Consider the following 56,117-nt stretch of genomic DNA (forward strand, 5'->3'; position numbering starts at 1 on the left):
GGCGCCGATCCTGACCGGCATCATTGCGCAGAAGTGGTCGTTCGTGCCCGCGCTGCTCACCGCGGCGGCGATCGCGTTCGCCGGCGCGATGGCCTATCTGCTGCTCGTGCGCAAGCCGATTCCCGAACAGGCCGCGAACGCCGCGCCCGGACCGTTGCCGGCGTGATCATGCAGCCTGCATTCGCATTCACTGAAGGAAGGAGAAACCGATGCAACATCCGCAGCAATCGAACGTGACCATCGAGGGGATCGTGCCGGTGATGCTGACGCCGTTCGACGACGCCGGCGCGATCGACTACGCCGGGCTCGAGCGGCTCATCGAATGGTATCTGGCGCACGGCTCGGATGCGTTGTTCGCGGTCGCGCAATCGAGCGAGATGCAGTTCCTGAGCCTGGCCGAACGCGCGGCGCTCGCGCGCTTCGTGGTCGAGCGCGTGGCCGGGCGCGTGCCGGTCGTCGCGTCGGGCCACATCAGCGACGATCTCGACGCGCAGGTCGCCGAGCTGTGCGCGGCGGCCGAATCCGGCGCGCAGGGCGTCGTGCTCGTGACCAACCGGCTCGATCCGCAACGCAAGGGCAGCGCCGCGTTGCTCGACCATCTGCACCGGTTGCTCGCGCGACTGCCGTCGGATCTCCCGCTCGGCCTGTACGAATGTCCGGCGCCTTACCGTCGGCTTCTGTCGGATGACGAACTGCGCGCGTGCATCGACACGGGTCGGTTCGTGATGCTGAAGGACGTGAGCTGCGATCTCGCGACGGTGAAGCGGCGCGTCGCGCTCGCCGAGGGATCGCCGCTGAAGATCCTGAACGCGAACGCCGCGATCGCGTGGGACGCGATGAAGGCCGGCTCCGCCGGTTTCAACGGCGTGTTCACGAATTTCCATCCCGATCTCTACCGGTGGTTGCGCACGCAAGGCGAGTCGAATCCGGCGCTCGCCGACGAACTGTCGACGTTCCTCGTCGTCTCGGCGGTCTCGGAGGCGCTGGGCTACCCGGCGCTCGCGAAGCTGTATCACCAGCGGATCGGCACGTTCGGGTCGATCAAGTGCCGGGCGATCGATTACGACGTGCGCGAACGCTTCTGGGCGCTCGACGCGGTGCTCGACAAGATCGTCGCCGGTACCGAACATTTCCGTCGGCGGATCGCTGCGTTGTAACGGAGGACGCGTGTCACGCCAGTGGCGTGGCACGCGATCGCATCGCGTGCTGCGCACGTGGCCGGCACGCGCGTGGCCTGCTGGAACGATCCGTCTTGCACGATGCGTCGCAATCGCGGCGCAATCCGGTCACCGCGATTCCCATCACGTCGATGGCGGCAACGCGTGCCGCCACGCCATCCTGCTGCCATTCACACCATCACGAACTCGAACCGCCCGCGATCCGCGAGGGAGGCTGGCGGGTTTGCATGGCCTGCCAGAAGTCGTGTGGCTGACCGATCTTCGTTGATTGGCCACTATTTTGAGACAGTGAATCGTGTTTCGGCGGATTGATGATTTCAGGCGTGACAGTAGACTGCACCCGTGCTTCGCCAGAACCGGTCCGGAGCGTGTCGCCAGTCGCGGCGCCGCCGGACGGATTCTTCGGTGGCAGGCCAGATGGCTTGCCGTCCGATTGCGCGAAGAGCGATCCGTTGCCGGCATCGCGCGCCGATTGAGCGCGCAGCGGCACCGGACGCATCAAACCGTCAATTCAAGGGTGATTGCTATGCGTTACGTTTCGCTGGAGTCGAAGAAGGACGAGCTGCTGCTGGCCGCTCGCGTGCTGATGATGATCCTGTTCGTGCTGTTCGGCTGGCAGAAGCTGACCGGTTTCTCGGGCACGGTCGCATACATGGCGTCGACCGGCAACCCGGCGCCCGAGCTGGCGGCCGCGATTGCGGTGGCGGTCGAGCTGGTGGGCGGCGTGCTGATCGCGATCGGCTTCTATACGCGTCCGCTCGCGCTGGCGTTCGCCGCCTATACGCTCGCGACCGCGCTGATCGGCCATCGCTACTGGGCGCTGCAGGGAATGGAGCAGTACATGGCGATGATCAACTTCTACAAGAACGTGAGCATCATCGGCGGGCTGCTGTTGCTCGCGTTGACCGGGCCGGGGCGGTATTCGGTCGACCGGAAGTAACGCAGGGCGACGTTTCCGTTCGGTATCGGGAGCCCGGCGCGCGCGAGCGCGCCGGGTTTTGCCTTTTCGGGCGACGGAGAGATCGGTGCACATGTTCGCGACCGGATGCGAGCCAGTAGACCGAAGCGTTGCGCGGCGATCGTTCCTACGATTCAATAGGCTCGATAATCCATTCGTTTCCCGTGATTGATCGCACCGATGCCAAACCCATCTCCGTCGACCCTGCACAAAACCATCCTCCTCATCGGCGCCTCCGGCCTGCTCGGCCGCGCGGTTGCGGCCTCCCTGGCTCGCGAATCGTCGCTGACGCTGCTGGCAACCATCCGGAACCCGCAAACCGCCGGCGCGAAACTGCTCGCGTTGCCGCCGGAAAACGTCGCCGAGCTCGACGTTCTCGATCAGCCGTCCCTCGAACGCGTTTTCGAAACTCACCGACCGGCAGCGGTGATTCTCTGCGCCGCCGAACGCCGCCCCGACGTCTGCGAACGCGACCCGGCCGCCGCCCGCGCCATCAACGTCACCGCACCGGCCCGCGTCGGCGCGCTTGCCGCGCGATACGGCGCATGGACGCTCGGCATCTCGACCGACTACGTCTTCGACGGCAAGGCAGCCCCCTACGGCGAGGACGCCGCCCCGAACCCGCTGAACATCTACGGCCGCACCAAACTGGAAGGCGAGGCCGCGCTGCTGGCCGCCTCGCCGCTGTCGTGCGTGCTGCGCCTGCCGCTGCTCTTCGGCCCGATCGCCGACTGGAGCGAATCGGCCGTCACGAGCCTCGTGCCGGCCGTCGTCGCGTCGGCGCGGCCGGGCGCCGACGCGGTCGGCATGGACGCATGGGCGATCCGTTACCCGACCTACACGCCCGACGTCGCGCAGGTCATCCGCGACCTGACGCTGCGCCATCTCGCGGGCGAATCCGTCACGGGCATTCGCCATTGGTCGAGCGAGGAGCCGATGACGAAGTACGACATCGCGCAGCGAATCGCGGCCGCGCTCGGCATCGACGCGTCGCTCGCGCCGATCGCCCAGCCGACCGACGCGACGCCGCGCCCGTACGACTGCCATCTGGATGCCGCGCGCGTGCGCGCGCTCGGGATCGATTACGCGACGCCGTTCGATACCGCGTTGCGGACCGTGCTGCGCGATGCGCCGCAGGCGCGGTAGGGTCGGCGTCCTTCACGGCTCGCGGTACCCCCTCCGACATCAACGCGCCAATCCTCAGACGCGTTTCCCGGTCGAGCGGAGCAACGATCGAATTCAAAATTTGTCTAGTCATCCTTGGCATTCGATCAGTCGAATTGCACCAAACATGTGCCGGAATTCCCCGCAACGATGCACGCTAGACCCTTGAAATTAGGGGATTTCCCGCGTTTCCCCGGTTTTTATTGATCACGGCTTGCTTCGCTGTTTTTCTTCTTGCATGCTTGTATAGACAAATTCCTGAGGCGGCTTGCTGCACCGAAGGGATGGCGAATCTCAACGCAAGGAGAAATCTCGTGAACGGCAAGCGCATCAAGTGGGCAATCAGGACGATCGGCGTCATCGCGGCTGCGGCGGCCACTCTGGCGGCACCGGTACAGGCCAAGGAATGGAAGACGGTGACGGTCGCGCTCGAAGGCGGCTACGCGCCGTGGAACCTCACGCTGCCGGGCGGCAAGCTCGGCGGTTTCGAACCGGAACTGCTCGCCAACGTGTGCGAGCGGATCAAGGTGCAGTGCAACATGGTCGCGCAGGACTGGGACGGGATGATCCCCGGCCTGCAGGCCGGCAAGTTCGATGTCCTGATGGATGCGATTTCCATCACGCCGGAGCGCGAAAAGATCCTGCTGTTCTCGCGTCCGTACGCGGCGACGCCGGCGACGTTCGCCGTTACCGATACGAAGATCCTGCCGAAGGCCGCGCCCGGCGCGCCGATCGTCAAGCTGACGGGCGACGCCAACGCGGACAAGCCGACCGTCGACACGCTGCGCAAGCAGCTGAAGGGCAAGACGATCGGTATCCAGTCGGGCACCGTCTACACGAAATTCATCAACGACAGCTTCAAGGACATCGCGTCGATCCGCGTGTACAAGACGTCGCCCGAACGCGATCTCGATCTGGTCGCCGGTCGCATCGATGCGTCGTTCGACGACGTCACGTACTACGCGGCGAACAACGCGAAGAAGGACAACGCATCGATCGTGCTCGCGGGGCCGAAGCTCGGCGGCCCGATCTGGGGGCCGGGCGAGGGGCTCGCGTTTCGCAAGCAGGATGCCGACCTGAAGACGAAGTTCGATACGGCGATCGCCGCGGCGCTCGCGGACGGCACCGTGAAGAAGCTCGCCGACAAGTGGTTCAAGACCGACGTCACGCCGTAAGCGCACGTTCGGCCGCCGCCGCGTAAGGTCGTCGAACGACGCGCGGCGGCACGCATTCAGCGGATTCACTCAACGCATGCAGGGAGGCACGCATGGAGATTCTTGAAATGCTCGGCTTCGGTACCGAAGGCTGGGGCGGTGTGCTGCTTCTCGCCGCATTGATGACGGTCGCGCTGACGCTCGCGGCGCTCGCGGTCGGCGCGGTGATCGGCGCGGCGATCGCGGCGGCGAAGCTGTCGCGCTACCGCACCCTGCGCCTGCTCGGCGATCTGTATACGACGGTATTTCGCGGCGTGCCCGAACTGCTCGTCATCTATCTGTTCTACTTCGGCGGCTCGACGCTCGTGACGGCCGTCGGCCAGTGGTTCGGCGCGGAAGGCTTCATCGGCGTGCCGCCGTTCGTGATCGGCGCGCTCGCGGTCGGGATGATCTCGGGCGCCTATCAGGCGGAGGTCTATCGCGCGGCGGTGCTCGCGGTGTCGAAAGGCGAACTCGAAGCGGCGCGCTCGATCGGCATGCCGCGCAGCATGGTGCTGCGGCGCATCCTGGTGCCGCAGGTGCTGCGCTTCGCGCTGCCCGGCATCGGCAACGTGTGGCAACTGAGCCTGAAGGACTCCGCACTGATCTCGGTCACCGGTCTCGCCGAGTTGCTGCGCACGAGCCAGATCGCCGCCAATTCGACGCACCAGTACTTCGTGTTCTTCGTCGCGGGCGGTGCGCTGTATCTGCTGATGACGGGCTTGTCGAACCGCGTGTTCAACCGGGCGGAAGCGATCGTCGGCCGGTCGTTCCGCCGCAATTTCGCGCGCAACTGACGGAGAACGGGCATGTCCATCGATTTCGCATTTCTCGTCGATACGCTGCGCCAGCTGCTCGCGGCCGTACCGACCACGCTCGGCCTGTTCTTCGCATCGCTCGTGCTCGGCGGCCTGCTGTCGCTCGTGATCGTCACGATGCGCGTGTCGCCGAGCTGGCTGCCGAACCGCTTCGCGCGCGCCTACATCCTGGTGTTTCGCGGCTCGCCGCTGCTGATCCAGATGTTCCTCGTGTATTACGGGCTCGGCCAGTTCGGCGTGATCCGCGACAGCTTCATGTGGCCGGTGCTGCGCGAGCCGTACGTCTGCGCGGTGCTGTCGCTAGCGCTGTGCACGGCCGGCTATACGGCCGAAATCCTGCGCGGCGGGTTGATGGCCGTACCGGTCGGGCAGATCGAGGCCGGCTATTCGATCGGCCTGTCGGGCTTCGCGCTGCTGCGGCGCGTGATCGGTCCGATCGCGCTGCGCCAGTGCCTGCCTGCGTACTCGACCGAGGCCGTGCTGCTCGTCAAGTCGACCGCGCTGGCGAGCCTCGTCACGGTGTGGGAAGTGACGGGCGTCGCGCAGCAGATCATTCAGCAAACCTACCGGACGACCGAGGTGTTCGTCTGCGCGGCCCTCATCTATCTGGGCCTGAACTTCATCGTCGTGCGCCTGCTCGGCGCGCTCGAATGGCGGCTCTCCGGGCACCTGCGTGCGCCGAAGCCGTCCGGTGCGCCCGCCGCGGCGGCGCGCAATCCTCAGCGCGCCGCATCCTGAGCGCCCCGTCCTTTCAAAGAGAATCCGATGAACACCACTGCTCCCGTTGCGCTGTCGGTCAGAAACATCCACAAGTCGTTCGGCGATCATCACGTGTTGAAGGGCATTTCGCTCGACGCGCACGAGGGTGACGTCATCTCGATCCTCGGCGCGAGCGGATCGGGCAAGAGCACGTTCCTGCGCTGCCTGAACCTGCTCGAGACGCCCGACGACGGCTCCGTCGCGCTCGCGGGCGAAGAGCTGGCGATGAAGCGCGCGCGCGACGGCAAGCTGCATCCGAGCGACCGGCGCCAGGTCGACCGGATTCGCTCGCAGCTCGGGATGGTGTTTCAGAACTTCAACCTGTGGTCGCACATGACGGTGCTCGACAACCTCGTCGAGGGGCCGCTGCGCGTGCAGAAGCGCAGCCGAGCGGAAGCGGTGGAGGAGGCCGAGGCGCTGCTCGCACGCGTCGGTCTCGCGGACAAGCGCGGCTACTATCCCGCACACCTGTCGGGCGGCCAGCAGCAACGCGTCGCGATTGCCCGCGCGCTGGCGATGCATCCGAAGGTGATGCTGTTCGACGAACCGACGTCGGCGCTCGATCCGGAGCTGGTCGGCGAGGTGCTGCGCGTGATGCGCTCGCTGGCGGAAGAGGGGCGCACGATGCTGGTCGTCACGCATGAAATGGGTTTCGCGCGCCACGTGTCGAATCGCGTGATGTTCCTGCATCAGGGCGAGGTCGATACGGACGGGACGCCCGACGCAGTGTTCGGCGGGCAGACCTCCGAGCGCTTCCGGCAATTCGTGTCGAGCCACCACGACCGCACCACGAACTGAGGCTGCCATGACCGTATTCCGTGCGGCGCAGCCGCTTGACTGGCGGCAGGTGGCGGCGGTGGCGGCCGGCGAGCCGCTGGCGTTGGCCGACGATGCGCGCGCGCGGGTCGTGGCCGCTCGCGAACTCGTCGACGAGATCGTCGCGCGCGGGATTCGCGCCTATGGCGTCAATACCGGCGTCGGCGCGCTGTGCGACGTGATCGTATCGCCGGCCCAGCAGAGCACGCTGTCGCACAACATCCTGATGAGTCATGCGGTAGGCGTCGGCATGCCGCTCGGCGCGGCCGAAACGCGCGCGATCATCGCGGCCGCGATCAACAACTATGCGCACGGGCATTCGGGTGTCCGGGCCGACGTCGTCGAACAGCTCGTCGCGCTGCTGGAGCACGATTGCCTGCCCGAAGTGCCGGCGCACGGCTCGGTCGGGTACCTGACCCACATGGCGCACGTCGCGCTCGTCTGCGTCGGGCACGGTCATGCGCGCCATCGCGGCGAACGCGTGCGCGGCGACGAGGCGCTGCGGCGCATCGGCCGCGAACCGCTCGTCCTCGGTGCGAAGGAGGGGTTGAGCCTCGTCAACGGGACGCCGTGCGTCACGGGGCTGGCCGCGCTCGCGCTGGTTCGCGCCGAACGGTTGCTCGACTGGGCCGACTGGATCGCGGCGATGAGCTTCGAGAATCTCGGCGGGCAGCTCGCCGCATTCGATCCGGCTTCGCTCGCGCTGCGGATTTCGCCCGGTATCGGGCAGGTCGGCGCCCGTTTGCGTGCATTGCTGGCGGACAGCGGCATGCTCGTCGCGGCGAGCGGCCGGCATACGCAGGATCCGCTCAGCCTGCGCACGATTCCGCACGTGCATGGCGCGGCACGCGACGTGTTCGACGTCACGGCGGAGGTCGTCGATCGCGAACTCGCGTCCGTCACCGACAATCCGATCGTCGCCGGCACGCGAGAGGCGCCGGCCGTGCATTCGCAGGCGCATGCGGTCGGCGCGGGCATCGCGCTTGCGATGGACAGCCTCGCGGCGGCGATGGCCCAGGTCGCGGCGATCGCGGAGCGGCGTCTCGACCGGCTCGTGAATCCGCTCGTCAGCGGGCTGCCGGCGTTTCTTGCCGCGCCGGGCGGCAGTTGTTCGGGTTTCATGATCGCGCAATACACGGCGGTCGCGCTGGTCGCGCAGAATCAGCGGCTGGCCGCGCCGGCGAGCCTCGACGGCGGCATCACGTCGGGGCTGCAGGAAGATCACCTGTGTCACGCGACGCCGGCCGCGCTGAAGGCGCTCGACATCATCGAGAATACGACGCGCGTGCTCGCGATCGAGTTGCTGGCCGCCGCGCAGGCGTACGACCTGCAGCCGGCCGAAACGGCGCGGGCCGCATCGACCGACGCGCTGTGGCGGCAGGTGCGCGAACGCGTGCCGGCATATCACGACGACCGGCCGCTCGCGGACGATATCGCGATCGCGGCCGGCATCGTCGCCGGTGTGCCGCCATCGTTGCAGTGACGACGGTCGAGGACGAGCCGATCACCCCACATTCATCCGGTCGAGGGCGCATGAGCGAAACGGAACGCAGACTTTCCGCACGGCCTGCGAAGGCATCGGTCGACACCGTACCGGCGCGGGCGCTGCCGGCCTATCAGCAGATCAAGCGCTACGTCGTCGAGCGGATCGCGAAGGGCGACTGGAAGCCCGGCGCCGCGATCCCGACCGAGGCGGAACTGGTCAAGGAATTCGGCGTGGCGCGGATGACGGTGTCGCGCGCGCTGCGCGAACTGACGGTCGAGCGCGTGCTGACGCGCATCCAGGGCGCCGGCACGTTCGTCGAGCGCCGGCATTACGAATCGACGGTGCTGGAGATCCGCAACATCGCGGACGAGATCGCCGAGCGCGGCCATCGGCACAGTGCGCGCGTGCTGATGATCGAGCGCAGCGTCGACCCGGATGCGATCGACGCGCTCGGACTGCGCGCGGGGCCCGTGTTTCATTCGCGGATCGTGCATTACGAGGAGGACGAACCGATCCAGTTCGAGGATCGCTACGTCAATCCGGCCTTGTTTCCCGCGTATCTGGAGCAGGACTTCACGATCGAGACGCCGAACCATTACATGGTGCGACTGGCGCCGATCCAGCGTGCGGAGTTCCAGATCTACGCGGAGAAGCCCAATGCGCAGGTGCGCCGGCATCTCGTGATGGAAATCGGTGAACCGTGTCTGCTGCTGCGACGCCGGACGTGGGTCGGCGAGCAGGTCGCCACGTCGGTCAGGCTGTGGCATCCGGCATCGCGGTTTCATCTGGCGGGCAACATGTAGGGAAGCAGGGTGGCGCTGGGCGGAGCGGGCCGTTTGCCGCTTCGGCCGGCGCGTCGGGAAATCGGGCGGCCGCATCGCGACGCCGCCGCGTATCGCGCGTCGTCCGGCTCGATTTGACACCTGGCGTCGTCGCCGATTAAAGTCGCGACGCGGGGCGGCGGGTCAAGCACACGCCCGGAACAGGCAGCCGATGTTCCAGGACTACGGGGCTACCCCGTGGATCAGCTCGATACGCCGATGCGTCGCAAGGGGCGCCGTTGCGCGTCGCGCAACATGACCCCTCGCAGTACCAGCCACGTTGGCTCGTCGTCCTGCCCATCTCCATCCATGCACTCACCTCTGCGCGACACCACCCGTACGCTTGCCGAAGCGATGCTCGCCGGTTCGCCCGAACGCGACGGCGTCGTCGCGCGGATGGCGGCCGTGCTCGGCGACGCGCCGCCGTGGACGTACGAATGCGCGGACGTCGCGCTCGTCCGCTTCGGCGCGAACTGGGCCGATACCGACACCGACGTGCTCGCGGCGGTCCTCGCCGACGCGCCCGCGTTCGTGCGTGCATGGTATGGCGACCGTCGGCCGGCGGTGATTCGCATCGTGCGGCGCCCGCTGGTCCAGCGACCGCCGCCGGCGCCGCTCGCCGGCTGCGACGTGCCGCAATGGCCGACGCCCGGCGATCTCGCCGGCTGGCTCGGCATCAGCACGCCGGCACTCGACTGGCTGTCCGATCATTGGCGCGTCGACGCGCGCGGCAGCGCCACGCCGCTGCATCACTACACGTACGTCCCGGTCGACAAGCGCAGCGGCGGGTGCCGCCTCGTCGAAATCCCGAAGGGGCGGCTGCGCGAAGCGCAGCGTCGGATCCTGCACGAGCTGCTCGATCGCATCGCGCCGCATGGCGCGGTACACGGTTTTCGCAAGGGGCACGGGATCGTGTCGTTCGCGGCGCCGCATGCGGATCGCGACGTCGTCGTGCGCTTCGACCTCGCGGATTTCTTCGTGTCGGTGCGCGCCGCGCGCGTCCATGCGCTGTTCGCGACGCTCGGGTATCCGGCCGAAGTCGCGCGCACGCTCACCGGGCTGTGCACCAATCGCGTGCCGTCGGCGCGGCTGCTCGCGCCGGACCTGCGCGACCGGTTCGACTGGATCGGCCGCCAGCGCTATCGCGAACGGCATCTGCCGCAGGGTGCGCCGACGTCGCCGGCGCTCGCGAACCTGTGCGCGTTCCGGTTCGACATGCGGCTCGCCGCGCTCGCGCGTTCGCTCGATGCGACCTACACGCGCTATGCGGACGATCTCGCGTTTTCCGGCGGTGGTGCGCTCGCGCGCGACGTCGAGCGGCTGCAAATCCGGGTCGCCGCGATCGCACTCGACGAAGGCTTCGCGCTGCAATTGCGCAAGACGCGCGTGATGCTGCGCGGCACGCGGCAGCAACTGGCCGGCGTGGTCGTCAACCGTCATCCGAACCTGGCGCGCGACGCGTTCGATCGCCTGAAGGCCATCCTGACCAACTGCATCCGGCATGGCCCGGCGTCGCAGAATCGCGACGCGCATCCGGATTTCCGCGCGCATCTGGCCGGACGCGTCGCGCATGCGACCGCGCTGAATGCGGCGCGCGGCGCGAAGCTGCGCACGCTGTTCGACCGGATCGCATGGGATGCCGGCAGCGAGAACCGCTGAACCGTCGGGCCCGCCTCGACTCCGGTCAGCGACTTCTGCAACACGACGCCGCGCACTGCTATCATTCGCGCCATGCCGCGCCCGTGTCAGGGGCGGCGAATCACTTGCCGCCGCCGTTCGTCCCGTGCATGCGTACGCGGCGCGCCGCCCGTTGCCGGCCTGGTCCTGCCTGTCAGTGACGCACGACGTCGTTTGGTGCGCGTCGCGCAAATCATGCCGGCTCAGGTGGACGATTCACCGATTTGACAGCCCCTATAGGCGGAACTTCGTGGTAGGTTCGGCCATCGGAGCTTTTTGCAAAAACATGCCCAAAGAGGATGAATACATGACCCAGGCCCTGCAGGAACTCGAAGCACAACTTCGGGACCTGAACATCAAGCTGTCAGAGGCGAAGCAGAAGGAGAAGCAAGCCGCGCTCGCGGCCTTCAAGGAACAGGTCGAACTGTTGGGAATTTCGCAGCAGGAAGTGCTGAGCGCGCTCGGCTACATCGTCCAGCGCAAGCGCAAGGCGCCTGCCAAGTACTACGATCCGTCGACCGGCCGCTCATGGTCCGGGCGCGGCCCGCGGCCGAAATGGCTCGAAGGCAAGGATCTCGACACGCTCGCCGTCGACCGCGAGGCCAGGACCTGGTGGCCGGGCGACGATCAGGGCTGAAGCCCGCCGCGCCGCAAGGCCATCCGGCGCCGTCCGGTTCACGCACGCGGGCCGGCCGGTAATCCCCGGCCGGCCCGCTGTCTTTCGTTCGGTGTCCGGCCTGATCGCGACATCGCCGGCCGCGCCGCCGCACTGGATCGACGTTTTCTCTTTTCCTTTTCCGTTTCCGCGCATTGCCCGACGTTTTCCGCCAGCCGTCCGGCCGGCGCGGGCCGACGCGTGTCCGCCTCCGTCGTTCGCGGGCACACGCCTTGGAATGTCGCCGGACATTCGTGGCAGGACACCATGGCGGCAAACATCAAACCTTCGGCCCTCGACGGCCCGTCGGCCCCGCGCGTGGAGCGGGTCGGGTCGTCCGCGTGGAAGGCGATGGCCGGATCGGCGATCGGCTATGCGATGGACGGCTTCGACCTGCTGATCCTCGGCTTCATGCTGCCGTCCGCCGATCTCAACCGCCAGCCGGCCCCGGCCGGCTGAAGCGCTGCTCGACCACCTCGGTTCCCCATTGCGTGCCCGCGGACTCGCTCGTCAGCGCAAAGCCGAACGACTCGTACAGATGACGTGCGGCATCGAGCCCCTTGAAGGTCCACAGGTAGGTCTCGCGAAACCGGTGCTCGTCGACGAAACGCATCGCGAGCGTCATCAGCCGACGCCCGACGCCCGAGCCGCGCAACGCGTCGTTGACGATGAACCAGCGCAGGTGCGCGACGCCCGTCGCCGGGTCGCCGTCGATCGCGAGCGACGCGAGCGTCCGGCCGTCTTCCTCGCACAGCCAGAGCGCCTTGCCGTCGGCCGGCAGCGCGCCCGCGAAGGCGGCCAGCTCGGTCGCCACCCGCTGTTCGAAGAACGCGCCGAAACCCCAGTGCTCCGCATAGAAGCGTGCATGCAGGCTCGCGATGTCGCCGATGCAGCCCGGCCGATAGCCTTCGCGAATCGACGGCGCATCGGCGGGCGCGACGCTCGCCCTGGCCGCGTTGTCCTGCGCGAGCGCATCGGCATACAGCGCGAGCGAACGCAGCAGCGCCTGCTGGTCGGCCGGAATCATGCGGCGCAGCGCATTCGACACCTGATCGGTCGCGAACGTGTCGATTCTTTTTTGGAGCTTTTTGCCTTCGGCGGTCAGGTACAGCTCGATCGCACGCGCATCCTCGGTCGACACGCGCCGCTCCACGATACCGGCCCCTTCGAGCCGCGCGAGTTGCCGGCTCGTGTTCGATTTGTCGAGCCGCAGGATGGCGCCGAGATCCTTCGCGTTGATGCCGGGCGCCATCCCGATCTCGAGGATCGCATGCACGGCCGACGGCGCCCAGTCGCTGTCGGCCAGCGTCGCGCGCATGAAGCCGAGTTCGCGCACCAGTTTGCGCGAAAAGTCGCGCAGCTCGAGGATGGTCGCGTCGCGCGGCTTCGCCGGTGCGTCGATGAGGTCCATGGTTTGCTCCCGAACGGTTGCGTATCGCAATCAATAATAGTTGCGGATCGCAACTTGAGCAAGACGATTTTCATGTGGAGAGGCGGCGCTTCCGTGCTGTCGGTGATCGAGCGGGCGAAGCGCGGGACGACGCTCGGATAGCGGGCCGCGACGGATATTGAAGCGGATGGCCGCGCGCGGCGAAGTGGCCGCATACTGGGCGGCATTGGCCGACCTGCGAGCAGGGCGCCGATCGATCATCGATCGACGACTGCGGACCACGGAGATCCTGATGAACAAGCTGCTGCCGATGACGATCGCGTTGCTTGCCGGGAGCGGCATCGGGGCGGCGCCGCTCCACGCGGCCGGCACCATGGACGCGCTGCCATGCAGCGCCGCGCATGCGGCGGACCCGGGCGGCGGGAACGCCGCGATGCCGGACACGTCGGTCCGCAGCTTCTCGACCGTCGGCTGTTCGGGCGCCGTGTTGCAGGGAGACCGCGCCACCGCGACGGTCAACGGCGATAGGGTCGAGTTGCGCGACGGCGTCGTCTATGTGAACGGCCGGTCCTATGGCGCGGTCACGCCCGCGCAGACGGTCGAATACGAGGTCGCGCGCGACCGGCGCACGTTGAAGGTCGACGGGAAAATCCGCACGCCGCTGCGCTGATGCGTACCGATTCGGTAGGCGGCAACCGCTGCGTGATGCGGTTGCCGGATCGCCGCGCCGGCGCGCGTCCTATTCGACGAGCGTCAGCCGGCCGTCGCTGAGCCGCACTTCGCGCCCCACCCACGCCGCCTCGACACGCGGCAGCACGGCCGATGGCTTGCGCAGTTCGCGCAGCAGCGTCGCGCCGTGCGACAGCCGGCCGCCCATGCGCGCGATCACCGCGCGGGCGGCCTGGTACTGCGCGTGCCGGCCCGGGTCGAGCGTGTCTTCGAGCAGGATGTCGCGGCCGAGCACGCCCTGCGTGTCACCCGGATAGATCATGAAGCCGGCGGCCTCGTCGGTGCCTTCGCTGCCGTCCTGCCAGAAGCTGCCGTTGCGATCGCGGCGCTCGGGGTGCGGCGCGAACCACGTGTCGCGCTCGGTGGCCGGCATCGCGTGATGCAGGCGGAAGAACACGCGCATCAGGTTGTCGCGATACCACTCGCGCACCTGCAGATACCAGCCGCGCATGCCGGGCGCGCCGAGCGCGTGCAGCACGCGGATCGGCAGCGGCCACTCGGGAAACGGCTGCAGCGGCAGGTCGGCGGCCGGTGGCCGCGCGGTGCCGGGATCGGTTTCCCACGGCAGGCGGTGCGGGCTGTCGTCGAGCTGGCCGTACGCGGTCGGCGGACGCCCCCACAGGGCGCCGCCGCTGCTCGCCAGCGATGACGCGATGCACAGGTTGCCCTGCACGACGAACACGTAGAAGCGCGTGAACCAGTCGGCGAGTTGCTGGCCGTCGGCGCGCCGTTCGACGAGCGTCGCCAGTTCCCGGTCGAAGCGTTCCAGGCCGCGGGCGAGCGTCGGCAGGTGCCCGCGCGCGACGCGCAGCATCCGCCAGAACACCGGCAGCGCACGCAGCAGGCGCAGCGGTCGCCAGCGCAGCGGCGGCGTCGCACCGCCGATCTCGCCGCTGTAGTGGGCGGCCGACACGCCCCAGTCCGCGAGACGCGCGAGGAACAGGTCGTTGTTGATGTACGACGCGCCGCCGTAGAGCGCGGTGAACGGTTCGTTGTCGCGCAGCACGCGTGCGTCCCAGCGCGCCATGATGGCCGGGATGCTGCCGGCCGCCCGCCGTTGCGCATATTCGACCAGCCGGCTCGGCTGCGGCGGCAGGATCTCCGCGATGTTCGCGGCGGTCAGGTGACGATGCCAGCCGTAGGTGCTGATCGGACGGTACTGCAGCAGCCACAGCTGCGCACCGTCCCACGCCCATGCGACGTCGCCCGGCACGTAATGGAACGCGCGCAGCACACGTTGCAGGAACGCCCACAGCTGCTGCGCGGTCAGGCCGTGCGCGGTCGCGAACGTGCCGCGCTGCCACGGCTCGCCGAGCCGCGACAGAATCGCGCGCCGCGGGCTGGCCTGCCCGTCGGCGAGCGTTTCGAGGTGACCTTCGACCCATTCGACTTCGATCGCGAGATGGCGCACGAACGCGATACCCGACAGCACGGGCGTGATGAAGCGCTGCACGACGGCTTCCTCGAGGCCGCCGTCGAGCAGTTCGGCCACGCGCGCGGCGGCTTGCGATGCCGGTACGCGCAGGAACGTCGTGTGCAGGCCCGCGTTCGCCGCATCGGCCTGGTCTTCGCCATGGCTCGACGACCGGATCGCCCACTCGGCGTCCGGCTGGCTCGCGAGAAAGCCGGGCAGGCGCGGATCGTCGGCAGCGGTCAGCGACAGCGCGGGCGGTACCGGCAACCCGGCCATCGCGGCCAGCGCGAGGCGCCCGCCTTTGGTATGCGCGACGAAGCCCGTGTCGGCCCCTTCGAGCCACTGCGCGAACGCCGCCGGCGCGTCGATCCACGGATAGTGTCCCCAGCCGGGCTGCAGCGTGACGGTCAGGTCGGCGCGCGCGAGGATCGCCGACCACGCGGCGGCCTGCCCGACGCCGAGCACCGCATCCTGGCCGCCCCACACGAGTTCGATGCGATCGGTGACCCACTCGAGCAGCGGCAGCGCGGTATCGGCGCGCACGAGATCCCAGTGCGGCACGAACGCGCGGCAACGGGCATAGCCGGCGCCCATGCGGCGATACTGCGCGGACGTCCAGGTCCGGCTCGAGAACTTGCGGGCGAACAGCGCCGGGTAGTGCGCGAGCAGCCAGTGGATGGTCTTGCGCAGCGGCTTCGGCGCCATCAGTTTCGGCAGGCGCCGCTCCCACAGGAACGCGCCGACCGGGGCGAGCAGCACGCTGCGGCCGAAGTGGCCGGGGTGCCGCTGCAACGCGTGCAGGACCACCAGCGCATTCACGCCGACCGCCATGATCGCGTGCCCGGGTTCGGTCGCATCCAACAGCGCCTGCGCATAGGCGGCGAGATCCTCGCACGGCGGCGCGGGATGATCGCCGAAGCCCGGCAGTTCGAGCGGCACGGGGCGATAGCGCCGGAAGTGGGGCAGCGCGTCGTCCCACCAGTCGGCTGCGCTGCCGTTGCCGGCGAGGAGGTACAGGATCGGTTGGCTCATGAAGGCTTCGTCGGTCGACGATCGTCGCGATTGCCGCGGTTTTTGTTGGTATTGCCCGGTGCGAGTGGAATGGAAGCGTGGCCCCGCTCGGATGGATGGTGGGGCATTCTACGCGAGTCGATTTACTTCAATTTGCCGTTTGTTTGGGTCTCGCGCGGCGTCTTGCCGGTCCAGCGCCGGTACGCATGACGGAAGCTGCGCGGCTCGCTGTAGCCGAGCCGCTCCGCGATCTCGGCGACCGTCAGCGCGTGATCGTCGAGCAACCGCACGGCTTCGTCGCGACGCACGTCGTCGAGCAGCGACTGGAACGTGATGCCGTCCTTGTCGAGCCGGCGGCGCAATGTGCGTTCGGTCAGGTGCAGTGCATCGGCGAGTGTGCCCACGCCGCGTGTGCCGCCGATCAGCGTTCTTCCGGATCCGTTGCGGCCGCATCTAGTCCCGCAACAGAAGCGGCGGCCGCGCGCCTGCGGATCTCGGAATCGAGGATCAACCGCCCGCGCAGCTTGCCTTTCATCCGCTTCACGTGCTTCGGCGCCTCGGTCATGTGCTCGACCATCAGCGCCCGGACGCGCTCGGCATCGCGCTCGCGCGCGGCCTGCAGGATCGCCTTGTGGATCGACACGTTCGCTTCGCCGAAGCGCTTGTGCTCGACGAGCGGCGTGTCGTTCCGGAACTCGATCAGCTGCCGGATCATCTCGTTGATCAGTTCGCAGCTGAAGCGCAGGAACGGATTCGGATTCGCGGCCGCGAGGATGTCGTGGAACGTCGTGTCCTCCTGCCGCTGACGCAGCATGTGGCCGCGATCGTGCACGCCCGACGCGCCGTCGCAGCACGCGATGTTCGCCTCCAGCGCCGCGAAGTCACGCTCGCTTAGATGCGGCACGGCGCCGGCGGCCAGTTCGGGTTCGAGCAGCTTGCGCACCGTATAGATGTCGTCGATCGTCACGTCCTTGAAGAACAGATAGTTCTGCAGCAGCTGAAGCGTGCGATCGAGCGGCACCTCGACGACCATCCCGCCGCCCGACGGCCCGGTCGTGACCTTGATGAGCCCCTGCACCTCGAGCGACTTCAGCGCCTCGCGGATCGTGCTCTTGCTCACCGCGTAGAGCTGCTGCAGCTCGGCCTCGCGCGGCAGGCGGTCACCCGGCTTCAGGTCCTTCTCGGTGATCAGCCGCTTGATCTCCTCGGCGACGAGGTCGGCCCGCTTCGGCTGCTTGATTTCGACCGCGAGGCCCGCCCTGGCTCGGTCCATGACCATCTTCACGACTCCTTTGTGTGGCTGCGCGCCGCGTCATCGTCGACGACCGGTGCCGGCGCGGGTACGGAATTTTGCCTGATTGACACCAATTTTGATCAACTCTAGCATCAGGTTCATTCTATTTATCATGATAAATAGGATCAACCGGCGGCGCGCATCCAGGAGTGGCGTGGGCACGGTTTGGCAGTCGGTCGTATCGCGTGTGTCCCCCCTCATGAGGAGCTCAACTTGAATCGCCGAGAACTGTTGAAACTGGCCGCGCTGTCGGCCGTGCCGGGCGCGCTCGGCAGCATGTCGTCCCGGGTCGCGTTCGCGCAGGGCTCGCCCATCCAGCTTGCCTGCCCGGTGCCGATGTCCGGCCCGTTCGCCGCCAACGGCAAGTACGCCGATCTCGGCATGCAGCTCGTCGTCAAGCAATACGGCAAGGTGCTCGGCGCGCCGCTCGCCTATACGGCGCTCGACACCGAGGGCAAGCCCGCGACCGCCGTGCGGCGCGTGCAGGAAATCGCGCAGCAGAAGGGCGTGCGCTTCTTCGCGGGCGGCATCCTGTCGTCCGAATCGCTGGCGATGGGCAAGGAAGTCCAGAAGGCGGACGGCGTGTTCATCACGACGGCCGGTGCGGACGAGATCACCGGCAAGGATTGCAACGCGGCGACGTTCCGCTGGTCGGTGCCGACGTTCGGCGCGATCGAGCAGACGGTGCGCCCGTTGATCCAGATGCTGCCGAAGGCGAAGCGCTGGTACACGATCACGCCGCAATACGTGTTCGGCGACGGCCTGCTGTCGGCCGCGAAGGCGGTCTTCAAGGAGAAGGGCATCGAGCACGTCGGCAACAGCTACCACTCGCTCGCCGAGAAGGAGTTCAGCGGCTATCTGACGAATGCGGCGGCCGCGCAGCCGGACGTGCTGCTGATCCTGAACTTCGGCTCGCAATCGTCGGACACGCTGCGCCAGGCCGTCAGCTTCGGGATGAAGCGCAACTGCACGATCCTGCTCGCATGGGCATCGGGTCTCGAGCAGTTCGAGGCGCTCGGGCCGGACATCTGCGACGGCGTGTATTTCGGCGCGCAGTACTGGCACGGCATCGATTCGCCGCTGAACCGCGATCTCGTGAAGCGCACGAACGCCGCGTTCAAGGCGAACCCGAACTACAGCCTCGCGGGTTCGTACATCTGCTCGAAGATCCTGATCGACGCGATGGTGAAGGCCGGCAGCGCCGATCCGAAGAAGGTCGTCGCGGCGATGGAAGGGATGAAGTACGACGGCCTCACGGGCCCGGAGGAAATCCGCAAGGGCGACCACCAGGTGCTGAAGAACTACTACCTGCTGAAGGGCAAGCCGAAGGGCCGGATGAAGAACGCGGACGACTATGCCGACATCGTCAGCTCCGGCCAGTCGTTCCTGCCGCTCGACAAGACGGGCTGCAAGCTCGCGTGACGCCGTGCATGCGTTCGCGGCGCATCGCGCGCCGCGGGCGTCCGTTATCTTTCTTTCCGACACGGAAGCCATGAACGTCTATCTGCTGCAGATCGTCAACGGCATCGGCGTGGGCATGCTGTATTTCCTGCTCGCGGTCGGCCTGTCGATCGTGTTCGGCCTGCTGCGCTTCGTGAATTTCGCTCACGGCGCGTTCTACCTGCTCGGGGCGTACCTCTGCTATCAGGCGCTGCAATGGTCGGCGAATTTCTGGGTCGCGCTCGCGCTCGTGCCGCTCGTCGTCGGCGCGTTCGCGTGGATCGTCGAGAAGCTGGTGCTGCGCCATGTGTACGCGCAGCAGCATGAATTCCACATCCTCGCGACGGTCGGGCTCGCGCTCGTGCTGCAGGAATGCGCGATCCTCGCGTGGGGGCCGCTCGGCGACAACGTGCCGCCGCCCGACGCGCTGAACGGCGTCGTGATCTGGGGCGGCTTCGTCTACCCGAAGTACCGGCTGTTCGTGATCGCGTTCACGGCCGTCCTCGCCGCGTTGCTGTGGTGGGTGCTCGAAGGCACGCGGCTCGGCAGTACGGTGCGTGCGGGCAGCGAGTCGACGGAGATGGTGTCGCTGCTCGGCATCAACGTGACCCGCGTGTTCAGCCTCGTGTTCGCGCTCGGCGCGGCGACGGCCGCGCTGGCCGGCGTACTCGCCGCACCGATCCGCGGCGTCGATCCGTTCATGGGCATCGAGGCGCTCGGCGTCGCGTTCGTCGTGGTCGTCGTCGGCGGGATGGGGAATTTTCTCGGCGCGCTCGTCGGCGGGCTGCTGGTCGGCATCGTGCAGAGCCTGATGAGCACGCTGTGGCCGGAAGGCGCGCGGCTGATGATCTATGTCGCGATGGCGGCCGTGCTGCTGCTGCGTCCGAATGGTTTGCTGGGGAGGGCCGCATGATCGATTCGTCGAAACCACTGCCGCCGGGCGCGGCGGCGTCGCAACGCCCGCAGCCGTGGCGCGGCGTGCTGCAGCGGCCGGAAGGTTGGCTCGCGGTGGTGGCCGCGTGCGTGTTGCCGCTCGTGCTGAGTTCGGGCTCGCTCGCGACCGAAGTGCTGGTGTTCGCGCTCGCCGCGCTCGGCTGCAACCTGTTGCTCGGCTACACGGGGCTGTTGTCGTTCGGGCAGGGCATCTTCTTCGGGCTCGGCAGCTACGCGGCCGGGCTGGTGCTGACGCGCGGTGTCGCATCGGTGAGCGTCGCACTGCTTGCGGCGGCGGTGCTCGGTGCCGTCGCGGCCGCACTCGTCGGCTGGTTCTCGATCCGGCAGCGCGGCACGTATTTCGTGATGCTGACGCTTGCATTCGGGCAGCTGTTCTATTTCCTCGCGTATACGACGCCGAACGTGACGGGCGGCGACAACGGGCTGCTCGACATCCCGCGCCCGGCGCTCGCCGCATTCGGGCATCCGCTCGTCTCGCTCGCGTCGCCGTGGCGCTACTACGGCTTCGTCGCGGTGCTGTTCGTCGCGGTGTTCTGGCTGCTGTTGCGCGTGTCGCGCTCGGTGTTCGGCCGCACGCTGCTCGCGATTCGCGACAACGAAGCGCGCGCGGCGGCGGCCGGCTACGACGTGAAGCGCTTCAAGCTCGCGGCGTTCGTGATCTCGGGCGCGGTCACGGGCCTGGCCGGGGCGCTGCACGCGCTGATGACGGGCATCGCGCCGCTGTCGAACATCGACTACCACACGAGCGAGATGATCCTCGTGATGACGGTGATCGGTGGCACGGGCAACCTGTTCGCGTCGGTGCTCGGCGCGGCGTTCTACGTGCTGTTCGCGGACTGGCTGTCGACGCTGTGGCCGCGCTGGCTGCTGCTGCTCGGCCTCGTGCTGATCGCGGTCAGCCTGTTCATGCAGCGCGGATTGTGGGGGCTGGGCGAACGCATCGTGGCGTCGCTGCGGCGTAGCGATCGCGCGGCGGCCACGGCCAAGGAGCGGCAATGAGCGAAGCGATTCTCGAAGCGCGCGGCATCGTCAAGCGCTACGGCAAGTTCACGGCGCTGGGCGGCGTCGATCTGCGCATCATGCCGCGCACCGTGCATTCGGTGATCGGCCCGAACGGCGCGGGCAAGACGACGCTGTTCCATACGCTGACCGGCACGCTGCCGATCACGTCGGGCTCGATCCTGTTCGACGGCCACGACGTGTCGCACGAACCCGATCACAAGCGCGTGCGGCGCGGCATCGCCTGCTCGTTCCAGGTCACGAGCCTGTTTCCGAACCTGAGCGTGCGCGAGAACCTGCGCGTCGCCGCGCAGGGCGTCGAATCGCGGCGGGCGCTGAATCCGTGGACGCCGCCGCGCGGTGCGCTCGCGCATGACGGCATCGTCGACGACGTCCTCGAGCGGCTCGGCCTGCAGCGCTTCGCCGATACCGCGGCCGGCGTGCTGTCGCACGGCCAGCAGCGCCGGCTCGAGGTCGGCATGGCGCTGGCGGCGCGGCCGCGCGCGATCTTCCTCGACGAGCCGACGTCGGGCATGGGGATCGACGATCTCGACGACATGAAGACGCTGATCCGCGGCCTGCGGGACGACTACACGGTCGTGCTGATCGAACACAACATGGGCATCGTGATGGACATCTCGGACACGATCACGGTGATGCAGCAGGGGCGCGTGCTGGTCGAAGGCAAGCCCGATGAGATTCGCGGCGACGCGCGCGTGCGCAGCGCGTATCTCGGCAACATGATCACCGGAGGCCGCGCATGATGCTCGACGTGAAGGATGTTCACGCCTGCTACGGCAAGAGCCACGTGCTGCAGGGCATTTCGCTGAACGTGAACGAAGGCGAGACGGTGACGCTGCTCGGCCGCAACGGCGCGGGCAAGTCGACGACGCTCAAGACGATCGCGGGCGTCGTCGCGCCGACCGGCGGCACGGTGACGTTCGCGGGCCGACCGGTGTCCGGGCAGCCCGCGCACCGGATCGCCGCGCGCGGCCTGTGCTTCGTGCCCGAGCATCGCGGGATCTTCCGGCTGCTGTCGGTCGAGGAAAACCTGCGGCTCGGCGCGCGTCGCGATTCGCCGTGGCAGCTCGACGATATCTACCGGATCTTTCCGCGCCTGAAGGAGCGCCGTCGCAACGGCGGCGCGCAGTTGTCGGGCGGCGAGCAGCAGATGCTCGCGATCGGCCGCGCGCTGATGAATCATCCGCGGCTGCTGATGCTCGACGAGCCGGTCGAGGGGCTTGCGCCGGTGATCGTCGAGGAAATCGTCGAGCAATTGAAGCGGATCAAGGCGGCCGGCGTCGCGATCCTGCTCGTCGAACAGAACCTCGAAGTGTGCACGCAGCTCGCCGATCGCCACTTCGTGATCGAGCAGGGCGTGATCGTCTACGAAGGCAGCAACGCGGCGTTCGCGGCCGATCACGACGTGAAGGACCGCTACCTGGGCGTCGGCGTCGCATGAGCCGTGCCCTTTCAATGCGAGGAATGGCAACGATGCAAGTACAGGATTCGACTCCGGGCGTCGCGGCGTCCGGCTTGCGCGTCGACGGCGCGCGGCTGTGGGACAGCCTGATGCGGCTCGCGCGGATCGGCGCGACCGACAAGGGCGGCGTGTGCCGCCTCGCGCTCACCGAACTCGATCGCGACGCGCGCGACCTGTTCGTCGCGTGGGCGCAGGACATCGGTTGCACGGTGCGCGTCGATGCGATCGGCAATATCTTTGCGCGGCGCGCGGGCGAACGGGACGACCTGCCGCCCGTGGCGACGGGCAGCCATATCGACACGCAACCGACGGGCGGCAAGTTCGACGGCAACTACGGCGTGCTGGCCGGCCTCGAGGTGCTGCGCACGCTCGACGACGCCGGCGTGCGCACGCGCGCGCCGCTCGAGGTGGCGGTCTGGACCAACGAGGAAGGGTCGCGCTTCGTCCCGGTGATGATGGGTTCCGGCGTGTTCGCGGGCGCGTTCACGCTCGACCATGCACTCGCGCAATGCGATCGCGACGGCGTGTCGGTGCGCGACGCGCTGGCCGCGATCGGCTATGCGGGCGACGCGGACGACGGGCATGGCGCGCATCCGGTCGGCGCGTATTTCGAAGCGCATATCGAGCAGGGGCCGGTGCTGGAAGCGCACGACACGACGATCGGCGTGGTCGAGGGCGCGCTTGGACAGCGCTGGTACGACGTGACCGTCCACGGGATGGAGGCGCATGCGGGCCCGACGCCGATGGAACTGCGGCGCGACGCGCTGCTGGTCGCGGCCGATCTCGTGCGCAAGGTGAACGAGATCGCGCGCGCGCATCCGCCGCATGGGCGCGGCACGGTCGGCTGGGTCGACGTGCATCCAAATTCGCGCAACGTCATTCCCGGCCGCGTGACGCTGACCGTCGACCTGCGCGCGGCCGACGACGCGACGCTGACGGCGATGGACGCTCAACTGCGTGCGGCATGCGCGGATCTGGGCGCGGCGGCCGGGATGCGGATCGACATCGAGCCGGTCGTGTACTTTCCGCCGCAGCCGTTCGATCCGGCGCTGGTCGAGCAGGTTCGCGCCGGCGCGCGTGCACTCGGGCTGTCGTCGATGAACGTGATCAGCGGTGCGGGTCACGACGCCGTGTATCTCGCGCGCGTCGCGCCGACCGCGATGATCTTCGTGCCGTGCAAGGACGGCATCAGCCACAACGAGATCGAGGACGCCGATCCGGTGCATCTGGAAGCCGGCTGCAACGTGCTGCTGCACGCGATGCTGGGCGCGGCCGGGATCGCGGAGGGCGCTGCGCGATGAAGATCCTGATTGCCCGGATGAACCATGAGACCAACACGTTCTCGCCGGTGCCGACGCCGCTCGCCGCGTTCGGCCGTCACGGCCCCGACTGGGGCGACGACGCGTATCGCGCGCATCGCGGCATGCGCACCGCGATGGCTGCGTTCATCGACGCGGCGGAGCGCGAAGGCGCGGACATCGTGACGCCCGTGTCGGCGGCCGCGAACCCGAGCGGGCCGGTCGCGGCCGACGCGTATGCGGCGATCTGCGACGCGATCGTTGCCGCCGCGCCCGGCTGCGATGCGGTGATGCTCGACCTGCACGGCGCGATGGTCGCCGAGCAGAGCGCGGACGGCGAGGGCGATCTGCTCGCGCGCGTGCGTGCGGCGCTGCCCGATGCGCCGATCGCGGTCGCGCTCGACCTGCACGCGAACGTCACGCAGAAGATGGTCGATCACGCGGACGTGATCGTCAGTTTCAAGACCTATCCGCACGTCGACATGTACGAGACCGGCGAGCATGCGGCGCGCGTGTTGCTCGACCGGATTCACGGCCGCGCGCGGCCCGTGCTCGCATGGCGGCAGCCGCCGCTGATGACGTCGACGCTGCGCAGCGCGAGTGCCGAAGGCGCGATGCGGCGCGCGGTGGAGGCCGCGAGGGCGGCCGAGGCGGACGGCATGCTCGCGGTGTCGATCCTGCCCGGCTTCTCGCTCGCGGATATCCCCGCGCCGTGCATCAGCGTGGTCGTGGTGGCCGACGGCGACCGCGCTGCGGCTGACGCAGTGGCCGAGCGCATCGCACGGCAGATCTGGGACGCGCGCGACGCATTCGTCTATCGCAGCGCGCCGCTCGCGGAATCGGTCGCGCAGGCCGCGGCGCTCGCCGACGGCGCGGACCGCCCGGTGCTGATGCTCGACCACGGCGACAACTGCATGTCGGGCGGCCCGTGCGACACGATGGACCTGCTCGAAGCCGCGCTCGCGCACGGGCTCGACGGAATCGTCAGCGGGCCGTTGTGCGACCCCGAAGCCGTCGCGGCGCTGATCGACGCAGGCGTCGGCGCGACCGTCACGGTGCCGGTCGGCAACCGGTTGCCGTCGCACGGCGGCGTGCGGCGCGAACCGTTTCGCGCGACCGGCATCGTGCGCGCGATCACCGACGGCGAATACGTGATTACCGGGCCGACGTATACCGGGCAGCGTGCGTACATGGGTCGCGCGGCCGTGCTCGATATCGGCACGGCCACGCTCGTCGTCACCGAGCGCACGCAGGAGCCGTGGGATCTCGGCGTGTTCGAGAGCGTCGGCGTCGATCCGCGCCGCGCGCGCTTCCTGCTGCTGAAGTCGCGGATGTATTGCCGCCCGGTGTTCGTGCCGATTTCGTCCGCGCTGGTCGAATGCGACAGCCGCGGCGTGACCGGTTCGGACTACGGGTTGTTTCGCTACGAGCGGCTCGCGCGGCCGGTGTATCCGCTCGACGACATCGTCGAGTGGTCGTCGGGCACGCGACGCACGGATTGACGGAACCGAACCGGGTGCGAGACGCCGGGCGCGCGCGCTTTCGGGCATCATGCGATGGCGCCGGCCCGTCGGGCAGCAGGGCCGGGCAATCCATTGCGTCCGCAACCGATCCGGAGAACCGACCGCCATGCATTCGAATCCCTTCCGCCTGCGCAGCGCGCGCCTGCTCGCCGCGCTGACCCTCGCCACGACGGCCGTTGCCGTGCACGCCGCCGACTGGATCGTGTCCGGCAACGACGGCAAGTATCAACGCGTCGAGGGCCGCGACACCTATCTGCCTACCCCGCCCGCCGACACGCTGACGCTGCTCGACGCCAGCACGTTCCCGCCGAAGGTTGCTTTGCAGGTCGACGTCGAGAACGGCATCCAGGGGCCGCCGCAGGCCGTCGCGATCACGCCCGACGCGAAGCTCGCGCTGGTCGGCGCGCCGACGCGCTACGACACGGCCGCGAAGCAGCTCCTGTTCGACACGTTCCTGCAGGTCGTGAATCTCGATACCGCGCCGCCCGCGATCACGCGCGTCGAGCTGGGCACGCATCCGCAAGGGATCGCGATCGACCGCTCGGGCCGGCTCGCGCTCGTCGCCAACGTCGACGGCAGCGTGTCGATCCTGCGCATCGACGGCACGCAGGTGACGCTCGACGGCAACCTGAAAATCGGCAAGAAGCGGCTGGCCGGGATCAGCTTCACGCACGACGGCAAGCACGCGCTCGTGTCGCTGCGCGACGAACAGGGCATCGCGGTGCTGAACGTCGACGACGGCAAGGTGACCGACAGCGGCACGCGGCTGAGTACGGGCGTCGCGCCTTACACGATCGACGTGTCGAGCGACAACCGCTGGGCCGTCGTCAGCAACGTCGGGCTCGCCGGGCTGCCGGGCTATACCGGCACGCTCGCGGGCGACGCCGATTCGGTCGCGCTGATCGACGTGTCGCGCGTGCCGTTCCGCACGGTTCAGTATTTGACGGTGCCGTCGCTGCCGGAAGGCGTCGCGATTTCGCCGAACGGGAAGTGGATCGCCGTGCAGGCAATGGACGGCTCGAACCTGACGGCCGACAACCCGGGCCGCCACAAGATCGGCAAGGTGCTGCTGTTCGAGATCCGCGACGGACAGGCGGTGAAGGTGAACGAGGTGCCGGGCGGCGAAGCCGCGCAGGGCATCGCGTTTACCGCCGACAGCCGGCACGTGATCGTGCAGTTCAACGTCGAACGGCAGCTTGCGCTGTATGCGGTCGATGGCGGCAAGCTGCGCGATACGGGCAAGCGGATCGCGCTGACGGGCGGGCCGTCTTCGTTGAGGACGTTGCCGCGCTGACGGCTTGGTTCGCGGCTCGTGGCGACGCAACGTATGCGGGCCGTTCGGCCGTGAGCGGCGCGCGTCCCTTCAACTGATGAAGGGGCGGGCGAATCGGCGGCGCGCACGCGAGGATGCGTGCGGAAAGCAGCGCGCGGTACGGCCGCACCGGGTCGCACGACCGCGGTTACGGACGCAGCAGATCGAACCCGCCGAATACCACGACACCGCTGAGCGCGATCATTGCGACGGAGTGCTGGCCGAAGTAAAGAATCGCGGCGGCGAGCCACGTCGTGATGCAGAAGGCGCCGATGCGGGCCATCGTGTGTTCCTCGAAATGCGTAATGAAGTGAATGCGTGCCGCACGGCGTTCGCCGCTCGGGCGGTGAGCGCCGTGCGGTACGCGTGCAAGCGGACGGAAAAGGCGACTCGGGAAGCTGCGAGGGCGTCGGCGGCATACGTTGTATGCCGTGCCCCGAAAGTCCGGGAGTCGGAGCCGGCGGCATCGCGCGGTCGGGCCTGAACGAGGCGTCCGACGTGCGCATCCGGCCGGCGAGCGGCGATTTTACCAGTGCCGTCATGCCGCCAATCTGGCCCTTTCGCGATCAATTGCGATCATCAACGGACAATCCACCCGACCCCGATATTCAAGTTTCGTGTGATGAATGCCGTAAACGGACTGGAAGGCGATTCCCGCCCTGTCACTTCGCTTACCGACACACGGACCGACACGATGCAGATCGATTTCTCCACGACCGCGCGATCCCCGCTCGTTGACAGCGGCGTGGCCGCGAACCCGCCGGCCGCGACGTCGTCCACTGGCGGCGCGACGGATGCCGCGAGCACGACGGGCACAACTGGCACAACGGGCGCCACCGTCGTGACTGGCACGTCGAGCAACCCCGGCACGAAGGATTCGACCGGCGCCACCGGCGCAACGCCCGGCGCATCGAGCGCATCGCCGGAAGACCCGGCGGTCGCCCAGTTGAAGGCGTTGATCGAGCGATTGCAGAAACAGCTCGCGACCTTGGAGCGGCAGATGGCCGCCGCAGCCCAGCGCGCCAAGGACGACCCGGCCGCGGCCGTCGAGCAGCAGTCGCTGAACGCGGAAGCCAGCGCGATTTCGGGCGCGCTCGCGACGGCGATCTCGCAACTTGCCGCGGCGCTCGAGAAATCCGGCGGGTCGCAGTCGGGCGGGCTGGTGTCGACGCAGGCCTGAGCGGCCACGGCGGCGTCGGCCGCACGCATTACAATCGTCAGTTCGTCTCCCTCTCAAGGACGGCTGAACGATGAATGCGGAACTCGACGACGACGAACTCGTTCGCTTCGACGCGCACGGCGGCACGCCGCTGCCGGCAGCCGATGCCGAAGGATGGCTCGACCACGACGGCGCGCGCATCTGGCACGCGTCGTTCGGCCAGGGGCCGGCGGTCGTGCTGCTGCACGGCGGCCTCGGCCATGGCGGCAACTGGGGCAACCAGGTGCCGGCGCTGCTCGCGGCCGGCTACCGCGCGATCGTGATCGACAGCCGCGGCCACGGCCGCAGCACGCGCGACGACCGACCCTATTCGTACGAACGCATGGCATCGGACGTGCTGGCCGTCCTCGATGCGCTGCACGTCGACCGTGCACGCTTCGTCGGCTGGAGCGACGGCGCATGCATCGCGCTCGTGCTGGCCGCCCGCGCACCGGAACGCGCGGCCGGCGTGTTTTTCTTCGCCTGCAACATGGACCCGGGCGGCACGAAGGAAATGGTGCCGAGCCCGCTGATCGACCGCTGTTTCGCGCGGCATCGGAAGGACTATGCGCGACTGTCCGCGACCTCGGACCGGTTCGACGCGTTCGTCGCGGCCGTCAGCGAAATGATGCGCACGCAACCGAATTACACCGCGCAGGATCTCGCGGCGATCGCCGTGCCGGTTGCGATCGTGCAGGGCGAGCACGACGAATTCATCCGGCCCGAGCATGCGGCGTACCTCGCGCGGACGATCCCGGGCGCGACGCTGACGATCCTGCCCGGCGTGAGCCATTTCGCGCCGCTGCAGCGGCCTGCGCGGTTCAACGCGGCGATGCTGGCGTTTCTCGACCGGCTGCCACGGTGATACGCGGGCAGGACGCACGGCCTGCCCGCGAGCGGGCGCGTGCGTCGGCCCGCGTTCAGACCATCGCGTTGTCGGCGCCGGGAATCTCGTGCGCCTTGATCTGCTTGCGCTGCAGCTTGTAGCGCAGCTTCCCGAGCATGCCGTCCTCGTGGCTGACACGCGTGATGGTGCGCACGTACTCGTCGTCCGGCGCGATGGCCTGCGCCCCCATGATCCAGCGCACGCTCTCGCGATAGTCGTACAGCGACTTGTCGTTGACGTCGGCAAGGAAGAACGACAGTGCGGCCATTGCGGCCGGGTGGCCGCCTTCGGCATGCCGGCGCAGTGCGTCGACGTAGCGATGGCGCGACGGATAGTCGTCGATGTCGCCGATGAACATCAGCATGCACTTGAGGCCATCGGTATGCCCCATCTCGTGCGCCTTGCGCGCGGCCTCGACGGCCTCGACCTGCATGCGCGCGCGTTCGGCCCGGTCCGTGCTGGTCTGCCCGATGTGGTAGTACGTATAGCCGAGCCGATACGCGGCCATGTTGCCGCCGGCTTCCATCGACTCGCGGAAGTAGTGGGCGGCGCGGTACGGGTCTGCCTCGACATGCGTGCCGTCCTTGTAGAAGCAACCGAGCAGGTAATCGCACGAATCGCCGCCTGCCTCGTAGCCAAGTTTGCAGACGGCGACGGCATCGGCAGGGCGCCGGTTTTCGTACTCCAGCGCGGTGGCGACCTGGTTCCATGCGAGCGAGCCGGGCTCGTTTACGCGTGCCGCTTCGAGCCATGCATCGCCGCGCGCGTCGTCCTGGGCGAAACCGAACGTGCCGGTACGATGTCCGTAGCCGCGCAGGATCATTGCCGCCGTGCACGCGCGAGCGTCCGATGCACGTTCGATCGCGCGGGTCAGCCAGTCGCCATGCGGATCGAGACTGAGCGCCAGTCGCACGCCGATCGCCATCTTCTGGTCGTTGTCGATCGGCTGGTCGCGTTCCGCTTCCTGCAGGCGGGCGTACGCTTTTTCGTAGTCCTCGCGCATGTAATGGCTGTGCGCGAGCCAGCTCAGCGTTTCCCAACGGTGATACGGATGTAGCGCGGCGTTCGCGCGCGCGAGCGTCACGGTGATCGCGTGGCGCGCATCGTCGTCGTCGTCATCCGCATCGAGCGTATTGCCGGCGTAGTCGTCGCGCCAGATTTCGTGCAGCAGCCGGTCCTTCTCCACCGCATCGAGGTGCGCGCACGCGTCGGACGCGACGAACGCGCGGATGTGGTCGTGCGAGCCGCCCCAGCGCGGCTGCATGTACCAGATGAACGTGCGCATCGGGAAGAACAGCTTCGGGTGGATGTGCAGCGTCGCTTCCATCCAGTACCACTTCTCCTTGCGCAGCTTCTTGCCCTGGACCGGGCCGGGCAGCGCGTCCGGAAATTCCGGCGGGCAGGCGACCGGCACGTCGGGGTTCAGTCCCGAACGCGCGAACATGTGCTGCAGTTCGGTGCGCGTGGCTTCGTCGTCGGCGCCGGCGTTCAACTGCAGTTCGGTGACGGGCCAGCGGCGCTCGCGCACGAGCTGCGCGAGCCACTCGGGTTCGCCGAACGATGACACGCTCGTGAAGATCACCATCGGCGCGCTCCACAACGTCGGCGCGAGCACCAGCGCGCGCAGCGCGGCGACGAGCGTCAGCGTCGCGCACGCATGCGCGCCGATCCAGCCGGCTTCGGTCACCGTTTCGGCCCAGCCGCTGCCGCGGTATTCGTAGGCCCAGTGGTGCCAGTAATGCGCTTCGCAAAGCCACGCGTGCGCGGAGCGCGGGTTCGCGGCCTGCCATGCGCGCAGACGCGCGAGGCCGTCGGCGCCGGCGTCGATACACGGCTGCACGTCGGCCGGCAGCGCGTCGACGTACCGCGCCTCGGCGGTGCGATCGGCGAAGCTGGCGGCGAGTGCGGCATCGAGTTGCGCGTCGAGCGCGGCATAGTCGCCGGCGCGCAGCAGCGCGTCGACGTCGCAAATGGACCAGCGGGACGTCGCGGGCGGAATCAGGTCGGCGCAAGCGGAGGACATGTCGGTATCGGCGGTCATGACGAAACGGGTTGGGGGTCGAAGATGCGGTAGCGCTTCCACGGCAGCGAAAGCCAGTTTCCGGACGGATTGCGCAGGTATTCGCGCACTTCCTGCGTGGCGCGCGACGACGCGGGGCCGTCCTGGCCGCTGCCACGCAGCCACTGCTGGCGTGCCCGCGCATACGCGAGCCCGAAGTCTTCCCAGCTGTCGAAGCTGTCCTGCGCGCGCTGCGCATTGAGCAGCAGCACGATCCACGCGTGCTGTTCGGACGCCCAGCCGAGCAGCGCGATGCAGCGCACGAGAAACGCGGTGCGCGCGCAATCGAACGCGAGTGCGTCGCGCACGCGCCCGACGGCGGCAAGCTGTTCGTAGAAGCCGTCGTGCGAGCGGCCGACGCCGCGAATCCAGCCCGCGAGGATCGACGGCACGCGCTGCACGATTTGCCACTCAGGCAGGTCGACCGGCAGGTCGAGTTCGCGCCGCACCTGGCGCGCGAGCTGTTCGCGCTGCGCGTCGGGCAGCGCATGGACGAGGTCGTCGCAATCGCAGCGCAGCCCGTTGCGGATCAGCAGGATGTCGGCGAGCGCGAGCGCCCAGCGGCGGCGGTTCGGCGGCGCCTGCTCGGCCTGCGCCTGCGCGAGCCTGACGGCCGCGGTTTGGCGCACCGGCACCGTGCTGTCGGCGCCCGCGGCCTGGTCGGCGTCGACTTCGCGCACCATCCGTGCGGCGACCCGGAACGAGCGCCACACGTACCACACGAGCCCCAGCACGGCCGCGCCAAGCAGCAGTTTCAGCATGACGCGCTCCTGTCCGTCGGCGCAGGCAACGCGAACGCCGCGCACAGCGCGGGATCGATCGCGATGCCTTCGATCTCGAATGCGGTCGCGGCGGGCGGCGCGTCGGGTGCGCGCGCGGCCGGCAGCGCATCGACCGGCAACGCATGGCGCGCGGCCGCCGCGACGGCCGGATCGATCTGCCGCAACTGGCCGAGCGCATACGGTGCATTGCGCAGCAGCAGCCATTGCAGCACGGCCGGCGGTTGCTCGAAGTGCTCGATCAGGTGGAAGTTCTCGCTCATCACGCTCAGCAGATGGTCGGACGAGCGCACGTCGGTGACGAAGGTCCACGCGCCGGTGGCCGCACCCGGCGCATCCGGTTCGAACACGAGGCCCATGCCCTCGCAATCGGGATGACGCTCGCCGCGCGGCGCGAGCGCGCGCAGGAACTGGCGGACGTCGTCCGCATAGCGGCGCACCGGATGGCGATTCTGCTTGCCCTTGATCTGGTCGATGCGCAGGCCGTCGCCGCTCGCCTGCAGGCTGATCGTCACGTGCGGCTGGTTGCCCGCGCCGCGCAGCGTGAAGAGGCGCAGCCGGCCGTCCCGTGCGGCTTGCGCGTACTGCTCGCCGTAGCCGCCGCACAGCCGGCGGCGATCCGCGAACTGGCCGAGACAGTGCTGCATGTAGTACGACTCGTACGCGAGTTCCTCGCGCAGCGCCGGATGATCGCCGACGAATTCGAACACGATCCCGTTCGGCGTGCGCAACACCTCGCGCAGCGCGAGGCCGCTGCTCGGCACCCAGCCTTTGTCGCGGCGCGCCTGCATCCGCTGGTGCTCGCGCTCCCACATGTCGAGCGCCATCGCGTAGGTGATGCGTTGCAGTTTCTGCGCGAGTCGCGTGCCGGCGCGCGAGCGCAGGAATTCGACCAGCACGCGTTCGCGGTCGATCAGCAGCATGTGCTCGGGATCGATGAAGTAGAGCGGCGGTGGTTCAGCGGCGGGCGGCAGCGCCACATCGGGCGCCGGGCCGGATGCCGGAGATGCCGATTGCGCGCGGAACCGGCGCACGAGCCACTCGGGCGCCGGCCGGTCGGCGCCGGCAAGCGCGCGGTAATCGGCCAGCGAAGCGAGCGGTTGCGCCTGCTCGAACGCCCCGACGACCCAGCGGAAGAAATGGTTGCCGAGCCACGCGAGGATCTCGGCGGGATCGCCGCGCTCGGCGCTGCGGCGCGCGATGGCCGCCTTGATGTCGGGCGCATTGACGACATCGCGCGGCCGATAGGCCGACGCGGCCACGGTTTCGGTCACGGGCTCACTCTCCGGTCGGGCAGGGCGTGCGCGGACGGTGCGCGCGGGACCCTGGCGGTTCTTCTGGCTCAACGACGAAACGGCGAACGTGCGCGCGCAACAACGCGGCGGCGTCGCGTATTTCGGTTCAGGTCGGTCGGTGCGTGAAAATCACGCGACCACGCGGGAGCCGATGACGCGGGAGCGGGCGATCGGGAAAGGGCGATTCATTGTTTCTCTCAGGATGGGTTTTATTTTTGCTTCCGCGAGTCTACTTCGATCCATGCGGATGAATCAATCGCGCCGCTGGCCGGCACCCGCGGATCTGACAAGACTTATCTCTTTTTCGTCGATTTCCGATATGGCGCCGATCGGTGGCCGGATTCGATGCTGTTGAAACCGGCAGGTTTTCCTGAAAAACGGGCATGCGGCTCCGAGCGGGGCACGGCCCCATCCTGCTTGCCGCGTATCTCATAAGTTTTTCTTTCGGCTCGCGCAACATATCGTCGATTGTTGGCGGCCGGGCGGTAGCGGATAGTCCTGCTTCGACAGGTCGGCCGCCGCGCGCTGCACACGGCGCGACCGGATCAGTTGTCCATGCAACCATTAGAAAAGGAAAGGAACCGCACCCATGCGATTCAACGCGACACGCTTCGCCGCGACCCTGTTCGTCGCCGCATGCGCGACCGCCACGGCCGGTCGCGCGGCCGCCGTCACGCAGGACGCGCTCCACGACACCGTCACGCGCCAGGTCGCGCCGCTGATGAAGCAGTACGCGATCCCCGGCATGGCGATCGGCATCGTCGCCGACGGCAAGCCGTACGTGTTCGACTACGGCGTGATGTCGAGGCAAACCGGCAAGCCGGTGACCGGCGACACGCTGTTCGAGATCGGCTCGGTCAGCAAGACGCTGACCGCGACGCTCGCCGCGGACGCGCAGGAAGCCGGCGAACTGTCGCTCGCGGACCCGGTGGCCAAATATCTGCCCGAGCTGCAGGGCAAGCCGTTCGGCGTTGTGACGCTGCTCCAGCTCGGCACGCACACGCCGGGCGGGACGCCGCTGCAGGTGCCGGACAGCATCCGCGACGACGCGGGCCTGATCCGCTATCTCGACGCGTGGCGGCCCGAGTATGCGCCGGGCACGCACCGCACGTATTCGAACGTCGCGATCGGCATGCTCGGCTGGCTCACCGCGAAGGCGACGCACCAGGATTTCGCGACGCTGATGGCGCAGCGGCTCTTTGCCGCGCTCGGGATGACGCACACGTACATCGACGTGCCCGCCGCGCGCATGGCGGACTATGCGCAGGGCTACACGAAGGACGGCAAGCCGGTGCGGATGACGGAAGGCATGCTGTGGCAGCCGGCGTACGGCGTGCGGACCACGGCGGCCGACCTGCTGCGCTTCGTGCAGGCGAACATGGAGATGATCCCGACGGCGCCGCGCCTGCGGCGCGCGATCGAACGCACGCACACCGGCTATTTCGGCGCGGGGCCGCTCACGCAGGATCTGATCTGGGAACAGTATCCATACCCGGTCGCACTGCCGACGCTGCTCGCGGGCAACGCGCCGAAGATGCTGTTCGATGCGGTGCCGGCGAGCGCGATCCAGCCGCCGCTCGCGCCGAACCCCGCGACCTGGATCAACAAGACGGGGTCGACCGGCGGCTTCAGCACGTACGTCGCGTTCGTTCCCGCGAAGCGGATCGGAATCGTGATGCTCGCGAACGGCAATGTGCCGATCGAGGATCGCGTGAAGGTCGCGTACCGGATTCTCGGGTCGCTCGGCGACGCCGACGCGCGGTAACGTTGGCACGCGCGTGTCCGAGCACCGGAGAGCTGGAGCCGCGTGGCCAGCGGCACGCGATCACGGCCGACGGCTGCACGCTGGTCGAAGAAGGATTCGTCTGACACGGCCGATCATCCCGCCGCGCGCAAAACTGTTTTAGTGATTCACGCCTTCCGCCGCCGGCGCCGGCCATCGATACTGCGACGCACGACATCTCGCGGGACGTGCGCCGCATGGCCCGTCTCGCTCCCCGGAGCAACGGATGAAAGGCATCAGGATCTTCGTGACGGGCGCGACCGGCTACATCGGCGGGTCGATAGCCGCGCGGCTCGTCGCGGCCGGGCACGTCGTCACCGGGCTGGTGCGCGACGGCCGCCACGCCGCGAAGCTCGCGGCAGCGGGCATCAAGCCGGTCGTCGGCACGCTCGACGACACGGCGCTGCTGCATGCGTTCGCGTGCGACGCGGACTGCGTCGTCAACGCGGCGAGCAGCGATCACCGCGCGGCCGTCGAAACGATCGTCGCGGCGCTGAGCGGCTCGGGCAAGACGTTCCTGCACACGAGCGGCACGAGCGTGATCGCGGACGATGCGCAGGGCGCGCACGGCGACGCGATCGTATTCGACGAAACGACGCCGATCGTCAACCCCGCGAAGGCCGAGCGCCGCGCGATCGACCGGTTCGTGATGTCGGCCGCGACCCTCGGCATCCGCTCGGCCGTGATCTGCAACAGCATGATCTACGGCGACGGCCTCGGGCTGCGTCGCGACAGCGCGCAATTGCCGCTGCTCGCGGCCGTCGCGCGCGACGCCGGCGCGGTGCGCGTGATCGGCAAGGGGCTGAACCGCTGGTCGAACGTGCACGTCGACGATGTCGCCGATCTCTATCTGCGCGCGGTCCATGCCGCGCCGCCCGGTGCGTTCTACTTCGCCGAAAACGGCGAAGCGTCGTTCGCGCAAATCGGTCGTGCGCTCGCCGCGCGGCTCGGTCTGCGGTCGGTCGTCGAATGGGACATCGCCGATGCCGCGCAGGCGCTCGGGCACTCGCGCGCGCATTTCTCGCTCGCGTCGAACAGCCGCGTGAAGGCGCTGCGGGCGCGACAGGAACTCGGATGGGCGCCGCGGCACGGCGCGATGCTGGACTGGATTCGCGACGAGATGCCCATCGCCGCCTGACGCCGCCGCATCGCGTCGCCTGACGAAGGCGCGTCGACCTGCGCGTGTTCGCGGGTCGGACCGCCCGCGTCATACCCGCCTATTCGGACAATATTCGCCGCGAATTATTGAATCGAAATCAACTGTGATTCGCGTGCGCACCCGCTTATCAAACGGGCGCGGCGGCACTATCGTGACGATTCCTGACACCGCTGACGATTGCCGACCATGAAGACGACCCTCGACGAGATGCTCGCGTTCGTGACCATCGCCGATACCGGTTCGTTGACGGGGGCGGCCGACAAACTGCACCAGCCGACCTCGGTGATGAGCCGGATCCTGCGACGCCTCGAGGAAAAGCTCGACACCACGCTGATCCGCCGCACGACGCGCCGCCTCGAAGTGACCCAGGAGGGCACGCTTTTCCTCGACTACGCGCGCGACATCATCGCATCGGTCGAATTCGCCGAGGAACAGATCGCCAGCCAGCGCGAGACGCCGGCCGGGCGGCTGCGGATCAATGCGGCGATGCCGTTCATGCAGCATGTGATCGCGCCGATGATGCCCGGCTTTCGCGACGCGTATCCGGCGATCGCGGCCGAACTTCATACGAGCGACGAAATCATCGACCTGCTCGAACAGCGCGCCGACGTCGCGATCCGGATCGGCGAGCTGCGCGATTCGACGCTGCACGCCCGCAAGCTCGGCAGCAGCCGACTGCGCATTCTGGCGAGCCCTGCCTATCTGGAGAAAGCGGGCGTACCGACGAGCGTTGCCGATCTCGCGAACCACACGCTGCTCGGATTCGTGCAGCCGGAAACGCTGAACCACTGGCCGCTGCGTACCGCGGACGGCGACGTGTACCGCATTCATCCGGCGCTGCAGGCGTCGAGCGGCGAGACGCTGCTGACGCTCGCGCTCAATGGCGCGGGCATCGTCTGCCTCGCCGACTATATGACGGGCACGTATCGCCGCGATGGCAGCCTCGTCGAACTGCTCGTCGACGACACGGTCGAGTTCCGCCAGCCGATTCATGCGGTGTTCTATCGCAATGCGACGCTGTCGTCGCGCGTCGTCAGCTTTCTCGACTATGTGGGCGCGCAGTTGAAGGAACGCGGCGACATCGACTGATGTCGATGCCGCACGCGCGCGTTCGCGCCACGTAAAAGGGCGACGGGTTCGAATGACATCGAACCCGTCGCCCTTTGCGCATCGGTCGAACCCGCCCCGCGTTTACTGTCCCAGCGCGCTCATCAGCCTGACCCGGCTCAGCGTTTCCTCGGTGCGTGCCTGCGCGAGCGAATCCTCGGCCGCGAGCAGCGCACGCTGCACTTCCAGCGTGTCGATGAACGCCGATTCGCCGCTGCGCCACGACCGGTTGATCTGCGTGTACGCACCACGCGCATTCGACACAGCGCGCTCGAGGCGCTCGGTCCGGCCGTGATTTCGGGCGACCGCGGCCACCGATGTCTCGACGTCGGCGACGGCCGTCAGCACCGCCGTGCGATAGGCGGCGAGCGCCTGATCGGCCTGCGCGCGGCGCAGCGCGACGACGCTGCGCCGCCGTCCGCCGTCGAACAGCGGCGCGCTTGCGCCGGCGCCGGCCATCCATGCGAGCGAACGCGCGAGCGATGCGCCCGAGAAGCCGTCGATCGCCGCGCCGATCACGCCGATCAGTTGCAGGTGCGGCTTCAGGTCGGCCTCGGCCACGCCGATGCGGGCATAGGCCGCGACGACGCGTGCCTCGGCCGCGCGCACGTCGGGCCGCCGGCGCAGCAGATCGGCCGGCGTGCCGATGCCCGGCGCGGCGGCGGTCCAAACCGGCTCGGCCACGGGCGGGTCGAGCCGCGCATAGACATCCTGGGGCGTCGACGCGGTGATGATCGACAGCCGATGGATCGCGGCCTGCCGCTGCAGTTGCAGCGCGGGCAGCTCGGCCAGCGTCGTTTCCGTCTGCGCGGCGGCACGGTCGACGTCGGCGACCGGCACGACGCCCGCGTCGAACAGGCGCCGTGTCGATTCCTCGGTGCTGCGCTGGCTCAACCCGTTGGCCTCGACCAGCGCGAGCCGCTGTTCGAGGCCGCGCACCGTCACGTAGGTGCGCACGGTTTCGTCGATCGTCGCGATCCGCACGGCCGCCGCGTCGTTCTGCGCCGACGCAATCTCCGCGTCGGCCGCCGACACCCCCTGGCGGATGCGGCCGAAGATGTCGATTTCCCACGCGAGGCTCGCATTCAGGTCGAACGCGTTGCCGATCGTCGGCGTGTCGGTGGGGAACGCCTGCGAGGCGGACAACCGTTGACGGCTGGCACCGGCATTCAGGTCGACGGACGGGAACCCTTGCGACGCCGCGCCGATGCGCACCGCGCGGGCCGCGTCGATGCGTGCGACGGCCGCCTGCAGATCGAGGTTGTTCGCGAGTGCCGTGTCGACCAGCCGGTCGAGGATCGGATCGCGGAAGCCATGCCACCATGCAGCGGTGTCGGCGGCCGGGCCGCCGGCCGCGAGATCCGCGTTCGCATAGGTTGCGGCCAGCGGCGGCGCGACGGTGGCGACCGGCGCGCTCGTGCACGCGGTCAGGACGGCCGCAGCGGACAGCGCGGCCACGAGTCGAACGAACTTCATTGCACCCCCTCCGTCGCGACGGCCGCGACAGCGGTCTGGCGCATCGCGAGCCGGCGAACCATCACATAGAACACGGGCGTGAACAGCAGCCCGAAAAACGTCACGCCGATCATCCCGAAGAACACCGCCGCGCCGACCGCCTGGCGCATTTCCGCGCCCGCGCCTTCGGAGATCACGAGCGGCAGCACGCCGAGAATGAACGCGAGCGACGTCATCACGATCGGGCGCAGCCGCTGCACGCACGCGTCGACGACGGCGTCGACGAGCTCGGCGCCGTCGGCCTCCAGCTGCCTTGCGACCTCGACGATCAGGATCGCGTTCTTTGCGGCGAGCCCGACCAGCACGATGAAGCCGATCTGCGTGAGGATGTTCACGTCCTGGCCGAGCGCGCGCACGCCGAGCGAGGCGGCGAGCAGGCACATCGGCACGATCAGCAGGATCGATACCGGCAGGCTCCAGCTGCCGTACTGCGCGGCGAGCACCAGATAGACGAGCAGCACGCACAGCGGGAACACGAGCAGCCCCGTGTTGCCGGCCGTGGTCTGCTGATACGACAGATCGGTCCACTCGAACGAGATGCCGGGCGGCAGTACCTGTTTCGCGAGCGTTTCCATCGTCGCGATCGCGAAACCCGAGCCGAGGCCCGGTGCGGTATCGCCGTTGATTTCGGTGGCCGGATACAGGTTGTAGCGCGGCGCGCGATCGACGCCGAGCATGTCGTCGATGCGCGTCACGCTGCCGATCGGCACCATCTCGCCGTTGCGGTTGCGCACCTTCAGCCGCGCGAGGTCCGACGCGCCGACGCGGAACGGCAGGTCCGCCTGCGCGGTCACGCGATAGGTGCGCCCGACGATGGTGAAGTCGTTGATATAGGTCGAACCGAAATACGTCTCGACCGCATCGTTGATCGCCTGGCTCGGCACGCCGAGCATCTCGGCCTTCTCGCGGTCGAGTTCGACGTGCACCTGCGGGCTCGTCGCGGAGTAGGGCGTGTAGACGCCGACCATGCCGGGCGTGCGGTTGGCGGCCGCGACGAGATCCTGCGTCGCCTTCGCGAGCGCGGCGGTGCCGAGGCCGTTGCGGTCTTCTAGCCGCATCGCGAAGCCCCCCGTGCTGCCGAGGCCCTGCACCGGCGGCGGCATCGCGACGACGATCGACGCTTCGGTGATGGTCGCGAGCCGCTTGCGCATCTCGGCGGCGATCGTGTCGATCGTCAGGCCGCGCGCCTTGCGTTCCGGCCAGGGCTGGAACACCGGGAACAGGCCGGCGCTGTTCGCCGAGTTCGTGCCGGTCGCCGCGTTGACGCCGGAGAAGACCGGCACGCGCGCGACACCGGGCACCGACAGCGCGATGTTCTCGATCTTGCGCGCGACGGCGCTCGTGCGCTCGAGCGTCGCGCCGTCGGGCATCCGCACGAGCACGACGAGGTAGCCGCGATCCTGCGCGGGAATGAAGCCCTTCGGGCTCGACACGAGCAGGTAGCCGGTCGCGGCGATCAGCACCACGTACAGCGCGGCCATCGCGGGGATGATCCGGACGATTTTCCGGACCAGCCGGCCATACGCATCGGACAGGCGCTGGAACAGGCGGTTGAACGCGTTCGCGAAGCGCCGCGCGACGCGCATCGCCGGCGCGAACGGCGCGGCCAGGCGCGAGGTTGGCGCGGCGGCGTCAGGGTCGCCGGCGTGCGCTTTCAGCATCATCGCGGACAGCGCGGGCGCGAGCGTCACCGACGTGAAGAACGAGATCGCGGTCGACACGGCGATCGTCACGCCGAACTGGCGGAAGAACTGGCCCGAGATGCCGGGAATGAACGAGGTCGGCACGAACACCGCGCACAGCACGAGCGTGATCGCGAACAGCGCGCCGCCGACTTCCTTCATCGTCAGCAGCGTCGCGTCGCGTGGCCCGGCGCCGGCCGACAGGTGCCGCTCGACGTTCTCGACCACGACGATCGCGTTGTCGACGACGATCCCGACCGCGAGCACGAGGCCGAACAGCGTCAGGTTGTTGATCGAGTAGCCGAGCACGGCCATCGCCGCGAACGTGCCGACGAGCGACACCGGAATCGACAGGATCGGAATGATCGACGGCCGCCAGCCTTGCAGGAACAGCAGCACGACGAACACGACGAGTACGACGGCTTCGTAGATCGTCTTGACGAGTTCGTGGATGCTGTCGCCGATGAACGCGGTCGGGTTGTAGCCGATGTTGTAGACGATGCCCTTCGGGAAGTCCCTGGACAGTTCGGCCATCTTCTTCTCGACCGCGGCCATCGTCGCGACCGCATTCGCGCCGGGTTGCTGCAGCACCTGCAGCGCGATCGTCGGATGGCGCAGCATGTAGCTGTCGGTCGCATACGCGAGTGCGCCGACCTCGACGCGCGTGACGTCCTTCAGCCGGACGAGCCTGCCGTCCGTGCCCTGCTTGACGACGATGTCGCTGAAATCCTCGGGGCGCTTGAGCCGCCCTTCGAAGATCAGGTTCGGCTGGAACGCCTGGTTCGTGATCGGCGCCTGCGCGACCACGCCGCCCGCGAGCTGCGTGTTCTGCGAACGTACCGCGGCGATCAGATCGGCCGGGCTCAGGCCGAACGACGCGACGCGCTCGGGGTCGAGCCAGATGCGCATCGAATATTCGCGCGCGCCGAGCGCGTTGATGTCGCCGACGCCTTCGATCCGCTTGAGCACGTCCGCGACGTTGCGGATCGCGTAGTTCGATACGTACAGCGGATCGTAGCGCTGGTCGGGCGAGTACAGGAAGATCGTGCCGAGCTGCGTCGGCGACGACTTGCGGACCGACACGCCGCTGCGCTGCACGGGCTCGGGCAGGCGCGGCGTCGCGAGCGCGACGCGGTTCTGCACGAGCACCTGCGCCTTGTCGACGTCGGTGCCGGGCTTGAACGTCACGGTGATGTTCAGGCTGCCGTCCGACGTCGCCTGGCTGTACATGTACAGCATGTCTTCCACGCCGTTCACTTCCAGTTCGATCGGCGTCGACACCGTTTGCGAGACCGTTTCCGCGGAGGCGCCCGGGTAGGTCGCCTGGATCACGACGGTCGGCGGCGCGATGTCCGGATACTCGGACACCGCGAGCGAGAAATAGGCCAGCGCGCCGACGATCGTCAGCACGATCGACAGGACGATCGCGAGCACCGGCTGCTGGACGGACAGGCGGCCGAGATTCATTGCGCGCTCCCGGTCGTGCCGCTCGCCGCGTGGGCCACCGTGGCCGCGTCGATCGCGCGCGGCACGGCCTGGACCTTGTCGCCGGCCTGCACGCGCTGGAAGCCGTCGACGATCACGCGATCGCCCGCGTTCAGCCCCGCGTCGATTTCGCGCAGGTTGCCGTACAGGCGGCCGGGCGTCACCGGGCGGACCGCGACGGCGCCGTTCGCGTCGACGAAGTACAGCACGCGGCGCGTCGCATCGGTCGCGACGGCCGTATCCGGCACGAGCAGCGCGGGGTGCGCGACGCGGCTCGACAGATACACGCGGCCGAACTGGCCGGGGCTCAGGCGCCGGTCCGGATTCGCGACGCGCGCGCGCTGGCGCAGCGTGCCGGTCGAGTCGTCGAGGCGGTTGTCGACGAAATCCATCGTCCCCGTCAGCGACGGCTGCGCGTCGCCGGGCAGCGCGATCGCGACCTGCCGCGACGACGCGTTGCCGCCGCTTTTCCGCGCTTCGCGCGTATAGCGCAGGTAGCTTTCCTCGTCGACGTCGAAGTAGATGTCGATCGGGTCTTGCGACACGATCGTCGTCAGCACGGTCGCATCGCTGTCGCCGCCTTTCACGAGATTGCCCTCGCTCACGCGCTTGCGGCTGATGCGGCCGGACATCGGTGCGACGATGCGCGTGAACGACAGGTCGAGCCGCGCGCGTTCGAGTGCGCCTTGCGCGCTCGTCACTTCGGCCTGTGCGCTTTGCACGGCTTGCCTGCGCTGGTCGTAGAGACTCTGCGCGATCGTATCGGTCTTGATCAGGACGCTCGCGCGCTCGAAATCCTGCCGGCTCAGCTTCAGTTGCGACTGCGCGCGCTCGAGCGCACCCTGCGCGGCCGTGACGGCCGCCTGGTACGGGCGCGGGTCGATGACGAACAGCAGGTCGCCCTTGCGGACGACCGCGCCGTCCTGGAACGCGACCTTGTCGAGATAGCCGCTCACGCGCGGGCGCACGTCGACGGTGTCGACCGCTTCGAAGCGGCCGGTGTAGACGTCGACGTCGTGGACGTCGCGCACGACGGGCGTGCTGACGATCACGCTCGGCGTCGCGGGCGGCGCCTTGTCGTCCGACTGGCAGCCGGACAACGCGAACAGCGCGGCCAGCGGAACGGCGGCCAGCACGGCCGGTCGCGCGAGGCGCTTCAATCCTGGATATCGGTTCATATGCGTGCGAAATGTCGAGTGAGGCGCGTGGCGCCGGACGGTCCGAAGTATCGTGTGCGGCGCGCGGCGGATAAACCGATGAAGCGGCATAAGAACTTGTACTGCGCAGTCACGAATCGCAGCCCGCAACGGCGACGCGCGAGCGGTTTCGCGGCGCAGCGGAAGGGAACGGAAATGCAGCGACGACGCGCGGCCCGAATGCCTGTTCAGGCGATTCGGGCCGGCCATGCGGAGGGGACGGACGAGCGGGTGCGCGTATCGAAAGGCGTGCTCTCGTGCGCGCCGACGTGACTCAATGACCGCGATAGATCGAGTCGCGGCTGTTGATCATCATCGCGCGGCCGGATTCGCTGCTGGTGCGGGGTTCGCTGCCGTAGCCGGTTTCACCGTTGAGCGGGGCGGCGTGCGGCGCTGCCTGCGCGACGGCGTTTTCGCGCACGCGCTTTTCGGCGGCAACGATCGCGGCCGGATACTGGTTGTGATCCAGCGCCGGCGTGTAGCCGACGGCCGCGAGGCGGGCCATCTCGGCCTTCACTTCGGCACGGGTCAGTTGATGGTCGGCCGGTTGCGCGAACGACAGCGCCGGGGCGGAAAAGATCAGGGCGGCGAGGGTGGAGGAAACGAGCGTTTTCATCATGGGTACCTGTGTGGTTGAGTGAGCCGCAACCAACGTCGACCGCGTCGATGTCGTTGCGAGTGCACCCAATATAGGTATCGCGGCGGCCGGGAAAAATGGCCGCCCGGCCAAATCATTTTTGATCCTGAGTCATGAATCGAACGTCAATTCGGTCGGCAGCCTTGCCGGTCGGGCCGTTCGCCCGAACAGCGCGCCGCAGCCGCGGATCGAAACAGGCCGCCAATCGCCCCGTCAGACCTCGCGGGACTCAACTGTGTCGAATTCCGTCTTGGACAGACTTAACCCGCGTGCCTAGACTGAACTCGCTTTCCATCTTTCCCTGGAGAAAATCGTGAGTCTCAAAGACAAGCTGCCCGGCAACAAGATCCTCGGTTTCGGTACCGCCCCGCTCGGCAACATGTTCCGCAACATCCCCGACGCGGAAGCCGCGGCCACCGTCGAAGCCGCGTGGCAACACGGCATCCGTTATTTCGATTCGGCCCCGTTCTACGGCGCCGGCCTCGCCGAAATCCGCCTCGGCGATGCGCTGGCAAACCATCCGCGTGACGAATACGTGCTGAGCACGAAGGTCGGCCGCCTGATCCTCGACGAAATCGAAGACGTATCGGCGCGCGATCTCGGCGAGAAGGGCGGCCTGTTCGAACACGGCCGGCCGAACCGCATCGTCAACGACTATTCGGCCGACGCGACGCTGCGCTCGATCGAGGACAGCCTGAAGCGCCTGCGCACCGACCGCCTCGACATCGTGTGGGTGCACGACATCGCGCAGGACTTCTACGGCGACGAATGGCTCGCGCAATTCGAAGTGGCGCGCAAGGGCGCATTCCGTGTGCTGAGTAAGCTGCGCGAAGAAGGCGTGATCAACGCATGGGGTCTCGGCGTGAACCGCGTCGAACCGATCGAACTGGTGCTCGACCTTGCCGAACCGCAACCGGACGGCATGCTGCTGGCCGGCCGCTACACGCTGCTCGATCACGAGCGCGCGCTGCAACGCGTGATGCCGGCGGCGGCCGCGCAGAACGTCGGGATCGTCGTCGGCGGCCCGTACAGCTCGGGCGTGCTCGCGGGCGGCACGCATTTCGAATACCAGAAGGCTTCGCCGGACATCCTCGCGAAGGTCGACCGGATCAAGGCGATCGCCGCGCGTTACGACGTGCCGATCAAGGCCGCCGCGCTGCAGTTCTCGATGTCGCATCCGGCCACCGTCGCGGTGATTCCGGGCGCGAGCCGTCCGGAGCGGATCGCGGAAGACCAGGCGGCGCTGAACGTGGCGATTCCGGCCGATTTCTGGCGCGAGATGCGCGAACAAGGTCTGATCGCGGCCGATGCGCCGCTGCCGACCGAGCGTTGATCCCGTAAGGTGACGACATGGCACAGGCAAATGCAGGTATCGAGATCGCGGCGTCGGCCGACACGGTCTGGCAACTGATCGGCGGCTTCGGGTCGCTGCCCGACTGGCTGCCGTACATTCCGGCCAGCGAACTGAGCGAAGGCGGGCGCGTGCGGCGTCTCGCGAATCCGGCAGGTGACGCGATCGTCGAGCGGCTGGTTGCATTCGACGAAGCGGAGCGCAGCTATACGTATGCGATCCTCGACGCGCCGTTTCCGGTCGTCAACTATCGCTCCACGCTGCGCGTGCGCGAGCACGGCCCGAACGCGTCGACAGTCGAGTGGTTGGGCACGTTCACGCCGCACGGCGCGACCGACGAGGAAGCCGTCCGGCTGTTTCGCGGGATCTACGAAGACGGCCTCGCGGAGTTGGCGAAGCGCTTTATGTCGGCTTGACGGCGGCACGTTGCATTCAGTGAGCAGGAGCCTGGCGATACCGGGCTCCGTCAGTGCCTTCGTCGCAGGTTTCGGCCTGCGGCGAAGGCGTTGACGCATCCGTGGTGCGCGCGATGTGCGAGAAAGATCAGGGTGGCGAAGCAATCGACGCACGCGCCTTCATCGATTCATTTCCCGACTGTCGCGAGGACCTCCTCGCCGGTCAGGATCTCGCGAAAGATACCGACCAGCGGCCGCAGGTTGACCTTGTGCCACGCGGCCCACAGCGGCGTGCGGTAGCTGAACCACGGGAGCTCGCGCAGCACGACGCCTTCCGGCACCTGGTGACGCAGGCTCTGCTGGATCATCGTCACGCCGAGCCCCGCGGCCACGAGGCCGAGCGCCGCGAGCGGCTCGGTCGCTTCCACCGAAATGTCCGGCGAGAAACCGGCCTTCGCGCAGGCCGCGACGAACGCGCCGTGACGCGGCGCACTGTCCTGCTGCGTGACGCCGATCCACGCCTGCGCGGCGAGATCGTCGGCGACGAGCGTCTTTTTCTTCGCGAGCGGATGCCCGTCGGGCATCGCGAGCAGCATCGGATCGTCCAGCACCTTCGTCGATTCGAGTTCGGGATCGTCCGGCGCGGGCGGCTCGGTGACGAGCGCGATGTCGAGGCTGCGCTCGCGCAAGCCTTCGAGCTGCGCGGCCGATTGATAGTTGTACAAAGCGATATGAACGGACGGGCGCCCGGCGCGCAGCGTTTTCAGCGCGCGCGGCAGCACGCCTGAGTGCGTGGCCGTTTCGAGGTAGCCGATGCACAGGCCGCCTTCGTCGCCGCGACCGAGCCGGCGCGCGAGCGATTCGAGCCGGTTCGCGTGGCGCAGGAACGCGTGCGCTTCGCTGAGGAACGTGCGCCCGTCGCGCGTCAGGCGAATGCGCTGCTGGCTGCGTTCGAACAGCGTGAGGCCGAGCTTTTCCTCGAGCTGCGCGATCTGGCGGCTGAGCGGCGATTGCGAAATATGCAGGCGTTCGGCGGCGCGGCCGACGTGTTCCTCTTCCGCGACCGCGATGAAGTACTGAAGCTGGCGGATGTCGAGCATGTCAGACCTTATTGGACTCAAGATTGAGGGATTATGTCCCAAAAGGACTTACCCGTGCAACCTGGAGACGGCGCGACGCCAACCGAACCGAACCCGTATTCGCCGTCAATTCCCGTACATGTCGAAGTCGAAGTATTTCGACTGGATCTGGTTGTACGTGCCGTCGCTGCGAATCTGCGCGATGGCGCGATTGAGTGCGTCGCGCAGGTCGGTGTCGGCCTTGCGCACGCCGGCCGCGTCGCCGTTGCCCATGATCTTCGCGTCGTACACCACGCCGCCCGCGAACGAGAAGCCCTTGCCGCGCGGCGTCGCCAGGAACCCGAGCTGGCCTTGCACGGCATCCATCAGCACGCCGTCGACGCGCCCGGTGACGAGATCCGCATACGCCTGGTCGTAGCTCGGGTACGGCACGACCTCGACCTTCGCGGCCGCCCACTTCTCGCGCGCATAGGTTTCCTGGATCGTGCCCTGTTCGACCGCGACGCGCTTGCCGGCGAGCTTCGCCGCATCCGGCAGCAGCCCTGACCCGGTACGCGCGATCAACCGCGTCTGGTTGCGGTACAGGCGATCGGTGAAGTCGATCTGCTGGCGCCGCTGCTCGGTCGCGGCCATCGACGACAGGATCACGTCGAACTTGCGCGCCTGCAGCCCCGGAATCAGCCCGTCGAAACTGCTCGACACCCACACGCATTTCGCCTTCAGCTTCGCGCACAGCGCATTGCCGAGATCGATGTCGAAACCCTTCACGCTGCCGTCGGTCGCGGTCGACTCGAACGGCGGGTAGGTCGGATCGACGCCGATGCGGATGGTCGTCCATTCCTTCGCCGACGCCAGCGACGCGAAGGCCATCGCGGCGGCGGAAAGGAGAATCGTGAGGCGCGTCTTCATGGTCAGGCTCCGTTCGTGTGGGGAAGAGTGGGCGGGCGCGTCAGCTCGGAAATTCGCCGCGCTGAAAATCGTTCGACAGGTCGAGCGCGTCGGCCATCTCGCCGACGGTGACGGGCTTGATCGGCGCGCGGATCCGGTAGTGACCGACGTCGCCGACGCTGCGCTGCTGCACGTCGGCGATCAGTTCGCCGACCGTCGTGCCGCACCAGCGTCCCTGGCACGGGCCCATCCCGCAGCGCGTCAACGCCTTCATCTGGTTCGGCCCCTGGCAGCCGCGCGCCGCGAGCTCGCGGATTTCGCCGGCCGTGACTTCCTCGCAGCGGCACACGATCGTGTCGTCGTCGGGGCGGCGCAGCGCGGCGGGCGGCGTGTATAGCGCGTCGAGCAGCGGGCGCACCGCGAGATGGCGGCGCAACGCGTGCAGCACCGGGCGTTCGCGTGCGGCCTGGCGTTGCACGTCGAGTGCGCCGAGTCGCGCGGCGATGTCGAGTGCCGACACTTCGCCGGCGAGCGCCGCCACCCGAGCGCCGCCGATGCCCGCGCCGTCGCCCGCGATCCACACGTGCGGCACGCTGCTGCGGCCGCGCGCGTCGCACCGCGGACGCCAGCATGCCGACGATTCTTCCCATGCGTGCGCACAGCCGAGCGAGCGCGCGAGCTGCGTCGACGGAATGACGCCCTGATGCAGCAGCACGAGCGACGTGTCGAGCGTTTGCACGACGCCCTGCGCGTCGCGAAAGCGGATGCGTTCGGCGCGGTCGTTGCCGTCGATGCGGATATCGGTCGCGCCGCGATACACGGGAATCCCGGCATCGCGCACCGCGCGCAGCATGCGCCAGCCCTTGAGCAGATAGTCGGCGCCGCGCAGCGCCGGCAGCGCATGCGGGAGCGCGCGTCGCCACGCGTCGCGCGGCGTCGTGTCGACCAGCGCGCGCACGCGCCGGCCGGCATTCAGCAATTGCGCGGCGAACAACCACAGCAGCGGGCCGCTCCCCGCGAGCACGGCGTCGGCCGATGGTGCGAGGCCCGACGCTTTCAGCAGCGTCTGCGCGGCGCCGACGCCCATCACGCCGGGCAACGTCCAGCCCGGCACCGGCCACGGCCGCTCCTGCGCGCCGGTCGCGATCAACACCGCACGTGCGCCGATTTCGAGCGTGCCGCGCGACGGGCCGCTTTGCGTGAGCATCGCGACGGGTTCCGGCTCGAACGCGATTTGCCACACGACGCTGCGCGGCAGGTAATGCGCGCCGCTTGCGAGCAGGCCGTCGACGAGCGGGCGGCCCGCCGTGTAGTCGGCGCCGAGCCATTGCGCGAGCGGCGCCGGCGCATCGGCTACGTTCCGATAGATCTGGCCGCCGGGCGCCGGGCCTTCGTCCGCGACGACGACCGACAAGCCGGTCGCACGCGCGGCGGTCGCCGCCGCCATGCCGGCCGGCCCGGCGCCGACGATCAGCAGGTCGCACTGGCGGCGCGTCATGCGAGCCTCGCCTTGCCGTGCATCGTACGCACTTGCATGCCGTCGGCGACGGGCGTCATGCAGCCTTGCACGTTCGGCACGCCGTCGACGTCGACGAGGCAGTCGAAGCACACGCCCATCATGCAGAACGGGCCGCGCGGCGCGCCGCTCACCGCGCTCGTGCGGCACGCGGCCGAACCGGCGGCGAGCATCGCGGCCGCGACGCTGTAGTGCGCGGGCACGTCGTGCGGCGTGCCGTCGATATGGATGCGCACGCGTTCGAGCGTCGCGGCGGCGGGAACGAGGGATTCAAACATGCCGGGCTTCCGTGGGCGCGGCGAAGCGCGCGGTGGTAAAGGCGGACAGGTCGGCCGGCGCGGCGCCGCCGGCGATCCACGGCGCGACGAGATCGGCGTGCGTTGCAGCGAGCGTCACGCCGCTGTGGCAGATCGCGATGAACGCGCCGGGATACGTGGCCGACGCCTCGTAGACGGGCAGGCCGTCGGGCGTCATGATGCGCAGCGCACCCCATGCGCGCACGATGCGTGCATGGGCCAGCGCCGGGAATGAAGTGCGCGCGCGGCGCGCGATGTCGACCATGGCGGGCCGCGTCTGCCCGTCGTCGAAGCCGACGTCTTCGGCCGAGTCGCCGAGCAACACCGACCCTTCCGATGTCTGGCGGACGACGAGCGTCGGATAGTCGAGAAACGGCGCGAGGCGCTCGGTGACCATGATCTGGCCGCGCAACGGCGAGATCGGTGCGCGCAGGTCGACCATCGGCGCGAGCCGCGCGTTGTCGAGGCCGGCCGCGAGCACCACGCGCCCGGCTTCGAGTTGCGTGTCGCGCGTGTCGATCTCGAAGCGCCCGGCGCGCGGGCGGATCTCGGCGACTTCGCTGCGCGGCAGATAGACGCCGCCGCACTGCTGGAACGCGTGCAGCATCGCGCGCAATGTGTAGAGCGGATTCGCGTGACCGTCGTTCGGCGACCACAGCGCGCCGGCCAGCGATGGCGACGCCGCGGGAATGAGCCGCCGCAGCGCGGCGGGATCGAGCACCTCGTACGACAGCGCGGCGTCCTGCCGGTGCAGCGATTCGAGCAGCTCGGTCGCGCCGTCGAGCTCCGCGCGATGCTCGAACAGCTCGACGCCGCCCGGGCGTTCGAACGCGCAGTCCACGCCCGTTTCGCGCTGCAACTGCGCGGCGAATGCGCGCCAGCGCGCCGACGATTCGCACGACCAGCGCGCATACGGCAGGCAGCGGCCGCCTTTGCCCTGCACCCACACGAGCCCGAAATTGCCGCGCGCCGCGCGAAACGCGATGTCGTCGCCGTCGCACACCGCGACGCGCTGGCCGAGACGCGCGATGCCCCACGCGATGGCCATGCCGACGAGACCGCCGCCGGCCACGACGACATCGAAACGGCGCACGGTCATGCGCGGCTCCGGTGTCGCGGGTGAGGCAGTTGCGTGTTATATCCCATGGCGGCGCGGCTCCTTGCATTCAGTACGTTGCGGAACCGATGTTCGGACAGGCAAAATGGGCTGTCCAATACAGCTTGATCAACGACCCATAATCCAGTGTTATGACCACGCCTTCGCTCAGGATTCGCCAGATCGAAGCGTTTCGCGCGGTGATGCAGCGCCATACCGTCACGCGCGCGGCACGTGATCTCCATATCTCGCAGCCGGCCGTGAGCCGGCTGATCGCCGATCTCGAGGCGCGGATCGGCTTCGTGCTGTTCGAGCGGCAGCAGGGTCGCTTCACGCCGACCGCGCAGGCGCGCGTGCTGTACGAGGAGGTCGAACGCGCGTTCGTCGGCCTCGACCGCGTCGCGCAGGCCGCCGAGCAGATCCGCGCGATGCGGCGCGGCACGCTGCGCGTGGCCGGTTCGCCCGCCGTCGCGCTCGACCTGCTGCCGGAACTCGTCACGCGCTTCTCGCACGCGCATCCGGGCGTCGACATCACGCTGCTCGCGCATAGTGCGTCCACCGTCGTCGACAAGGTCGCGTCGGGGCAATGCGACGTCGGGCTGATCGCCGAACCCGTCCCGCATCCGGCCGTGCGCGGCGAGCGGCTCGCGGAAAGCGCGATGTGCTGCATCGTGCCGCGCGGGCATCGGCTCGCGCGCAAGCGCGTCGTGCAGCCGGCCGACCTGCGCGACGAATCGTTCATCTCGTTTCCGCCGAGTTTCGAGGCGCGCAGCGCGATCGACCGCGTGTTCGTCGAAGCCGGCGTGTCGCGCGTGCTGTCGATCGAGGCGCAGCTGTCGCGGACGATCGTCGCGTTCGTCGCGAACGGCGCCGGCGTCGCGCTGATCGATCCGGTGACGGCCGCATACGCGGGCGACCGCGTGGTCGTCAAGCCGTTCGAGCCGGCCGTGCCCGATCACTTCTACCTGGTGACGTCCGCGTCGCAGCCGCTGTCGATGATTGGCGACGCGTTTTGTGCGGATTTGCGCGATGCGTTCGCGAGGATGCGGTCGCCGCGCGACGGGTAGGCAGGAAGAGAATCGTTTTGAGCGCGCCGGACGCCGTCACGCGTGCCGGCGCGTGGCCGTGTCGGCCGCGGCCGGCGCTCCGGCTCAGGCGAGCGCGCTGTCCGTTGCGCGTGTGGCGGGTGCGCCGGCCGCGGACGACGTGGTTGCGCCCGCATCCTTTGCGCCCGCCAGCCGCCGATAACGCGCGAGCGCCCACAGCGGGAAGTAAGCGGTATAGCCGTGATACTTCAGGTAGAAGATGCGCGGAAAGCCCGGCGCATTGTGCGAGCGGTGCCACCAGAAGCCGTCTTCCCGCTGCACCGACAGCAGGTACGCGATGCCGCGCTTCACCGAATCGGATTCGCAGTCGCCGAACGCCATCTGCGCGAGCAGTGCCCACGCGGTGCAGTTCGACGTGCTCTCGCCGCCGTTCGTGCCGGCCAGCTTCGGATCGACGTAGCTGTCGTTCGTTTCGCCCCAGCCGCCGTCCGCATGCTGCCGCGCACGCAGCCAGTCGAGCGCGCGGGCGATATACGGCTGCGACTTGTCCTCGCCGGCGAGCGCGAGGCCGGCCAGCACGCTCCACGTGCCGTAGAGGTAGTTCGTGCCCCAGCGGCCCCACCAGCTGCCGTCGGGCTGCTGCGTGCGCTTCACGTAGTCGATCGCGCGCGCGAGCGACGCGCGGTCGTCCGCGCGCTTCGTCATGCCGAAGCACAGCAGCACGCGGCCCGATACGTCCTCGGTCGGCGGATCGAGCAGCGCGCCGTGATCGGCGAACGGGATCGCGTTCAGGTACATCCGGTCGCAGTCCGCATCGAACGCCGCGAAGCCGCCGTTGCGCGATTGCAGCCCGCGCATCCAGTCGAGTGCGCGGGCGACGCGCGCCGCATACGGGTTCGTGCCGTCCGCATCGCGATGCGTGCGGCCGCGGCGATCGAGCATCGCGGTGACGAGCGCCGTGTCGTCGATGTCCGGGTAGTACGGGTTCGCGTACTGGAACGCCCATCCGCCCGGTTCGACGTCGGTCGGGACGTTCTCGATCCAGTCGCCGCGCAGCTCGTTCACCTGCCGCTCGGCGAGCCAGTCATACGCGCGTGCGATGCGTGCATCGAGCTCGCGCAGCGCGCCGGCCGCTTCGCCGGCTTCCGGCGCAGCGACACCGCGCGCCTGTTCGAGCGCCATCGTGCTCCACGCGGTGTCCCACACCGGCGACAGGCACGGCTGGCAATACATGCTGCCGTCCGGCCGCGTGACCAGCAGCTTCTCCAGCGCGTTTTCGCAATCGCGCCGCAGCGGATGGTCGTCCGGGTAGCCGAGCACCTGCATCATCTGGTAGCTGTACACGATAGGCGGGAAGATGCCGCCGAGGCCGTCCTCGCCGTTCATCCGTTCCGCGCACCACGTCTCCGCATACCGGATCGCGCGCTGCCGCAAGCGCTTCGGCAGCAGCGGCTCGACCGGGCGGACCATGCGGTCAAGCGCGAGGAACAGCCGGCGCATGCCGCGCGCGGGCGGGAAGTACTCGCGTTCCTGTTCCGGCGGCGTGACGAACAGCTCGCGGATCGATACGTTGCGCGGGTTGCGCGCACGCGCCTTCAGCGAGCACAGCACCAGCAGCGGCACCATCGTCGTGCGCGCCCAGTACGCGACCTTGTACATCGAGATCGGCACCCACTTCGGGAACAGCACGAATTCGATCGGCATGAACGGTGCCGCGCGCCACGGCACCTGGCCGAACGTCGCGAGCAGGATGCGCGTGAACACGTTCGAGCGTGCCGCGCCGCCGAGCTTCAGGATCGCGTCGCGCGCGCGGATCATGTGCGGCGCCTGTTCGCTGTCGCCGGCCGCCTTCAGCGCGAAGTACGCCTTCACGCTGCACGACACGTCGGGCGCGCCATCGACGTACAGATCCCATGCGCCGTGCGTGTCGAGCCGCTGGTTCGCGCGCAGGTAGCGCGCCATCTTCTCCTGGCGCACGTCGTCGATCTTGTCCATGAAATGCATCATCAGGATGTATTCCGCGGTGATCGTCGCGTCGGATTCGAGTTCGAAACACCAACTGCCGTCGGGCTGCTGAAGGCGTACGAGTGCGTCGCGTCCACGGGCGATGGCAGTGTCGAGCGCGGACCAGGGAGAGGGGGCCATTTTGTTCATGCGGCGGATCATACCATCCAGCCGGAATGTTTATATCGAGACGCCTGGGTGCTACCATCCGCACCATGAAAAAACGCCTCGAACCCGCGCCGCGCGACCCGTCCGCGCCCGTCGAACCGGCTGGAACGCCCGGCGCACGGGCGCCCGAAGAATCGTCGGTGCCAGCCGCAGCCGTGGCCGGCGTGCGGCGAAAAAAAGCGCCGGATCAAGTGCGCGCGCAATTGCTGGCGGCTGCGTCGGAGATCGCGACGCATCACGGCGTGGCCGCGTTGACGCTCGACGCGGTGGCCGAGCGTGCCGGCGTGACGAAGGGCGCGCTGCAATATCACTTCGCGAACAAGCAAGGGCTGCTAGATGCGCTGTTCGGGCAGGCGACCGAGCGGTTCGGCGCGCAACTGGCCGCGCGGTTGGCGGCCGATTTCCGCGGCGACGGCGCGGCGGCGCGCGCGTATCTGCATGCGGTGCTCGATACGGCCAATCCCGCCGCGAGCATCGAAGTGCTGCGCGTGCTGGCTGCGTCGATGATCACCGAGCAGGACACTCGCGCGCGCTGGTCGGTGCCGATGCGCGAATGGACGCGGCCCGACCCGGTGCCGCTCGAGCGGGCCGCGACGCTGATGATCTGCCGGCTCGCGGCCGACGGATTGTGGATTTCGGAGTTGCTCGACAGCGTCGACATATCGGCCGAATTGCGCGCGGAAATCGTTCGGCAGCTCGATGCGATGAGCAAGGGCGTGTTTCCGAAGTGATGCGCCGCCGATCCTATTGCGCCGCGCCGCGCGTGAACGGCGCGGGAACCCTGCCGGCTTCCTGACGCGCGATCATCCAGCCGGGATAGCAGGGCGGCAACGCGCTCACCGCATCGAGACGCGCCAGTTCGTCGTCGGTCAGCACGACGTCGACCGCGCCGAGATTGTCGTCGAGCTGGTCGATCCGCTTCGCGCCGATGATGACGCTCGTGACCGCCGGCTTGGCGAGCAACCACGCGAGCGCGATTCGCGCGACCGACACGCCGTGCGCACCGGCGATCGCGCGCATCTCCGCCACGCACGGCCAGGCCCGATCCAGATCGACCGGCGGAAAATCGAAATGACCGCGCCGCGAACCCGCTTCGGTCGACGCACCGGGGCCGAACTTGCCCGACAGCAATCCGCCGGCGAGCGGCGACCACACGAGCAGCCCCATCTGCTCGTCGACGGCGAGCGGAACCAGTTCGCGTTCCACGTCGCGCCCGGCAATCGAGTAGTACGCCTGCAGCGTTTCGAAGCGCGTGGCGTGAGGCGCGGCACTCAGGCCGAGCGCCTTGCCGATCTTGCCTGCACGCCAGTTCGACACGCCGACGTAACGGATCAGCCCCTGTCGCGTGAGATCGTCGAGCGCGCGCAGCGTCTCCTCGATCGGCGTGACGGGGTCGCTCGCGTGAATCTGGTACAGGTCGATATGGTCGACCTGGAGCCGTTCCAGGCTTCGCTGCACCGAATCCATAATGTGACCGCGCGACGCGCCCTGGTCGTTCGGGCCCGTGCCCATCGCGCCGGCCGTCTTCGTCGCCAGCACGATCTCGTGGCGCGGGACGCCGAGGTCTCGCAGCGCCTGCCCGACCACGCGTTCGGCCTGGCCGAACGAATAAATATCGGCGGTGTCGATGAAGTTGATGCCTGCGTCGAGCGCACGGGCGATCAAGCGGTTCGCGTCGTCCTGGCCGACCGCGCCGATCGCCGCCCACATGCCGGCATCCGCGTTGCCGCCCATCGTCATCGTGCCGAGGCACAGCTCGGACACATACAGGCCGGTGCGGCCCAATTGCTTGTATTTCATTGCAGCGCCCTTCAGAATCGGCCGGACACGATGCGGGGCGTCGGCCGGTGGCGCCCCGCATGAACGTCGGAATGTTAGTTGGCGCGTGATTGGCCGGCCCGCAACTGCCCGGCAATCGCCGCGACGCGCGCGCCATAGCGGCGGGCCGTTTCGAGATCGCCCGGCGACATCTCTTCCGGCGACGCATCGGCCGGCGTCTGCGCCATCGGCGCGATGTAGGCGCCCATGCGGTTCAGGTCGTCGCGCGTCGACGCTTTCAGATTGGCCGGCTTGATGTCCATGCTGACCCAGATGCCGCCGTGCTGTCCGGCGAGCAAAAAGAAGTATTCGAGCGTATTGAGCTTGTCGCCGTTGACGCTCGCGCTATTGGTGAAGCCGCCGAAGATCTTGTTCTGCCATCCGCTGTCGAACCAGACCTTCGACGACGCATCCGCGAACTTCTTGAATTGCCAGCTCGGGCCGCCCATGTAGGTCGGCGAGCCGAACAGGATTGCGTCGGCGGCGGCCAGCGTGTGCCACGCGTCGTCGGCGAGGTTGCCGTCGGCATCGATCGCGACGAGTGCGGCGCCGGCGCCGTCCGCGACAGCGGCGGCCATGCGTTGCGTATGGCCATAGCCGGAGTGGTAAACGACGACCGTTTTGACCGGCGGGTCGAGTTGATCCATGAGGGTTTCCTTTCGTTCGGGTTGTCGTTCAGACGACGTGGGAAGCCACTCTACCGAGCCGCAATCGGGTGATAAACGACGACAGATTGAACGTTCTGTTACTTTCCGGATGAACAATGCAGAACCTTGACGCGCTTTTGATTTTTGCCCGTGTCGCCGAAATGGCGAGCTTCACGCGTGCCGCCGAAAGCCTCGGCATTCAGAAAGGACGGGTATCCACGGTTATCCGTGCGCTCGAACGGGACATGGGTGTCGCACTGCTGCATCGGACCACGAGGCGCGTGCAGCTCACCGAAGACGGACGCGCGTTCTATGCGCGCGCAACCGATCTGCTCGCCGAAGTGCAGGAATTGCAGTCGATGTTCTCGGGGCGCGGTACCTCGCTGCGCGGCAGGTTGCGCGTGGACATGCCCACGGAACTCGCGCGCAGCGTCGTGGTGCCGGCGCTGCCGCAACTGATGGCCGCGCATCCGGATCTGGAGCTGGAGCTTTCCAGCACCGACCGGCGTGTCGATCTGGTTCGGGAAGGGTTCGATTGCGTGATCCGGCTCGGCCCGATCGCCGACGAGACGCTGATCGCGCGGCCGCTTGGCAGGCTGCGCATGACGAATGCGGCGAGCCCCGACTATCTCGCGCGGCACGGCGTGCCGCATACGCTCG

51 protein-coding genes and 2 pseudogenes (2 of these 53 cut by a window edge) are annotated in these 56,117 nt (G+C 68.4%); 32 read left to right on the forward strand and 21 right to left on the reverse strand.

The annotated features are described in order from the left end of the window. Nucleotides 1–166, forward strand: the final stretch of a protein-coding gene (locus HWX55_RS13025) for an MFS transporter (protein ID WP_050015698.1). 1,154 nt of this gene lie to the left of the window's left edge; the window shows 166 of its 1,320 coding nt (coding positions 1,155–1,320); the start codon falls outside the window, past its left edge; the stop codon is at nucleotides 164–166. Nucleotides 167–209: 43 nt separating this feature from the next. Then, complete coding sequence (locus HWX55_RS13030; protein ID WP_124555142.1) at nucleotides 210–1,157, forward strand: dihydrodipicolinate synthase family protein; 948 nt, start codon at nucleotides 210–212, stop codon at nucleotides 1,155–1,157. Between the two features lie 199 nt (nucleotides 1,158–1,356). On the opposite strand, the gene HWX55_RS13035 is transcribed toward HWX55_RS13030, so the two are convergent. Next, complete coding sequence (locus HWX55_RS13035; protein WP_175975946.1) at nucleotides 1,357–1,680, reverse strand: hypothetical protein; 324 nt, start codon at nucleotides 1,678–1,680, stop codon at nucleotides 1,357–1,359. A gap of 24 nt (nucleotides 1,681–1,704) precedes the next feature. Between HWX55_RS13035 and HWX55_RS13040 the strand changes: the two genes are divergently transcribed. The 11 genes and pseudogenes from HWX55_RS13040 to HWX55_RS13090 all read left to right on the forward strand — a co-directional run. Further along, nucleotides 1,705–2,118 carry a DoxX family protein gene (locus HWX55_RS13040; RefSeq protein ID WP_175975947.1) on the forward strand — a complete coding sequence of 138 codons (414 nt, stop codon included), beginning with the start codon at nucleotides 1,705–1,707 and terminating at the stop codon, nucleotides 2,116–2,118. Nucleotides 2,119–2,316: 198 nt separating this feature from the next. After that, complete coding sequence (locus tag HWX55_RS13045; RefSeq protein WP_175975948.1) at nucleotides 2,317–3,282, forward strand: SDR family oxidoreductase; 966 nt, start codon at nucleotides 2,317–2,319, stop codon at nucleotides 3,280–3,282. Nucleotides 3,283–3,614: 332 nt separating this feature from the next. Then, entirely contained in the window at nucleotides 3,615–4,475 is an 861-nt protein-coding gene (locus tag HWX55_RS13050; protein ID WP_012337095.1) for a transporter substrate-binding domain-containing protein, read from the forward strand. Between the two features lie 92 nt (nucleotides 4,476–4,567). After that, nucleotides 4,568–5,290 (forward strand): ABC transporter permease subunit, encoded by a 723-nt coding sequence (locus HWX55_RS13055; protein WP_050016578.1) that lies wholly within the window; start codon nucleotides 4,568–4,570, stop codon nucleotides 5,288–5,290. A 12-nt stretch (nucleotides 5,291–5,302) separates the two neighbouring features. Then, nucleotides 5,303–6,049, forward strand: a complete 747-nt coding sequence (locus HWX55_RS13060) for an ABC transporter permease subunit (RefSeq protein ID WP_069619749.1) — start codon at nucleotides 5,303–5,305, stop codon at nucleotides 6,047–6,049. Between the two features lie 27 nt (nucleotides 6,050–6,076). Beyond that, nucleotides 6,077–6,868 (forward strand): ATP-binding cassette domain-containing protein, encoded by a 792-nt coding sequence (locus HWX55_RS13065; protein WP_175975949.1) that lies wholly within the window; start codon nucleotides 6,077–6,079, stop codon nucleotides 6,866–6,868. 7 nt (nucleotides 6,869–6,875) lie between these two features. Further along, nucleotides 6,876–8,369 carry a histidine ammonia-lyase gene (gene hutH, locus HWX55_RS13070; RefSeq protein WP_175975950.1) on the forward strand — a complete coding sequence of 498 codons (1,494 nt, stop codon included), beginning with the start codon at nucleotides 6,876–6,878 and terminating at the stop codon, nucleotides 8,367–8,369. Nucleotides 8,370–8,419: 50 nt separating this feature from the next. Next, nucleotides 8,420–9,175: a histidine utilization repressor gene (gene hutC / locus HWX55_RS13075; RefSeq protein WP_175975951.1), complete on the forward strand. Its 756-nt coding sequence runs from the start codon at nucleotides 8,420–8,422 to the stop codon at nucleotides 9,173–9,175. Between the two features lie 327 nt (nucleotides 9,176–9,502). Beyond that, nucleotides 9,503–10,852, forward strand: a complete 1,350-nt coding sequence (locus tag HWX55_RS13080; RefSeq protein WP_175975952.1) for a reverse transcriptase family protein — start codon at nucleotides 9,503–9,505, stop codon at nucleotides 10,850–10,852. A gap of 325 nt (nucleotides 10,853–11,177) precedes the next feature. Continuing rightward, complete coding sequence (locus tag HWX55_RS13085; protein ID WP_050016590.1) at nucleotides 11,178–11,507, forward strand: H-NS histone family protein; 330 nt, start codon at nucleotides 11,178–11,180, stop codon at nucleotides 11,505–11,507. Between the two features lie 285 nt (nucleotides 11,508–11,792). Beyond that, nucleotides 11,793–11,945, forward strand: a pseudogene (locus HWX55_RS13090) (MFS transporter); the annotation flags it as partial. A 10-nt stretch (nucleotides 11,946–11,955) separates the two neighbouring features. On the opposite strand, the gene HWX55_RS13095 reads toward HWX55_RS13090, so the two are convergent. Beyond that, a complete protein-coding gene (locus tag HWX55_RS13095; RefSeq protein ID WP_175975953.1) occupies nucleotides 11,956–12,936 on the reverse strand; it encodes a helix-turn-helix domain-containing GNAT family N-acetyltransferase in 981 nt (326 codons plus the stop codon). Between the two features lie 166 nt (nucleotides 12,937–13,102). Between HWX55_RS13095 and HWX55_RS13100 the strand changes: the two genes are divergently transcribed. Further along, nucleotides 13,103–13,585, forward strand: a complete 483-nt coding sequence (locus HWX55_RS13100) for a sugar ABC transporter ATPase (RefSeq protein WP_244140554.1) — start codon at nucleotides 13,103–13,105, stop codon at nucleotides 13,583–13,585. A 69-nt stretch (nucleotides 13,586–13,654) separates the two neighbouring features. Here the strand turns inward: HWX55_RS13100 and HWX55_RS13105 are convergent, their stop codons facing one another. The 3 genes and pseudogenes from HWX55_RS13105 to HWX55_RS13115 all read right to left on the reverse strand — a co-directional run bounded on the left by HWX55_RS13105 (nucleotide 13,655) and on the right by HWX55_RS13115 (nucleotide 17,348). Beyond that, on the reverse strand, nucleotides 13,655–16,090 hold the full coding sequence (locus tag HWX55_RS13105) for a PEP-utilizing enzyme (protein WP_175975954.1): 2,436 nt from the start codon (nucleotides 16,088–16,090) through the stop codon (nucleotides 13,655–13,657). Nucleotides 16,091–16,212: 122 nt separating this feature from the next. After that, a pseudogene (locus HWX55_RS13110) lies at nucleotides 16,213–16,467 on the reverse strand (helix-turn-helix transcriptional regulator); the annotation flags it as partial. A gap of 23 nt (nucleotides 16,468–16,490) precedes the next feature. After that, entirely contained in the window at nucleotides 16,491–17,348 is an 858-nt protein-coding gene (locus HWX55_RS13115; RefSeq protein WP_175975955.1) for an FCD domain-containing protein, read from the reverse strand. Nucleotides 17,349–17,576: 228 nt separating this feature from the next. On the opposite strand from HWX55_RS13115, the gene HWX55_RS13120 reads away from it, so the two are divergent. The 8 genes from HWX55_RS13120 to HWX55_RS13155 all read left to right on the forward strand — a co-directional run bounded on the left by HWX55_RS13120 (nucleotide 17,577) and on the right by HWX55_RS13155 (nucleotide 26,354). Further along, nucleotides 17,577–18,785 (forward strand): ABC transporter substrate-binding protein, encoded by a 1,209-nt coding sequence (locus HWX55_RS13120; RefSeq protein WP_175975956.1) that lies wholly within the window; start codon nucleotides 17,577–17,579, stop codon nucleotides 18,783–18,785. Nucleotides 18,786–18,855: 70 nt separating this feature from the next. Beyond that, nucleotides 18,856–19,716, forward strand: a complete 861-nt coding sequence (locus HWX55_RS13125; protein ID WP_050013636.1) for a branched-chain amino acid ABC transporter permease — start codon at nucleotides 18,856–18,858, stop codon at nucleotides 19,714–19,716. Continuing rightward, nucleotides 19,713–20,756: a branched-chain amino acid ABC transporter permease gene (locus HWX55_RS13130; RefSeq protein ID WP_175975957.1), complete on the forward strand. Its 1,044-nt coding sequence runs from the start codon at nucleotides 19,713–19,715 to the stop codon at nucleotides 20,754–20,756. Before HWX55_RS13125 ends, HWX55_RS13130 begins: the two co-directional genes overlap by 4 nt. Next, entirely contained in the window at nucleotides 20,753–21,520 is a 768-nt protein-coding gene (locus HWX55_RS13135) for an ABC transporter ATP-binding protein (RefSeq protein WP_175975958.1), read from the forward strand. The genes HWX55_RS13130 and HWX55_RS13135 overlap by 4 nt, the downstream gene beginning before the upstream one ends. Beyond that, nucleotides 21,517–22,218 (forward strand): ABC transporter ATP-binding protein, encoded by a 702-nt coding sequence (locus HWX55_RS13140; protein ID WP_175975959.1) that lies wholly within the window; start codon nucleotides 21,517–21,519, stop codon nucleotides 22,216–22,218. Before HWX55_RS13135 ends, HWX55_RS13140 begins: the two co-directional genes overlap by 4 nt. Nucleotides 22,219–22,250: 32 nt before the next feature. Next, nucleotides 22,251–23,540: a Zn-dependent hydrolase gene (locus HWX55_RS13145; protein WP_175975960.1), complete on the forward strand. Its 1,290-nt coding sequence runs from the start codon at nucleotides 22,251–22,253 to the stop codon at nucleotides 23,538–23,540. Then, nucleotides 23,537–25,039 carry a M81 family metallopeptidase gene (locus HWX55_RS13150; protein ID WP_175975961.1) on the forward strand — a complete coding sequence of 501 codons (1,503 nt, stop codon included), beginning with the start codon at nucleotides 23,537–23,539 and terminating at the stop codon, nucleotides 25,037–25,039. Before HWX55_RS13145 ends, HWX55_RS13150 begins: the two co-directional genes overlap by 4 nt. Before the next feature lie 127 nt (nucleotides 25,040–25,166). After that, the gene (locus tag HWX55_RS13155; protein ID WP_175975962.1) at nucleotides 25,167–26,354 is read left to right on the forward strand and encodes a beta-propeller fold lactonase family protein; all 1,188 of its coding nucleotides are present in this window, start codon (nucleotides 25,167–25,169) and stop codon (nucleotides 26,352–26,354) included. Nucleotides 26,355–26,520: 166 nt separating this feature from the next. On the opposite strand, the gene HWX55_RS36330 is transcribed toward HWX55_RS13155, so the two are convergent. Continuing rightward, nucleotides 26,521–26,655 (reverse strand): hypothetical protein, encoded by a 135-nt coding sequence (locus tag HWX55_RS36330; RefSeq protein WP_006405345.1) that lies wholly within the window; start codon nucleotides 26,653–26,655, stop codon nucleotides 26,521–26,523. Nucleotides 26,656–27,066: 411 nt separating this feature from the next. Between HWX55_RS36330 and HWX55_RS13160 the strand changes: the two genes are divergently transcribed. Continuing rightward, on the forward strand, nucleotides 27,067–27,552 hold the full coding sequence (locus tag HWX55_RS13160; protein WP_175975963.1) for a hypothetical protein: 486 nt from the start codon (nucleotides 27,067–27,069) through the stop codon (nucleotides 27,550–27,552). Nucleotides 27,553–27,622: 70 nt separating this feature from the next. Next, nucleotides 27,623–28,435, forward strand: coding sequence for an alpha/beta hydrolase (locus tag HWX55_RS13165; protein ID WP_175975964.1), 813 nt, complete (start codon nucleotides 27,623–27,625; stop codon nucleotides 28,433–28,435). Nucleotides 28,436–28,490: 55 nt separating this feature from the next. Here the strand turns inward: HWX55_RS13165 and HWX55_RS13170 are convergent, their stop codons facing one another. From HWX55_RS13170 to HWX55_RS13180, 3 genes are read right to left on the reverse strand one after another with little or no spacing between them, the layout of a single operon-like run. After that, a complete protein-coding gene (locus tag HWX55_RS13170) occupies nucleotides 28,491–30,479 on the reverse strand; it encodes a DUF4034 domain-containing protein (RefSeq protein WP_244140555.1) in 1,989 nt (662 codons plus the stop codon). A gap of 14 nt (nucleotides 30,480–30,493) precedes the next feature. After that, nucleotides 30,494–31,276 carry a DUF1266 domain-containing protein gene (locus HWX55_RS13175; protein ID WP_175975966.1) on the reverse strand — a complete coding sequence of 261 codons (783 nt, stop codon included), beginning with the start codon at nucleotides 31,274–31,276 and terminating at the stop codon, nucleotides 30,494–30,496. Next, complete coding sequence (locus HWX55_RS13180) at nucleotides 31,270–32,568, reverse strand: hypothetical protein (RefSeq protein ID WP_175975967.1); 1,299 nt, start codon at nucleotides 32,566–32,568, stop codon at nucleotides 31,270–31,272. Before HWX55_RS13180 ends, HWX55_RS13175 begins: the two co-directional genes overlap by 7 nt. A gap of 610 nt (nucleotides 32,569–33,178) precedes the next feature. Between HWX55_RS13180 and ampC the strand changes: the two genes are divergently transcribed. The 3 genes from ampC (at nucleotide 33,179) to HWX55_RS13195 (ending at nucleotide 36,620) form a co-directional block, all read left to right on the forward strand. After that, nucleotides 33,179–34,354, forward strand: a complete 1,176-nt coding sequence (ampC, locus tag HWX55_RS13185; protein ID WP_175975968.1) for a class C beta-lactamase — start codon at nucleotides 33,179–33,181, stop codon at nucleotides 34,352–34,354. Between the two features lie 244 nt (nucleotides 34,355–34,598). After that, a complete protein-coding gene (locus HWX55_RS13190) occupies nucleotides 34,599–35,510 on the forward strand; it encodes an NAD-dependent epimerase/dehydratase family protein (protein WP_175975969.1) in 912 nt (303 codons plus the stop codon). A 207-nt stretch (nucleotides 35,511–35,717) separates the two neighbouring features. Then, the gene (locus HWX55_RS13195; RefSeq protein WP_175975970.1) at nucleotides 35,718–36,620 is read left to right on the forward strand and encodes a LysR substrate-binding domain-containing protein; all 903 of its coding nucleotides are present in this window, start codon (nucleotides 35,718–35,720) and stop codon (nucleotides 36,618–36,620) included. A gap of 102 nt (nucleotides 36,621–36,722) precedes the next feature. On the opposite strand, the gene HWX55_RS13200 is transcribed toward HWX55_RS13195, so the two are convergent. The 4 genes from HWX55_RS13200 to HWX55_RS13215 form a co-directional block, all read right to left on the reverse strand. Beyond that, the gene (locus HWX55_RS13200) at nucleotides 36,723–38,114 is read right to left on the reverse strand and encodes an efflux transporter outer membrane subunit (RefSeq protein WP_175975971.1); all 1,392 of its coding nucleotides are present in this window, start codon (nucleotides 38,112–38,114) and stop codon (nucleotides 36,723–36,725) included. Beyond that, nucleotides 38,111–41,302, reverse strand: a complete 3,192-nt coding sequence (locus HWX55_RS13205) for a multidrug efflux RND transporter permease subunit (protein ID WP_175975972.1) — start codon at nucleotides 41,300–41,302, stop codon at nucleotides 38,111–38,113. Before HWX55_RS13205 ends, HWX55_RS13200 begins: the two co-directional genes overlap by 4 nt. Then, nucleotides 41,299–42,498, reverse strand: coding sequence for an efflux RND transporter periplasmic adaptor subunit (locus HWX55_RS13210; protein WP_175975973.1), 1,200 nt, complete (start codon nucleotides 42,496–42,498; stop codon nucleotides 41,299–41,301). The genes HWX55_RS13205 and HWX55_RS13210 overlap by 4 nt, the downstream gene beginning before the upstream one ends. A 292-nt stretch (nucleotides 42,499–42,790) precedes the next feature. Next, a complete protein-coding gene (locus HWX55_RS13215; protein ID WP_175976056.1) occupies nucleotides 42,791–43,135 on the reverse strand; it encodes a DUF4148 domain-containing protein in 345 nt (114 codons plus the stop codon). A gap of 331 nt (nucleotides 43,136–43,466) precedes the next feature. Between HWX55_RS13215 and HWX55_RS13220 the strand changes: the two genes are divergently transcribed. Next, the gene (locus HWX55_RS13220) at nucleotides 43,467–44,486 is read left to right on the forward strand and encodes an aldo/keto reductase (protein WP_175975974.1); all 1,020 of its coding nucleotides are present in this window, start codon (nucleotides 43,467–43,469) and stop codon (nucleotides 44,484–44,486) included. A 17-nt stretch (nucleotides 44,487–44,503) separates the two neighbouring features. Next, on the forward strand, nucleotides 44,504–44,920 hold the full coding sequence (locus HWX55_RS13225; RefSeq protein WP_175975975.1) for an SRPBCC family protein: 417 nt from the start codon (nucleotides 44,504–44,506) through the stop codon (nucleotides 44,918–44,920). Nucleotides 44,921–45,087: 167 nt separating this feature from the next. On the opposite strand, the gene HWX55_RS13230 is transcribed toward HWX55_RS13225, so the two are convergent. The 5 genes from HWX55_RS13230 to HWX55_RS13250 all read right to left on the reverse strand — a co-directional run bounded on the left by HWX55_RS13230 (nucleotide 45,088) and on the right by HWX55_RS13250 (nucleotide 49,777). Continuing rightward, nucleotides 45,088–45,999 (reverse strand): LysR substrate-binding domain-containing protein, encoded by a 912-nt coding sequence (locus HWX55_RS13230; RefSeq protein ID WP_175975976.1) that lies wholly within the window; start codon nucleotides 45,997–45,999, stop codon nucleotides 45,088–45,090. 105 nt (nucleotides 46,000–46,104) lie between these two features. Then, the gene (locus HWX55_RS13235) at nucleotides 46,105–46,887 is read right to left on the reverse strand and encodes an ABC transporter substrate-binding protein (protein WP_050013617.1); all 783 of its coding nucleotides are present in this window, start codon (nucleotides 46,885–46,887) and stop codon (nucleotides 46,105–46,107) included. Nucleotides 46,888–46,927: 40 nt separating this feature from the next. After that, on the reverse strand, nucleotides 46,928–48,364 hold the full coding sequence (locus tag HWX55_RS13240; RefSeq protein WP_175975977.1) for an FAD-dependent oxidoreductase: 1,437 nt from the start codon (nucleotides 48,362–48,364) through the stop codon (nucleotides 46,928–46,930). Continuing rightward, on the reverse strand, nucleotides 48,361–48,660 hold the full coding sequence (locus HWX55_RS13245) for a (2Fe-2S)-binding protein (RefSeq protein WP_175975978.1): 300 nt from the start codon (nucleotides 48,658–48,660) through the stop codon (nucleotides 48,361–48,363). Before HWX55_RS13245 ends, HWX55_RS13240 begins: the two co-directional genes overlap by 4 nt. Continuing rightward, nucleotides 48,653–49,777: an FAD-dependent oxidoreductase gene (locus HWX55_RS13250; RefSeq protein ID WP_175975979.1), complete on the reverse strand. Its 1,125-nt coding sequence runs from the start codon at nucleotides 49,775–49,777 to the stop codon at nucleotides 48,653–48,655. The genes HWX55_RS13245 and HWX55_RS13250 overlap by 8 nt, the downstream gene beginning before the upstream one ends. Nucleotides 49,778–49,926: 149 nt before the next feature. Here HWX55_RS13250 and HWX55_RS13255 point away from each other — a divergent pair, with 149 nt between their 5' ends. Next, nucleotides 49,927–50,841, forward strand: coding sequence for a LysR substrate-binding domain-containing protein (locus HWX55_RS13255; RefSeq protein WP_175975980.1), 915 nt, complete (start codon nucleotides 49,927–49,929; stop codon nucleotides 50,839–50,841). Between the two features lie 84 nt (nucleotides 50,842–50,925). On the opposite strand, the gene shc is transcribed toward HWX55_RS13255, so the two are convergent. Then, nucleotides 50,926–52,986 carry a squalene--hopene cyclase gene (gene shc, locus HWX55_RS13260; protein WP_175975981.1) on the reverse strand — a complete coding sequence of 687 codons (2,061 nt, stop codon included), beginning with the start codon at nucleotides 52,984–52,986 and terminating at the stop codon, nucleotides 50,926–50,928. 53 nt (nucleotides 52,987–53,039) lie between these two features. Between shc and HWX55_RS13265 the strand changes: the two genes are divergently transcribed. Further along, nucleotides 53,040–53,723: a TetR/AcrR family transcriptional regulator gene (locus tag HWX55_RS13265; RefSeq protein WP_175975982.1), complete on the forward strand. Its 684-nt coding sequence runs from the start codon at nucleotides 53,040–53,042 to the stop codon at nucleotides 53,721–53,723. Nucleotides 53,724–53,736: 13 nt separating this feature from the next. On the opposite strand, the gene HWX55_RS13270 is transcribed toward HWX55_RS13265, so the two are convergent. Further along, nucleotides 53,737–54,792: an aldo/keto reductase gene (locus HWX55_RS13270; protein WP_175975983.1), complete on the reverse strand. Its 1,056-nt coding sequence runs from the start codon at nucleotides 54,790–54,792 to the stop codon at nucleotides 53,737–53,739. A gap of 74 nt (nucleotides 54,793–54,866) precedes the next feature. Then, nucleotides 54,867–55,457, reverse strand: coding sequence for a flavodoxin family protein (locus HWX55_RS13275; protein WP_175975984.1), 591 nt, complete (start codon nucleotides 55,455–55,457; stop codon nucleotides 54,867–54,869). Nucleotides 55,458–55,573: 116 nt separating this feature from the next. On the opposite strand from HWX55_RS13275, the gene HWX55_RS13280 reads away from it, so the two are divergent. Next, nucleotides 55,574–56,117: the 5' portion of a LysR family transcriptional regulator gene (locus HWX55_RS13280; protein ID WP_175975985.1), read on the forward strand. Its footprint extends 362 nt past the window's final position; only the first 544 of its 906 coding nucleotides appear in the window; its start codon is at nucleotides 55,574–55,576; its stop codon lies beyond the right edge, outside the window.

Source organism: Burkholderia sp. BCC1047, assembly GCF_902833155.1.
GTDB lineage: Bacteria > Pseudomonadota > Gammaproteobacteria > Burkholderiales > Burkholderiaceae > Burkholderia > Burkholderia sola.

Bases quoted from the DNA above. Each gene is read 5' to 3' on its own strand.
- HWX55_RS13030 (WP_124555142.1), top strand. From the start codon at position 210: ATGCAACATCCGCAGCAATCGAACGTGACCATCGAGGGGATCGTGCCG.
- HWX55_RS13040 (WP_175975947.1), top strand. From the start codon at position 1,705: ATGCGTTACGTTTCGCTGGAGTCGAAGAAGGACGAGCTGCTGCTGGCC.
- HWX55_RS13045 (WP_175975948.1), top strand. From the start codon at position 2,317: ATGCCAAACCCATCTCCGTCGACCCTGCACAAAACCATCCTCCTCATC.
- HWX55_RS13055 (WP_050016578.1), top strand. From the start codon at position 4,568: ATGGAGATTCTTGAAATGCTCGGCTTCGGTACCGAAGGCTGGGGCGGT.
- HWX55_RS13060 (WP_069619749.1), top strand. From the start codon at position 5,303: ATGTCCATCGATTTCGCATTTCTCGTCGATACGCTGCGCCAGCTGCTC.
- HWX55_RS13065 (WP_175975949.1), top strand. From the start codon at position 6,077: ATGAACACCACTGCTCCCGTTGCGCTGTCGGTCAGAAACATCCACAAG.
- hutH (WP_175975950.1), top strand. From the start codon at position 6,876: ATGACCGTATTCCGTGCGGCGCAGCCGCTTGACTGGCGGCAGGTGGCG.
- hutC (WP_175975951.1), top strand. From the start codon at position 8,420: ATGAGCGAAACGGAACGCAGACTTTCCGCACGGCCTGCGAAGGCATCG.
- HWX55_RS13080 (WP_175975952.1), top strand. From the start codon at position 9,503: ATGCACTCACCTCTGCGCGACACCACCCGTACGCTTGCCGAAGCGATG.
- HWX55_RS13085 (WP_050016590.1), top strand. From the start codon at position 11,178: ATGACCCAGGCCCTGCAGGAACTCGAAGCACAACTTCGGGACCTGAAC.
- HWX55_RS13095 (WP_175975953.1), bottom strand. From the start codon at position 12,936: ATGGACCTCATCGACGCACCGGCGAAGCCGCGCGACGCGACCATCCTC.
- HWX55_RS13100 (WP_244140554.1), top strand. From the start codon at position 13,103: ATGGCCGCGCGCGGCGAAGTGGCCGCATACTGGGCGGCATTGGCCGAC.
- HWX55_RS13105 (WP_175975954.1), bottom strand. From the start codon at position 16,090: ATGAGCCAACCGATCCTGTACCTCCTCGCCGGCAACGGCAGCGCAGCC.
- HWX55_RS13115 (WP_175975955.1), bottom strand. From the start codon at position 17,348: ATGGTCATGGACCGAGCCAGGGCGGGCCTCGCGGTCGAAATCAAGCAG.
- HWX55_RS13125 (WP_050013636.1), top strand. From the start codon at position 18,856: ATGAACGTCTATCTGCTGCAGATCGTCAACGGCATCGGCGTGGGCATG.
- HWX55_RS13130 (WP_175975957.1), top strand. From the start codon at position 19,713: ATGATCGATTCGTCGAAACCACTGCCGCCGGGCGCGGCGGCGTCGCAA.
- HWX55_RS13135 (WP_175975958.1), top strand. From the start codon at position 20,753: ATGAGCGAAGCGATTCTCGAAGCGCGCGGCATCGTCAAGCGCTACGGC.
- HWX55_RS13140 (WP_175975959.1), top strand. From the start codon at position 21,517: ATGATGCTCGACGTGAAGGATGTTCACGCCTGCTACGGCAAGAGCCAC.
- HWX55_RS13145 (WP_175975960.1), top strand. From the start codon at position 22,251: ATGCAAGTACAGGATTCGACTCCGGGCGTCGCGGCGTCCGGCTTGCGC.
- HWX55_RS13150 (WP_175975961.1), top strand. From the start codon at position 23,537: ATGAAGATCCTGATTGCCCGGATGAACCATGAGACCAACACGTTCTCG.
- HWX55_RS13155 (WP_175975962.1), top strand. From the start codon at position 25,167: ATGCATTCGAATCCCTTCCGCCTGCGCAGCGCGCGCCTGCTCGCCGCG.
- HWX55_RS36330 (WP_006405345.1), bottom strand. From the start codon at position 26,655: ATGGCCCGCATCGGCGCCTTCTGCATCACGACGTGGCTCGCCGCCGCG.
- HWX55_RS13160 (WP_175975963.1), top strand. From the start codon at position 27,067: ATGCAGATCGATTTCTCCACGACCGCGCGATCCCCGCTCGTTGACAGC.
- HWX55_RS13165 (WP_175975964.1), top strand. From the start codon at position 27,623: ATGAATGCGGAACTCGACGACGACGAACTCGTTCGCTTCGACGCGCAC.
- HWX55_RS13170 (WP_244140555.1), bottom strand. From the start codon at position 30,479: ATGTCCTCCGCTTGCGCCGACCTGATTCCGCCCGCGACGTCCCGCTGG.
- HWX55_RS13175 (WP_175975966.1), bottom strand. From the start codon at position 31,276: ATGCTGAAACTGCTGCTTGGCGCGGCCGTGCTGGGGCTCGTGTGGTAC.
- ampC (WP_175975968.1), top strand. From the start codon at position 33,179: ATGCGATTCAACGCGACACGCTTCGCCGCGACCCTGTTCGTCGCCGCA.
- HWX55_RS13190 (WP_175975969.1), top strand. From the start codon at position 34,599: ATGAAAGGCATCAGGATCTTCGTGACGGGCGCGACCGGCTACATCGGC.
- HWX55_RS13195 (WP_175975970.1), top strand. From the start codon at position 35,718: ATGAAGACGACCCTCGACGAGATGCTCGCGTTCGTGACCATCGCCGAT.
- HWX55_RS13200 (WP_175975971.1), bottom strand. From the start codon at position 38,114: ATGAAGTTCGTTCGACTCGTGGCCGCGCTGTCCGCTGCGGCCGTCCTG.
- HWX55_RS13205 (WP_175975972.1), bottom strand. From the start codon at position 41,302: ATGAATCTCGGCCGCCTGTCCGTCCAGCAGCCGGTGCTCGCGATCGTC.
- HWX55_RS13210 (WP_175975973.1), bottom strand. From the start codon at position 42,498: ATGAACCGATATCCAGGATTGAAGCGCCTCGCGCGACCGGCCGTGCTG.
- HWX55_RS13215 (WP_175976056.1), bottom strand. From the start codon at position 43,135: ATGATGAAAACGCTCGTTTCCTCCACCCTCGCCGCCCTGATCTTTTCC.
- HWX55_RS13225 (WP_175975975.1), top strand. From the start codon at position 44,504: ATGGCACAGGCAAATGCAGGTATCGAGATCGCGGCGTCGGCCGACACG.
- HWX55_RS13230 (WP_175975976.1), bottom strand. From the start codon at position 45,999: ATGCTCGACATCCGCCAGCTTCAGTACTTCATCGCGGTCGCGGAAGAG.
- HWX55_RS13235 (WP_050013617.1), bottom strand. From the start codon at position 46,887: ATGAAGACGCGCCTCACGATTCTCCTTTCCGCCGCCGCGATGGCCTTC.
- HWX55_RS13240 (WP_175975977.1), bottom strand. From the start codon at position 48,364: ATGACGCGCCGCCAGTGCGACCTGCTGATCGTCGGCGCCGGGCCGGCC.
- HWX55_RS13245 (WP_175975978.1), bottom strand. From the start codon at position 48,660: ATGTTTGAATCCCTCGTTCCCGCCGCCGCGACGCTCGAACGCGTGCGC.
- HWX55_RS13250 (WP_175975979.1), bottom strand. From the start codon at position 49,777: ATGACCGTGCGCCGTTTCGATGTCGTCGTGGCCGGCGGCGGTCTCGTC.
- HWX55_RS13255 (WP_175975980.1), top strand. From the start codon at position 49,927: ATGACCACGCCTTCGCTCAGGATTCGCCAGATCGAAGCGTTTCGCGCG.
- shc (WP_175975981.1), bottom strand. From the start codon at position 52,986: ATGATCCGCCGCATGAACAAAATGGCCCCCTCTCCCTGGTCCGCGCTC.
- HWX55_RS13265 (WP_175975982.1), top strand. From the start codon at position 53,040: ATGAAAAAACGCCTCGAACCCGCGCCGCGCGACCCGTCCGCGCCCGTC.
- HWX55_RS13270 (WP_175975983.1), bottom strand. From the start codon at position 54,792: ATGAAATACAAGCAATTGGGCCGCACCGGCCTGTATGTGTCCGAGCTG.
- HWX55_RS13275 (WP_175975984.1), bottom strand. From the start codon at position 55,457: ATGGATCAACTCGACCCGCCGGTCAAAACGGTCGTCGTTTACCACTCC.